Source organism: Fervidicoccaceae archaeon, assembly GCA_038734945.1.
GTDB lineage: Archaea > Thermoproteota > Thermoprotei_A > Sulfolobales > Fervidicoccaceae > ARK-14.
The window spans coordinates 461,371-518,785 of sequence record JAVYOA010000009.1 but is presented as its reverse complement, the minus strand read 5'-3'; the positions used below and the strand labels follow the sequence as shown (position 1 = coordinate 518,785).

Sequence of the window (57,415 nt, the reverse complement as noted above, 5' to 3'; positions counted from 1 at the left end):
CTGGGATAATATTTGAAGTTGTGCTGACAGAAGGTAGTCCAGGATCGGTTTCTGGAGGAGGCAGGTACGACAACTTGATCTCAATGTTCAAGGGGGAGCCTCTCCCAGCTACTGGAGGAAGCCTGGGAATAGAGAGAATAATTGATGTAATGTTGGAGAGGAAGCTGATAAATCTGAGAGAAGCTATTAATGGGGCCTTCATTGTAGTTCTCGATGAATCCGTATACAGGGAAGCATGGAACTATGCTATGGAGCTGAGGAAAAGGGGGATAATTGTTGAGATGGATCTGCTTCGAAGGACTCCAGAAAAGCAGAAAAAGAGAATGAACGCAATGAACTATAAATACGCAATATATTTCGGCAAGAAGGAAGCTGAAAGTAGAGTGGTAACAATAGTAGATAGAGAGAGTGGGTCTAGAGCAGAGCTGGGAATTGGAGAGTCTATAAAAATGATGGAGTTGAAACTTAAGAATGAAGAGGCTGAGTGAAGCTAAGGAAGGAGAGGAAGTAAAGGTACTGGAAATAGTAGGTGGAAATGCTGTGCTCTCGAAGCTCCTTCGGCTGGGGGTAGTTCCAGGCACAGAAATGAGGATAGTTCGCAACTCGTATGGTCCAATTATAGCTGAGGTGAGGAAAATACAGGTTGCTTTTGGAAGAGGAATAGCAGAGAAAATAATAGTTGAGGAGATTGAAAAAAAGGAGAATAATACTTGAAAAAGATTCAGATTTAAAGCTTGAGATATCAGAGCAGCTTTTTGAACCATTCAATGTTTCTATCTCTTTCAGCATATAGCTCCTTTATTCTCTCTCTTCCAATGATGCTGAATCTTCCCTGAAGCTTCAAGTAATCCTCAATTGGTTTGAAGCCATTGTGCTCAATTAAATATTTGCTTGGATTCGAGAACTCAAGCTTCCCATCTCTATACTCATACAGAATCCACATCCCAGTTTCCACAGCAGCTTTTGCTACATCAACCGTGAGAGAAGCATCGAACCTCCACCCAACTGGGCAAGGAGAATGGAGCTGGATGAATCTGAACCCCTTTATTTTCAAAGCTCTAGTTAGCTTGTTATAGAAGTCGTGCGGATAAGCTATGCTTGCTGTAGCTACATATGGGACATTATGCGACATCATTATTTTCGCTACGTCCTTCTTCTGTTCTGTTTTTCCCAGGATCGGAGTTGTTGTGGTCCAGGCTCCTTCCGGAGTAGAACTGCTTCTCTGGATCCCCGTATTCATGTATGCTTCATTGTCGTACATTATATATATGATGTCTGAGTTTCTTTCAGCAGCACCACTGAGCGATGCCATCCCAATGTCTGCTGTACCTCCATCGCCTGCCCAAACTATGACGCTCATATCTTCCTTGTTTCTCTTGAGCAGTGCTTCTCTTATGCCTGAAGCTACTGAAGCGGCGCTGGCAAAAGGCACATGTACAACAGGCATGTTGAGAGATGACTTAGGTGCGCTTCCAACTACAACTGATGTGCAGCAGGCTGGAATAACCAGAATGGCCTTTCCATCGGTAGCACTGGAAACTACTTTCAATCCTATCGGTATTGGGCATCCCGGACACGCAGCATCTCCTGGTAAAACATATTTCTTATAGTTTCCCAAAATCTTTGGCTTTACCAGGCTAATATTTCATCACCTCTCCTGAGTGATACCATAGCTTGTGAGAAAGCTCTTTCCCCTCTTCAAAATCACTTATCAGCTTTCCAAGAACGTTTGCGAAGTCTTCAGCAGTTATATTCACTCCACCTAAACCTGCTATTACGTTAACAATTGTAGCCTTTTCCCTCGCATTTACAATAGCTGATGCTATGTCTTCGAATAGCTGCCCATATCCTCCAAAGCTAATGCTTCTGTCGAAAACAATGCCCATTCTGGCACTTGAGAGGGCCTGTTTTATCTCTTCAGAGGGGAACGGTCTGACATATCTGATTCTCACCAAACCCACATCAATACCTTGGTTTCTCAGGATGTCTACAGCTTCCATTGCATCTCCACTCCAAGCTCCCATAGTGAAAGCAACATACTTTGCATCTTCGCATCTGTAGCAACTTGTTAGTCCACCATATTTTCTACCAAACAATCTCCCATATTCTTCATCCACTTTTCTGATAATCTCCTTGGATCTCTCCATGGCAGCTTGTATGTCCATTTGCATCAGTTCTGTATCTTCCGGCGAAGTCAGATTTCCAACAGAGACAACGCTGTCTGCTACAGAATATGGTTGTCTTCTCTCTCCAAGAAACTTGGCAACATCCTCTTCAAATGGAAGCTCGACCGGCATAGCAGTTCCTCCCAATATGAAACCTTCTAGCCCAATCATCACCGGAAGATAGACGGAGGGATCTTCTCCAATTTTGAATGCCTGTATCACTAAATCGACAACTTCCTGATTATCCATTGCAAAAGACATGATCCAGCCAGCATCTCTCTGGTCAATGAAATCGGAATGGTCTGGCCATATATTCCATGGAGGACCTATTGTTCTTGTAACAACTGCCATAACTGTTGGTATTCTTGCCCTGCTGAACCAATGCACCCACTCATGCATGTAAAGAAGCCCGTGGCTTGAAGTTGCTGTGAAAGAGCGAGCTCCAGCTATTGCTGCTCCGTAAACAGCTGCCAATGCGCTGTGCTCGGATTCAACCTTGATTATACTAGCATCCAACTCACCCTTTTCCACAAATTCCGAGAGCTTCTCAACTATAGATGTTTGAGGGGTAATTGGATATGCTGATATTACTTTAACCCTGGATAGCTTAACTGCATAGGCTACAGCATGGTTCCCAGTTATTACCATCTTTTCCTTTTTCTTTTCTGACAAGAGCATTTTCATTTCCCCTCCTCACTCTCAGGAATCATTGTTATAGCTTTCTGCGGACAAACTCTCATGCATATGCCACATCCTTTGCAGTAGTTATAATCAATGAGAACCCCTTCCCTTCTGACATCAATAACGTTTACTGGACAGTAGATCTCACAGAGAAAGCATCTTGTGCATTTGTCATTGTTGACAATTGGCCTCTCCAATCTCCAGCTTCCAGTCCTCCCTCCTGCTCCCTCAGATGGGAATGATATGGGAATTTTGTCGCTTGTCTCCACAATTCTCAGGTTCACTTCCATGGAAAATCACCCTCAAAATGAACCTCTTCAAATGCCCTCTTCACTGCTCTCGCATTTTTCTCACCAAGCTGGCCTTCAAATTTTTCCCTCACTGCTTCAATGAGGGAATTCAGGCTAGGCATGGCATTTATTTTAACGAGAGCGCCAAGAATTGGAGTGTTGACCAAGGGCCAACCAGCAATAACCAGGCCCTCTTCCAGGGCAATCTTTGTTGCATTTATTGAGTAAACGCTTATCTCTCCTTCCCTCTCGACCTTGCTCGCAAAGAAACTTCCGCTTCCCTGCTCAGCATTAACTATCAGCTTTCCTCCTTTTTTTATCCTGACTCTCTTGAAATCCTGAAAGTTGAACAAGCCTTTGTCAAGGACTACTAGGGAATCTGCTCTAAAAAACATTCCATGCCTGAGAATTCTCTTCTTATCTATTCGCAGAAAAGCAAAGACTGGGGCACCTCTCCTCTCTGCACCATAAAATGAGAATGCCTGCGCTTCATATCCCTCCTTGCTAGCTGCTGATGCCAGCAGCTCAGAGGATGTAACAGCTCCCTGCCCTCCTCTTCCATGGAATATTATTTCTAGCATCACCATCACTAAATTACATTTGTCAATATATTTCTAAACATTCATTATATTAAAATATTTATTGTATTAATGCTTTCTGTAAATAATAATAATTTGTTTTTTACTTAAAACAAACTTTTAAATAGTGTTGCTGATAACAATAAGCCTATTTCAAATGCACTATCATACGACTTTATAATGTAGAGCAATCCCCCCTTGGACCTTTTCTTTTCCAAGGACTTCAATTTCATTAATTTCACAAGTGTTCATAACATGTGTGCCAGAACAAGGTATCGAGTTGATTCCATCTATTGAGATAATTCTATAGGAGCTGAGGACTGGAAGCCTCTCCAAATTTGGAACATTATTTAGCTTTGAGAACAGCTCCTCTCTTGAAATGTACACAACTCTCACTGCTCTGCATGCTCTAGCAGCCTCATTTGCCACCAACTCCACTTTCTCTAGGTCCAAAGGATCATCATTCTCTATCTTATATACTACATAAGCGCCTTCTGGTGAGTGACTTGCTGATATTGTTTCTACATACTTTCTCATAACAGCGTTGACGGCATAATCGAGTATGTGTCCTGCTGTATGTGCTTTCATTATACTGTACCTTCTATTCCAATCGATGCTTAGTTCAACTCTCTCTCCAGCGTGCATGAGCTCTCCTTGCTCCAAAATTCCATAGTGAATGAGAACATCATTCACATCAAGTACCTTTTTCACGGATAGCTTGAAATTTTCTCCCGTGATCTCCCCAGCATCACTGGGCTGACCTCCCCCTTGGGGATGAAATATGGTTTCTTCAAGAATAACATAGCACTTCCTTCCTCTCTCGCAAATTCCTGCAATAACACTAGTTTCTAATTTCTTTATATATGAATCTTCTAAATATATTCTTCTTGTTTTTGGCTTTCCATCAGCAAAAGCCTTTACATCGACCATTTTTTATTCCTCTCCAATTGCTTGCAAAAATTTTTACCTCTAAGCAGTTCTCTTTCTCTCGATCAAGCTGGAGAGAGAGCTCAAATCCAATTCTCCTACTCCTACCGGATATTTTATTCCCATTTCGGTCAAAATTTGTGGATGAACTTCTCCCAGGATCCCAACAGGAATGCCCTCAACACTGACTTTAGCTGTTCTTCCCTGAAGCAAATAATCAATGCTATCTCTTCTGAAAACAACATCTTTACTGAAATTCGATAGAATGGAATATATTGGGGCTTGAATTTCTTCAAAGCTCAGCTCATCTTTCATTATTGCAAGAGCAATAGTCCTTCTCTGCAATATTCTGCTTCCACCAATAACGACATTTTCTCCAATTTCAAAGATTTTCAGCGGCAATTCAACATGCTGATTTTCCCTGAGAACTAGGAGAAGAGAAATTATGTTGGTTGGTCTGACAAACTTCATATTTTCTGAAACAGGGTTTTTTATTCTCATTATTCTTTCTCCTTTCCTTAGAAAAAGATTTGCTTCGTCACCTGTCAATACAAAACCGGAAACTTCCTGAAAGCCGAGACCCACAGCATACATCCTTAGAATTCTCGAAATCCTCGAAAATCTCTCAAGTGAGCCCTCTGTGGAAAAGCTCGGTCTCATGGGAACTATTCTGCTATATCCATATGCCATTGCAATATCCTCAACGAGATCGACTGGATGCAGAATATCAGATCTATATTCAGGCACTGTGACTCTGAACAGAAAATCTTCAGCTTTCTCCACACCCAATCTCATTCTCTCCAATAGATCAGCTATCTCCTTTTCATCAAGCTTTAGTCCCAGAACTTTTTCCGCATAATCTTTCTCCAGAGCTAGCTGGATTTTGTTCAAGAGGGGATCTTTCCTCCTTTCTCCATTTGGCTTCAATACATGCACTCTTTCTATAATACTCCCCGTTTTTTCATTCAAAATGCTTGTAATTAGATCGAGGGTCTTCAGAACAGTCTCCTCATCGATACCTGTTACATCAATTAGCAGATCTTTTGTATCAGGCTCAATTCTGGTGATTTCAGAATTAATCACAGGAGGGAGACTTATGATTTCATCGCCAGAGAAAATAGCAGGATGGGCTCCTCCTATCAATGATATTTCTCCATAGCTTCTACCTTGAGGAGTTCCCGATAGAACCTCCCTTATCTTTTTCTTCTCTCTTATACCAAGGGGGAACATTTCATGCTCGAGCGTTACCATTGTGTATCTCAGATCCTGGCTCGGAATCTTTCTGAGATCGTGAATCCCAATAGCCATCTTTCTTCTGTTCCTTCCTATGGTTATATGCAGTTTTTCTTGAAACTGAATAAGCTCTTTAAGACCTTCCTCTCCTAGCTCAACTCCCCTCACAATCCCTATAGCTATAAAAGGTCTACTTGGAACCTCATCAACCTTCAGCATGTAACTCGAATCCTGTATCCTTGGCTGGAACAACCCCTTCTCGTACCCAATCAATCCTTTTACCGCTCTTGCGATGCCCTCGCTGATAAAGAGATCTGGCCTGTCGCTGTTGACTTCAACTTCAAGCAATCCATCCGCTGTAAGACTTGATTCAGATTTCAGAGAGAAGAGAATTTCGTTGAGTTTTTCTAAAGCTATTCCTCTGTCTCCTATGAAGCTTATCAATCTTTCGGGGTTTAAGTATAGAACTGGCAATTGGAATCACCTCAAATTAGCGATTCAATTCTTTTTGAGAGAGCTTCTCTCAGCAGCAAGACATCTCTTGAGTACAGTTTTCTTATATCATCTATGTTGAGCAAGGCCATTGCTAGTCTGTCGAGGCCCATACCCCAGGCTCCCACCGGAACATTGACATCTAAGATTTCCAAAACTTCTGGTCTGAATAAACCAGCTCCAAAAACTTCAACCCAACCCAGTGGTTCGATTTTTATATATCCTTCTACGCTGGGCTCCGTGAAAGGAAAATAAGCTGGCTTAAATCTAACTTCCTTCAAGCCCATTTCCTCGAAGAACTCCACTATCGCGCCGAGCAGAAAAGAGAAGTTCATGTCTCTATCTCCAATTATTGCATCAAGCTGATAGAATTCTGGGAGATGTCTTGAGTCAATGAGATCCGGTCTAAAGACCTTTCCTATGGAAAAAAATCTAAATGGTGGCTCAGGTTTAGATGCTAGGGTTCTCGCAGATACAGCAGTCATCTGCGTTCTGAGTATGAGTCTAGCAGCATTTTCCTGCTTCCACTTGTACCTCCAGCCCTTGCTTCCGCTCTTCCCTCCGCTCTCATGTACTGTCCTAGCCCTCTCGACTAAATTTTTATCAGCATATAAGTTTTCGTTGTCTAGGTCTATCCAGAATGTATCATGTATTTCTCTGGAGGGATGGTCTTGGGCTTGAAATAGAACATCGAAGTTCCAGAACTCAGTCTCCACAATTGGCCCTACAACTTCACGGAATCCGAGGGATTTTAGTATATCTTTTATTCTCTCAATAAATAGCATGTAGAAGCTTGGAATGCCGGGATGCTGTCTTGGAGGAAGTGCTTCAACATTGTACTCCTTTATGTAGGCCTCCCTCCATCTTCCACTGGTCAAATCCTGCGATGTCATTTTTACCAATACTTCCGATTGAGTTTCAATAGCTGTTTTAGCTGCAGGCATTTCCGCCCTAACTTTTCTCACTTTCCTAAGTTCTTTCTCGATCAATCCTCTTCTCATCAGAGTTTCCAGCCTGCTTTCTAGCTCTTTTTCCAGAGCTTCGCCCCTTCCAATCCTCTTGAGAACTTCCCTATCAATGGTGATCTCGTTGAGTCTTTCCTTGACTAGATATGCTTTTCCTTCCTTCACTTCAACTACTCCTCTCTTTCTAGCAGCACCAAGGGCTATTTGAAGAAGCTTTCTTCCCAAGCGATTTTCTAGCTCAGGTATAGAAAGAGGGCCGGAATTTAGAAGGACTGATGTTAACTTTTCTTCCGGCAATCCGTTCTCCAAAGCCTCTTTTCCTTCATTTGTAAGTCTGTAGTTTAGAGTATACGATACTTCCTCTCTAATCAGTCCTTTTGATTTTAGGAGCTCTATTAAAGCATTTACGGTAGATGAGGGGAAGCCAGTTAGTTCGGAAAGGAAATTCACTTCAACATCTTTACCTAAATTTATCAAAACCGCAAGCAGCTTTCTTTCTCCCTCCGTTAATGTTGCTTTCTCCATAGCTGAACCCTTTTTCACATTCAGTAAATTAAACTGAATAAGTTTGCTAATTAAAAATATTAACTGAGCTCCTCATACCCAATTGGGGAACGTTTATGAAGCTGGGAATTATAGGAGCTGGATATATGGGTCAGGCACACGCTAGAGTTCTCAATGAAATTGCTCCAAAATTCGGCCACTCTCTATCGTTTATTGTGGAGCCAGATGAGCAGAAGGCAAAGATGGTCTCCTCAAAATTTGGAGTGAGGTTTTACAAGGATATAGATGAGGCTATTAGGAGCGAAGGAAACGATGTTATTCCCGTTGTAGCTTCCCCAACATTTACACATTTGGAAATTTTGGAAAAGCTCATTGAGAGCGGAATAGAATATATATTCGTGGAAAAACCTCTAGGCGATGACGTTCAGAAAGCAAAAGAGCTTGCAGGAAAATATCCAAAATCTATTCTAGAAAAGGTAATGGTGGGACATATAGAGAGATTCAATCCTGCCTATCAGGAGCTGAAAAACGCAATAGCTGAAGGAGTGCTTGGAAATATCATCTCAATCACATCGAGAAGGGTTGGACCATTCGTGGCGAGGATATCGGATGTGGGGGTTGTGCTGGATCTAGCTATTCATGATATAGATCTCTCTATTGATTTGGCAGGCAAGACTCCTGAAAAGGTTTATTCATTCTACTACTATCGCTATTCGAAAGACCACGAGGATTCCTGCTTTATACTTCTCGACTATGATACTCACATACATTCGATAGAGGCGAACAGGGTAACACCCTATAAGGAAAGGAAAGCTATAATAACAGGGACAAATGGAGTCGCACAGTTGGACTTCATGCAGCAAAGCTTAGAGGTTTATACGGGAAAGTGGAAAATGGAGAGAATGATTCAGAAAAGAGAGCCTCTCACTATAGAGGATGAGGCCTTCCTTTCATCAGTTGCCAGCGGAAGTAGAGTACCAATAACATTCTTTGATGGATTGAAGAACCTAGAAATTGCTCATAAGGCCCTTGAGAATGGAAAAAATAAAAGGAAGAGTCAAGAATAAAAGCGGTTAGCTTAATTATAATAGAGTTCTATTTTGGAAGGGAAAAAATTATTTGATCCTCATTATTGCCTCCAGAGATTCTACTATATCAACTGGTCTAACTTTTCCCTTCTCCTTTAGATAGCTCCCAACAGCAAGATAAGCTAATAGAAGGTAGTCTAGTGATGCTGTAAAGCCCATATGTCCTATCCTAAGTATTCTCTCTCTGAGCTTTCCCAGACCTGTCCCCAGCATTATTCCATATCTGTTCATTATCCATTGGCTGGCTTCAATTGATGAAATATCGCTGGGGAGGAGGACTGCTGTAACTCCTGGACATGCGCTCTTTATATCTCTTGGAAATAGCTCAAGTCCAAGTAGGGAAGCAGCCTTCCATGATGCCTCTCTAATCTTCTCGTGCCTCCTGTATACATTATCTTCCCCTTCGTTTATCATTCTAATTAGCGCATCGTCAAGCGCTCTAAGGTGGTTCATTGAGTGAGTATATGGAGTCATCTCTCTATTTTCCAGAAATCCCCTCCACTGGGAGAAAGAAAGGTAGAAAGATTTTGTGTTCTTACTGACTGAGTATTTCCATGCCTTGTCGCTAATCATTAGTATTGTTAGTCCTGGTGGCAAATTCAAGGCTTTCTGACTTCCACCTATGAGAACATCCACCTTCCATTCATCAGCATAAATTGGAGTTGTGAACATGCTGGATACTGCGTCTACAACTACATATTTACCAGATTCAGAAGCAATTGGAGCAATTTTTTCAACTGGATTCAGTACCCCTGTTGGAGTCTCGCAGTGAACCATATAAACTGCTTTGGAATTGGGACTCTGCTCTATGCATTTTTCAGTTTCATCGGCTGGAATACCCTCTCTTTCATCCCACTTACATACCTTTGATTTTCTTCCCGTCAAATTAAGTAAATCGGAGAATCCATCCCCGAAAAAGCCATTTGAGAGGACTAATCCCTCTTCCCCCTCTTCTAGCAAATTGATTATGCTGGCTTCAAGGCCGAGCATTGCTTCTCCAAGCATTATCAATGCTCTATGATTCCACGAGTTCAGTAATCTAGCAAGCTTCTGATAAATTCCATGGTAAAAATCGTAGAAGGATTGATCGAGATCAGGGTTTTCCACGTCCTTTGCAAGGGAGAGAAGCAGCTCTCTCGGCATCTCAGTTGGGCCAGGAGTGAGAATTAACTTGTGTGTGAGCAAATCATTGCCCTTCTTTTCCATTAATCAGCCCCCCTACATTTTTCTTAGTAGTATTTTCAAGAAAAGGCGCGATATAAAATGTATAGTAATGAAACAACAAAATAAGACTTTTCAGAGAGTAAATTTTTATTTTCAGATTGAAAGAAGAAGTATTGAGCCCCGCCAGTCTCACGTCCGCAGAAATGCCAGAGGCAGATGAAGATGAAGCTGGAACGGTAAGGCGGGGGAAATTTCCTTTCTATTTAATTTTAATTTCTCTCAGAAAATCGAAGAAGTGTAGCAATATGTATGGAAAAATCGTTTCATGCCTATCATAATCGAACAGGCCCTGCTCATCAACTATCTCCAGACCATTGAAGGTTCCTATTATTTTTCTAGCTAAAGTGTAAAAGCTCTCTGAGTGAGCTATCCTCGCGATTGGTAGCTGTTTTTTCAATAAATTCGTTATTTTTATTGAATTCTCCCTCAGAACTTCAATGGAAGATACACAGCTTTTTTCCTCTACACCTTTCAGAGCATATGTAATTGGAAAAATTCCCCCACCAGTTATAGGCTTTTGCATTCCAAAGGCATCACCAATAAAAGTTATATCTCTGATTTCCTGCCTTTTTGGGGGAGGGCCAGTGCTTATCCATCCTCCATACCTTTCAATCTCAATTGGAGTATTTAGGTTGTAAACTTTTGTCAATAGTGATATGCTATTATTCAGGTTTCTTGGATTTGATGTTCCTGCTCCAACGATTACCGTATTCTCAGCTGTGGGAAAAATCCAGTAGAAAAATCCCTTAGCTATAGATGGATGGAAGCCGACAGTAATGCCCTCAAGTTCATGCTTTGCTCTATAAACAACATTCAATCCAAACACTTTTTGTTCATTTTTCAAGTATTTTAAAAATTTTTTTGATATCTCTCTTCTAATTCCCTCAGCAACTATTACGTGGTCGAAATATGCAGAATGGCCTCCAGCAATGATGTGATTCCTCCCATCTAAGGTGGCTTTTTTTCCAAGAAATGCCTTTCCCCCTAAATCTTCAAATAAATGAAAGAGCTCTCTCTCCAGACAAGCTCTATCAAGGTGAACTATCTTGTATTTAGAAAAAAGCTTCAATCTTCCCTCAAACGGAATCTCGAAATTGATCGAAGAATAAAATGAATCTGTGCACTTCTTTCCGGCATATTCGAGCTCCTTCTGAGTTCTCTCTGATATAAGTCCAGTACAGTGCTTGGGATATCCTATGCTCTGATGCTCTTCGTAGAGAAATACATCGCAGCCAGCTTTAAGCAGTTTTATAGCAGAGAGGATCCCCGAGATCCCTCCGCCAATAATTCCGACTTTCAAGGCAAAAATCCTTCATGGAGCTTTCAAGCTTCTAAATATAGTTATTCTTCTGGAGAGCTCCTCCAGCTCCCTCCAATCATTGAAGCTCATTTTCCATCCAGAAGCTCCGGCATTTTCTACTACCTGCTCAGGAGATTTTGCCCCAGGTATTACAATTATGTTGTCATAAGAGCTTAGCAGCCAGTTCAGAGCAACTTGCGGCTGCGTTTTATTATATTTAAGCGCAATCTCCTTCAGCTTCTCCAACAACGGGTATATTTTCTCAAAATTCTGCTGAATGAATATTGGTTCGCTTCCCCTTACATCAGTGAACTTTGGAAGATTCTCAAGGGTGTACTTTCCTGAGAGTGCTCCCTTTGCAAGTGGGCTCCAACTTATTAAGCTCATACCAGTGCTCAATGAATAATGAATTATTTCCTTCTCTGCCTCTCTTTCAATCAAGTTATATCTAACTTGAATGCTAACAACATCTTCTCTTGAGAGGCAGCTTCTGGCTTCCTCTATCAATATCGGTGGAAAATTGCTCAATCCTATGTAATCTATGAGGCCCATGAAGACCAATTTTTCCAGCGCTCTCATGTACTCACATGTAGGAATATTATTCCACAAAGGAGGAGAGTGCACCTGCATTAATTCAACGTGATCCGTTTGCAGTCTTCTCAGGCTTCCTGCTACTGCATGCAGAACATCGTGCTCTGCTAGAAACTCTCCTGGAATTTTTGTTGCAATGAGAACGCTATCCCTAGCTTTCAATTCCTTGATGGCTCTACCAATGAACTCCTCGCTTTTTCCCAATCCATAAGCTATGGCTGTATCTATGAAATTAATCTCATGCTCAATAGCAGCTGCTATAACTTTTTTGGCAACTTCATAATCGAGAATTCCCCAAGATTCGCTGAACTGCCATGTTCCTAATCCAACTTCACTTACTTTTTCCTCCGTTAATCCAAGGTTTCTAAATTCCATGAAGTTCATCTCTCCTTAATTCATGTTCATTATTGCTTATTATTTTTTCTAGACTACTTTTCAATTTCCGAGCATTGGAAACTCAACAAGGAGGAGCAGAACGATGTTTAAAAATTGCTGAATAAATATGCGAAAATTTTATTATTAATATGATTAGAAGTTGGTAATAGGTGAATGTTATGTCTTGGAAATTCAATCACCCACCTAGAGCGCTCACCATTGCTGGTAGCGATTCGGGAGGAGGAGCTGGGATCCAGGCAGACTTGAAGACTTTTCTTGTCCATGGAGTTCACGGAATGAGTGCAATAACTAGCATAACAGCTCAGAACACCAAGGAAGTTACTGCAATACATGATGTTCCCCCAGCTGTAGTTGTAAAACAGATCGAGGCAGTTGTTGAGGATATAGGGGTCGATGCAGCAAAGACTGGAATGCTTAGCAGCAAGGAGATAATTGATGCTGTAGCTTCGGTTCTCAGCAAGTACGATTTCCCACTTGTTGTGGATCCAGTAATGGTAGCCAAAAGCGGGGCTCGCCTTCTAAGAGAGGATGCAATTGATGCTCTTAAGAGCAAAATTCTTCCAAGAGCAGAGGTTGTAACACCTAATAGAATGGAAGCTGAAGTTCTTTCGGGACTAAAAATAAGAAATATTGAAGATGCTAAAAGGGCTGCTCTTGTCATTCAAAAGGAGTTTTCCCCCAAAGTAGTTGTTGTAAAAGGGGGACATATAGAGGGAGATAGAGCATCAGATGTTGTTTACTACAATGGTGAATACCACATTCTATCAGGAAATTGGATAGAGGAGGGATGCACGCATGGAACTGGATGCTCCTTCAGCGCCGCCATTGCTGCTAACTTAGCCTGGAAGCTTGATGTTATATCATCCATTAAGCGCGCCAAGGAATTTATCACTCAATCCATATTTTACGGAACAAAAGTTGGTGGAGGGCATTGCCCAGTTAATCCTGGTTCTTGGATCGAAATACCAGCTGAGCGCTTCAGAATACTGCAGTCGCTGAAAGAAGCTGTTAAAATCCTCATAGAAAATGGGGAAGCAGTATCGAAGCTATATCCAGAAGTAGGCATAAACTTCGTGATGAGTCTGCCAGCCTGGTATGCGAGAACCACAGAGGATGTAGCTGGATTTCCTGGTAGGATTGTTCTTATTGGAAAGAAGCTAGCTGCTCCTTATCCTCCGGAATTTGGAGCTTCCAAACATGTAGCTAGTGCAGTGATCTCCATGATGAGATTCGATCCGAGCAAGAGGTCTGCTATGAATATAGCTTATACAGATAACTTAGAGGAGATAGCAGAACAGCTGGGAATTAGAACTTCCTATTTCGATAGAATGGAGGAGCCTCCAGAAATAAGAAATAAGGAGGGTGCCACCACTCCTTGGGGAATCGAAGTGGCAGTTAGGAGGGCAGGAAACAAGATACCAGATTTGATCATAGATAGGGGAGGATTTGGAAAGGAACCCTTAGCATTTGTGTTCGATACGGATCCCTTCGGGGTTGTCGAAAAAGTAATAAGAATAGCGAAAAGCGTGAGGTGAAAAGACACAAGCATACTTAGTTTTTGAGAATTAACAGCGGGTAAAGAGTAAAAATAATCATCAATAAATATCTGGAAAGAAATAGTTAAATCTAGGGTGTGAAATTTGGAATGCATAAAAGTCTTTTATCATGGTCATGCGGCCTTTCAGATACAAACAGAAAAAGTTTCAATCATTATTGATCCTCACGACGGATATAGCATAGGATTGAAGCCCATAAACACGAAGGCTGACTTGATTCTGATAACACATGACCATTTCGATCACAATGCAAAGGAAAATGTCTCAAAGCCGAACTCAGTTGTGTTTGATATGTTTGAAGGAGAGAAGGAGATCGAAATAAATGGAGAGAAATTGCTGTTGAAAGGAAAGAAGGTTTCACATGATAAGGAGAGTGGGAAGAAGAGAGGATTTGTTTCAACATATCTCATTGAGTTAAAAGGATATCGTCTTCTTCACATGGGAGATGTAGGAGAGATGCCAAAGGATGATTACTTTGAGTGGCTGGGAAAGGAAAGGGTGGATGTCCTTTTCATCCCGGTAGGAGGATACTTTACCATAGATCCTTCTGAGGCATGGGAAATAGGGAGCAGAATAAATCCGAGATATCTCGTTCCCATGCACTACTGGAGAAGCGGAATGAACCTACCAATCTCCCCTCTAAAGGATTTTCTAAAGTTCGCTAAAGCTGAGGTGATCTCGACAGAGCAGCCTTTCTCTCTATGTGAGAAGGGTACTTCAGATGAGAGGATGAAGATATTAACCTTCAAAGGACTGGAAAAATAGCGCATTCATTCCGTATCCTTAATTATTTTTATTCTGGGCTTCTTTATTGTGGCCTCCTTTTCCATCTTATTAACATATAGCAGAATCGCTTTTCTAATTATGTCGCTCCTATTTGTCCCAGTTTCCTGGGCCAGTAGGTCAATTCTCTCCAGCAGCTCCTCATCGATTTTAAATGTAATAATCTTCAGGGTCATCTCTTTTCCCTTCAGTTATATATTATGAGTCATTTTATTATTAGCATCTCGGTCGTGGTATTACCATCTTATTCTATATATAAAAAGACTTACAGAGAATCTAATAAATATTAATAATTCAGTATTTTTCTTGAAAGGGAAAGACTAATGCCAACTGTTCATCTTTCTTTGCCGGATAAGCTATATGAGGAGCTAAGGCAAGTTGCTGAAAATTATGGCATACAAGTTACAGATCTCATAAAAGTTCTGATAAAAAATGGAATCGCACTAGCAAAAAATGGTAACCTCTCATCTGGTGCTATGGATACAGGAAAAATAAATGAGCTCGCAGAAAAGCTCTCCAGAGTGGAAAGCACAATAGAGGATATCAAAAAACAGTTTGAGAGACAAGGCAAAATACAAGCTTCAATGATAAAGGCTCTAGAAGAAAGAACTCTGAACCTGGAATTCATGATAGAGGAAATAGAAGAGAAAGTTGACAAGGAGAAGCAAATATTTCAGCCTCAGCTAATAGATAGATAATATTCTCTCTTATCTATAAGAAGGACTGAAAGCTTCCTTTTCAGCATTTTCATTAAGCAGATTAGCAAATCAGGAAAAATTAAAAAGGTCATTTTCTGAAAAAATATTTGCCGCATGCCTTGTAAAAAGGCAGCCCCCCGTAGCTCAGCGGTAGAGCGGCCGGCTGTAGTGAGACGGTCCCCACATGATCTCGCCGATACCGGCAGGTCCCGGGTTCGATGCCCGGCGGGGGGACCTTACATTTATTATACAATTCCTATCCCAGCCATCTTCCAGCTTATCCTTAATTTTCAAACAGGTAACAGCATTAATATTAATCCTAAAGAAAATCTCCTCTTTAGATATCTTATGATTAGGTAAGGTGATTTTTTTGCCCAATGATGCTATAAAAGCCAAATCCCTATGGAAAATCTACAATAGCAAAAGAAATTCAATAACCGCTCTCAAGAATCTCTCTCTTACTATGGAGAAAGGAAAGATAACAACTTTGCTCGGAAGAAATGGAGCCGGAAAAACAACCTTTCTGAGAATAGCTGCTACACAGCTATTGCCAACAAAGGGAGAAATTGAGGTTCTCGGATACGATGCTATTAGTCAGCCCTATGAAATTAGAGAGAGAATAGCTGTTATACCTCAAGATGCAAAGCCACTTCTCTTTCCATCACCCATTGAATATATAGTAGCTGTGCTCACAATGAGAGGCTTTTCCTTTGGAGAAGCAAGAATAAGGGCAAAGGAGGTTTTGAGAGAACTTGAGTTTTCAGAAGCCGATATGAATAAGGCTGCCTGGGATTTAAGCGGAGGTTTTCAAAGGAGGCTTCTCTTGGCTGTTGTTCTGGCAATGAATGTTGAGCTCATCATGCTGGATGAACCCACCATTGGACTCGATCCCCTTGCTAGAAGGGACTTGTGGGGAAAGATTGCTCTCTTGAAGAAAAAAGGAAAGACAATACTGCTCACAACTCATTACATGGATGAAGCTGAGAAGCTCAGCGATAAGGTAATCATAATCCATAATGGTGAGAAGATAATCGAAGGAGAACCCAGCTCGCTTCTGAGCAATTTCAAGTGGAAGAGAAAAGTTGAGGTTTTAGATGAATGTGATAGAGACATGATGATGAAGTTTGGAGAAGTGCATGGCAGCATGCCCCCATACATAATTTACCTAAATGACGACCTCGAAAGCGCTATTAGCTACTTGAATGAAAGAGGATGCAGAGCAGTAGGCAGTGTAACCACACTCGAAGATGTATTCCTCAGATCTGTGGGTGAGGAGAAATGGAAGCTAATTGGAGAAGAATGATTGTGCAGGCACGAGCAGCGCTAGCTCTAGCATGGTTAAATGGAATAGTTGCAGCGAGGCGAAATCCTCTTTGGATGATAAGCAATATTGTACCTCCAGCATCATTCCTCATACTTATGCGATTATATGCTAGGCCAGATATGCTAATGTTTTCCCTTGTTGGAGGTCTTCTGATGATAATTTCATCTAATGCAATAGGCCTAATGGGAGATACGGTATTCTACAAGAGGGAAGTAAAATTTCAGGACATGATGGTTGCAAGTCCAATAAGACCAGTTTCATACCTTATGGGTTTGATGCTGAGCGGGCTCTTCTTCTCTATTCCAGGTATAGGCTTGTTCGTTGTACTCATGGTATACTACAATATCCTGAACCTATCAAACCTAATTTACTATATCTTTGCGCTACTTCTCTCTCTTCTATCTCTTTCCGGTCTCTCATTTACTTTGGCAACATTCGTAAAGGAGCCGAGATTTGTTTGGCCTCTTTCCGGAATACTTTCGTTTGCCATCTCAGTTATTCCTCCAGTATATTATCCATCAACAATACTTCCTCCATTAATAGCAAAAATCTCCATGATTGTCCCAACAAGTTCAACAGCAGCTATCCTTCATTACCATCTTGGACTTATTCCAATGCTGCCAATCAATGAAATATTTTTATGGATAATTCTAGTTGTGGAGATGATATTGTTCATGGAAATAGCTATGTACAGAAGCAGATGGCGTGAGATCTGAATTCGAATGTGTAATTTTCAGCGATATGAGCCTTAAACCAAGCATTTAAGCTCCATATTTTGGTTCCAAAAATGTAAAATTCATGAATCTTCATGTTCGAGATATCTTTCACTTCTGTCAGCCCATTCCTCATATAGCTCCTTTGCTGATGGCATATTACTTCCTCCCTTTCTCCCTACCTTCAAGCCAGCATATATGATGGCCTTTCCTAATGAGTCCTCCGCGCTTTCTCCAGAAAAGTAACTGGTCAAAAAAGAGGAAGCAAATGCATCTCCAGCTCCAAGTGTATCTATAGCTTGAAATTTTTTCTTCAATTTAATAGCAGCAATTTTTCTTCCTCCGCTATAAACTTCTCCACCATCGCTTTTCTTCAATACAAGCAATCCCTCTATATATGAAGACAGTCTAGAGGCAGTATCCCGTGGTGAAAGTTCAGGTGCAATATTCATTGCTTCCCTTTCGCTTATGAATATGACTGACATTCTCTTAGCAATCTCTACAATACTCTCTTCAGGGCTTTTTGAAACAACTCTACCAATATCCCACGTTATCCTTTCTCCTAAATCAATTGCTGTGAGAAAATTAAGGAGCTCACCTATATTTCCAATACTCAGGGAAGCAATATGAATTCCCTCAACACCTCTTAGAGCTTTTTCCATTTTCTCATCGAAGTAAATAGGCTCCGAGACCCCCAATTTACTGAAGATTCTGACTCCTCCAAAAGTATCTCTTATAACTATGCAGAAACCTGTTCTGCCTTCTCTGATTCTTAAACCACTCATTTCAAGATTTCTTTTCTTAATGAAGCTTCTGAGAAAAAGCCCCCTCCTATCTCTCCCAACATTAGCAATAAGTACAGGAAGATTTCCTAATTCCTTCAGTCCAACGGATGTATTCAGGGCTGAGCCGCCTGGGGATGAGAAGTTCTCAATTATCCTGTACTCATCGTCCGTTTCAGCTATCCTATCAACAACATATTCATGATCAACCAGGGCATGTCCTATGACTGCCACCTTCATTAAATTTTCCCCCTGGCAGCCTTAATGAATTCTTCAGCCTCTTTCCTATCAATTCTATTTCCTGCTTTTTTTCCAATCTTAATCGAGGTTCCCACGATTACCCCATCTGCATGCTCAAGTAACCTAGCTATGTTTTGTTTTGTTGCACCGCTTCCCACATATACAGGAACGGGCGAAATTCTCTTTATCATTTTTAGCTCCTCCTCAACCGGAGGTTCCCCAGTTCTCATACCCGTAACAATGATGGCGTCAGCACCACCTCTTTCTACAGTATCCATCAAGATGCTCTCCATAAATCCTTCTTCCTTTCCTCCAATCTTAGCTTCCATCTCTTTGAGAGAAAGATAATATAAGCTGCCAGCATGCTTAACCAATATATCAGCAAATACTTTCACACCTGGATAGTTTAGCCTTACATCCCGCATCGCTGTTGATTCAGCCTCTATAATGCCTGAATCTGATATGATCGTCTCAGAAAGAGCGTTCACTCGCACAAAGTCAGAACCAGTGGCTACTGCTATTGAGTAGGCCTCTCTTCCAGAGTTTCTAAGAACGTTTATTCCCACCTGAATACTGACAGACTTCCTCACTTCTCTGGCTATTACTGAAAAAGCTGATAGGGTAAGGGGATCGCTCACTCTTTTCAAGTATGGAGTATCCCCAAAGTTCTCGATGATTGCCCCATCATATCCAAGCTCTTCCAGAATTCTGGCCTCCTCCACAGCAAATGCTGCTATGTCACCAACACTATTTTTTACGGGATATGTTATGGATGGTAGTCTGGGAAGATGTATGACTCCTATAATCCTGGGGAAAAAACCTCTCATTTTCAAAGCCTCATAATTTTTTGTATAAAATTTCTAATTCAAGGATAAAAAGGAAACGCCGCGGCCGGGATTTGAACCCGGGTCACGGGCTCGACAGGCCCGCATACTAGGCCAGGCTATACTACCGCGGCTCGCTCTAAACTTAATTGTAGTTAGATTATAAGTTTTATGCCTTTTCTCTCTTACTCAAAAATTCTCTCAAAACGAAGAGTGCGCAGAGAATGGCTACAGTCACTCCACTCCAGAAAAGTTCAAGCATTGACAAGTTCAGGGCAGATATTCCTATTATTACAAAAGATAGTAGTCCCAAAAATACGCCATGCTTAAGTTTGTAGTCAGCAATTTTGTCCATTCCCTTATATTTGTAGTACAAGTAGGATGAAACATTTATTAAGTAAGGTAGATCGGTCCCAATTACAAGGCCTATAACCATGAGCTGGAAGAAGTATTGAGGCACCATTGATAGAACTACAGATGGAATTGCTGCTATCAATGTTGAAATGATATGCTTGTCTCCGAGCTTTTTATCATATTTTGAAATTGAAATTGGTATTACACCTTGCTCAGACCCTGAATTTATAGAGGCACTCAGGCTAAGAACTCCTATCAACATCGTAGTTGCAATTGCAAGGAATACTGCCATCGAGAAGATTACCTTAATGCCTTGATTGCTCCCCAGGATTTCCAAGGCAAAAGAAAAGGGAGATGTTTGCGCTTTAGGATTTGTGAGAAAATAACTATATGGAACAACGGCATGCAGCGAAATAACAAGAGCTGTATATACGATTGCTGTAGCTATAATTGAGACTGCTGTAGCTTTTGGAACGACCCTTTCAGGATCCCTTATCTCCTTGTACAGGGATGGTATCCCGACCCAGGCGCCGTATGCACCAATAACTATTCCTATGGATGAGAAGAAGCTAGAAATATTCAAGCTATTGCTTGGAATAATGTTGGATAATTCTCCTCTAGAGGATATTGTTGAGATGTAAAAAATGGTTACAACTAGCAGCGCTGCTGTAAGAGCATAGTTCACTCTGGAAGCCCTTCTATAACCAGAAATTGAAATCAGCAAAATTGCTATTACCATGATCGGTGGAAGGATTGCATAAAAATTCTCCAGCATTGGAAAGGAAAATGATAAATACATCGGAGCTGCTATCGCTCCTATGACTATAGCTATTGTCCAACCAACAAAGAAGCCCATCAAAGTTAAGAATGAAAGCAATTTGGATATGAAGCTATCTCCAAATACTAACCTTGTATATACTGCTGGACCTCCATTAACTTTGAAAGCGCTGGATAGTTCTGAATAAATGAGTCCCACAGGTATCATGAGCAAGCCTGCAACTGGCCAAGTCAAAACCTCCCAGCTGCCTATCATCTTTGCTACTGTACCTGGAAAAACAAATATTGCCAGTCCGAACATTCCTCCTATGCCCATCATTACAGCTTCAATGTATGTTATTTTCCTGCTCAACTTCATCACACTAAATTAAAAAAGGGAAAACAATATTTAAAAGTAATTACTCAAAAATGAGTATAAAAACATGCACCAATTAATAAAAACACGAAAATCAGATCGATCTCTTTGGTAGAAATTCCATGAAATTCTACACAAAAAAGGGAGATAGCGGGAAGACATTCTGTTTGAAGTATCTGGAATTCATACCAAAGAGCCATCCATTTATCGAGTTCATGGGAAGCTTGGATGAGGCCGAAGCAGCTCTTGGGCTGGCCAGCAGCATTATTCCAAATGAGCTTCAATCTCTGAGAGAAAAGCTCAACTGGATTCAAGCCTTGCTGTTCAGAATAGGATTCACAGTTTCAGGAAAAAAATGCATTTCGCAAGACGATCTCAAAAAACTTGAGGAGATCGCCGACTCTTATTCTAGCTATGTTGGAAATCAATTTGTCTTAAACGGCGGGCATCCAGCAGCAGCTGCTGTAAGCTTAGCCAGAACTCTTGTCAGGAGAGCGGAGAGAAGGCTTGTTGAATTAATAGAGAGAAAAGAACCGATTGGAGAGGAGCAGCTTGTCCTTTCCCTAATGAACAGGATAAGCAGCTCACTTTATGCTATTCAGCTGGCTATAAATGGAATAACTGGAGAGAAGGCTGATATAGTAAAATGCGAAAGTTGAGCTTTGGAGCTCCTAGCATAACATGCACTGGCTACTATTTTCTCATTTTCCGGCTAGAAAAAAATGTTGATATCCAAGTAGGAAGTCTTGGAACTTTGAGCTTAAAAGCAGGCGTGTATGGATACATTGGATCTTCTTTTCTCCGAAAAGGAATAGCTCAAAGAGTCGCCAGGCATCTTTCAAGAAACAAGAAAATTCGATGGCATATTGATTACTTGACCTCAAAAGATTTTTTCAATCCAATAGAGCTCATTTGGATATGCTCGCAGAGCAGGGGAAAGGAATATGAAGCTAGTAAATGCATAGAATCAGCTGCTGAAGAAGTTGTGGAAAAATTTGGCTCATCTGACTCAAAAGCAAGGGGTCACCTTTTTTTAATTTCTGAGAATGCCGGTGAATATTTTCGCTTGGAAGAGATTGTTAATTGCTTTGAAAAACGTTTAGGTAAAGTCCAACAGTTAATCCTTTAGTATGGATAAGATTAATAGTGAGATAGAAGAGAAAGATGGTGAAAGGATTTCAGAGGTGAATGACGTGTCATCTGTAATAAAAAAGGTAAAAACGGGGATTCCTGGCTTTGATGAGCTCCTCTATGGAGGAATCCCTGAGAAAAACGTTGTTCTGCTGACAGGAGGACCAGGAACTGGAAAGACCATATTCTCTCAGCAGTACATTTTCTACGGCCTCTCAATAGGTGAGCCGGGAGTATTTGTAGCGCTGGAAGAGCATCCAGTACAAATAAGAAAAGCAATGATGTCTTTCGGTTGGGATGTCAGAAAATACGAGGAAGAGGGAAAGTTTGCTTTAGTAGATGCTTTTACATCTGGTATTGGAGAGGCTGCTAAAAGGGAAAAATATATAGTGAAGACCGCAGACGATGTGGGAGAGCTAATCGATGTCCTGAGAGCTGCCATAAAAGATGTGGACGCCAAGAGAGTCTCCATTGATTCTGTATCAACTCTCTATCTCTCGAAGCCAGCAATGGCTAGGAGCACCCTTCTTCTTATAAAAAGAGTTCTAGCTGGCATGGGTACTACCAGCTTAATAGTTTCGCAGGTAAGCGTGACAGAGAGGGGCTTTGGAGGTCCTGGTGTTGAGCATGCAGTTGATGGCATCGTTAGGCTTGATTTGGATGAAATTGACGGTCAGCTATATAGGTCTATAATAGTCTGGAAAATGAGAGGGACAGCTCATGACATGAGGAGGCATCCAATGGAAATCACTGATAAAGGAGTGATAGTCTATCATAATAAACTGTTCAAAGTTGCTAGGAGGGAGGGGGGAATAGAATCAGGAGAAATGGAATAATAGCTTCATTCAAAATTGAAGTAAAGTGCGATTTTCCAAATCGAACCTATCACATATCTTATGGAGAAATTAAAAATGGTTAAGAACTCAAGAATTCTTGGGTAGTTAAAATCATGACTCTCACTGAGCTCAAGCCGCTTCAAGATTACATCTATGTAAAAGTAATAGACATTATAAAGAGAACACTGAATGAAAGATTGCCTCCGTCGAGCATAGATAGAGAATATTTGATCTCTGAGCCGCCCGAAAATATAGATGCAGACTTTTCCTATCCTCTCTCGAGAGAGAGAATTCCAAGTGAAATTCAGCTTAAAATCGCAACTGATATCTCGGGAAAAATTAGAGAAGAAACGGGGATTGATGCCGATGTCCAAATATTTTCTGGGTATTTGAATTTAAAGCTAGATAGAACGAAGTATATGAAGGAATTCTTCAAGGAATATGGGAGAATGAGGGAATCATATGGTAAGCACGAAACAGTGAAGCTGAAAGTAGTTGTAGAGCATACAAGTGCTAATCCGGTTCATCCCCTGCATTTGGGACATGCTAGGAATTCCTGCCTTGGCGATACCTTAGCAAGACTTCTCAAATTTTACGGCCTGAACGTTGAAACAAGGTTCTATGTAGACGATGTGGGAAGGCAGGTAGCAGTATTAATTTATGGTTTATCGAAACTGGTTGAGGATGGGAGAAGCATAGAGGAGCTCTCCAAAGGATGGAAAATTGACCATTGGATTGGCAAAATCTATGCCCTCACAAACTTACTTTTGGAGCTAAATACAATTAAAAACGAAATCAGAGCTGCTAGTGATGAGAGATACAGAGAATTGATTGCGAAGCAGGATGAATTGGTTGCTGAAATATTTAGACTAAGAGAAAGCATTCCAGATGTTTTTGAACAGCTCTCAGAAAAAATACTGAAAGACAAGAATCCCGAAGAGGAAATTTCAAAAATATCAATTCTTTATGAATATGGAGACAAGAAAACTGCTGAAATGTATAGGAGCATAATCGAAAGAGTTCTTCAAGGATTCAAGGAAACGCTGAGCAAGATAAATGTGGAGTTCAATAATTGGGATTGGGAGAGCGATCTAATATGGAGTGGAGAAGTCAGCGAGATCCTGGCAAAGGCAAGGAGTTCACCCATTTTCTCGCTAAGCAAAGGGACAGAGAGCTTAGATTTCTCGCCAATTCTCACCGATGAGTTGAGGGAAAAGCTGAGAATTCCCAAAGATATGGAAATACCTCCACTGGTGTTGAGGAGAAGCGATGGAACAACTCTCTACACAACCAGAGATATAGCATACTCAATTAGAAAATTCAGGGAAACAGCTGCTGATTATGTTATAAACGTTGTTGGAAAAGAGCAAATGCTTCCACAGGCGCAAATAAGGTTGGCTCTATTCGCATTGGGATACAAGGAATATGCAAGGAAGCTCATTCACTATTCCTATGAAATGGTAAATCTGTACGGCTTTAAGATGAGCGGGAGAAGGGGTAAGTACATAACTCTGGATGAGCTTTTAGAGAAAGCCGAGGAAGTTGCCTCCCTGGAAATCAAAAAGAGGAACAGAGATATGCCAGATGATGAAGCAAAAACTACATCGATGAAGATAGGGAGGGGGGCAGTTAGACACTCCCTAGTTAGCATATCACCGGACAAGCCAATTATCCTGAAGCTGGAGGAAATAATAAATTTTGAGAGAAACACAGGACCATATTTGCAATATACTTATGCTAGAGCTAACAGCCTTCTGAAAAGAGCAAACTTCACATATGTAGAAGGAGAAATCTGCTCCAAGGAAACAGATCAATATACCTGGAAACTTATAAAAAAGGCCTCCGCCTTTCCCTATATAATTTACAAAGCATCGAAAGAGCTCAGGCCAGAGATTCTTGTTAATTATTTAGGGGAACTATCTCAGCTATTCAACAAGTGGTATGATACTGTTCCAGTTCTGAGTGAAGGCGAAGAATGCATGAGAATAATGAAGCTCTATGCAGTGGAATCAATCAGAACAATTTTAAAATCGTCCCTCTCGATTCTTGGAATAGATGCTCCCGAGAGGATCTGAGCTTTTTCATTCACAAGCATTTCTTCAAGGTCAGCGCTCTTACTTCTTAGATGAAAATAAGAGCAGATATAAGGAACCTCGAACCTTAATTATAATGGTGTCTTAATTGATACTTCCATATGCTGATATGAAACCAGTGGTTCTGAATTTCAATGAGAGTCTCCTTAGAGCTTCCAGAGAAATTCTCAGAAGGAATAGAAATCATGCAATTTTGGTTGACGACTCTTCGAAGCCATGGGGAGTCCTCAGTATAAGAGACATAGCTAAGGCAATATTCATAGAAGGGGAAGAAGGAATAGAGCTAATTGAGCTTGGCTATCTTGGAAAAATTCTTGAGAGCTCCGCAAAGCTTTATGCTAGCAGGCCCATAGTAAGTGTATCTCCATCCACCTCTCTCAAGGAGTCAGTAAATTTGATGATGGAGAGAAACATCGGATTTTTACCGATATTAGATGAGGAAGGGAAAATAATTGGAGCCATCGAGGAAAGAAATCTCATAAGAGCCGTAAGTGATTTTTCTCAAGGGAACATATGCGGGAAAGCAACATGGAAACTAATAACAATTGAAGCTGAAGAAGAGATACTAGCTGCCGTAGGAGTTATGCTGACCTCCGGCATAAGACATCTAGTAGTAGTTGAAAATGGGTCTATATATGGCATTGTTTCATTGCTTAAAGTTCTATATCATATTACTTCGGAAACATCGATGAGGGAACTTCTGAAAGGAAGCAGAAGCCCAATAGAGGAGAAAGTCAAACTAATAGCCGAAAATCCATGGACTTTGGACTGTTCCTACAGCATGAGGGAAGTTGCCTCAATCCTAGCGGCTGAAAGAATGGGGGCTGTTTTCGTGAGAGACAACGATGGGAATGTTGGTCTTTTTACTGACAGAGATATGTTGAGGATTCTGAATGAGGAGCTGAACAAACAGGAAATTACTCGTATCTGAGAGCAACAGCTGGAGGGATTTTAGCTGCCATATATGCAGGTAGAAGCCCACCAATCACACCTACCATAATTGTTAGCAGAAGAGCCGAGGAAATGAGATTAAGCGTAAATACAGGGCTAGCAGCCAATACAATTGTGCTTGTTCCAGCCCTTATTGTCATTCCGCCTCTTCCAAGATAGAGAGCTCCGGCTACTCCGAGCAATATTCCCGAAGTTGCTGCTACCAAGCTCATCAGGAGAGACTCAGTAAGCACTATAATGACTATTCTTCTGTTTGTATAGCCAAGTGCTTTCATCACACCAATTTCTCTGGTTCTCTCAATAACAGAAGTGACCATAGTCGCAGTTGTTCCAGCTATAGCGACGGCAACTGCTGAAAGAGAGGCCACATAATTGACGTAATTAACTGCTGCTGTAATGCTCGAGACCACATCAGCAATTGCGCTGAAGGAGATAACAGATACTTTGTCTCCATAGGTATTTTTTATAGTATTTACAAAGTCCTTCACATATGCAGGATCGCTCATCCTGACTAAGATGCCCGACCAGCTTTTCATTCCAAAGATCTTCTGACCAGCATCCAGGGGCATAACTATGGTTTGGTCAGGGCTGAAGAAGAGGGCACCTCCATACTCATCGAGAATCCCCCTAACTATTATATTTGTGGTCTTGTATTGAGGTATTCCCCTGCTAACTGAAGCATAGTATTTTATTGAAACAACATCTCCAACACCATGGAGCAAGTTCCCATTGTCATCGTAAGCAATTTTGTATCCAATAAGCCCTCCTAGTGTATCGCTGGGAAGTGGTGCTTCTCCGCTCTTTATCTTAATCCCACCTATGGATTTGAGAATGAAATCCACATCAGTGCAGTAAATGTATATCTGCATGTCCTTGTCTCCTCTCTTAACCACTGCCTGAAGGAGATAGTAAGGCTCAGCATCTTCCACATTTGGTAATGACTTTATGTAGTTCAGGTCATCATTCGTTAGAGTGTAGTCTGAAGCAGGAGAAATCATAATGTTATTCTGTCCGAGACTTGTGACTTGATTTATTATATATTGCGAATATCCTCCTACAACTGCACCTATTGTTATTATTACGGCTGGTCCAATCAAGATTCCCATTATTGTCAAAACACTTCTAATTTTCCTCTGTCCCAGAGTCCTAGCAGCCATCTTAAAGGAAATGGCTATGAAGGAGAGAAAGGATAAGATTGAGCTCAAGCCTCCTCCATCTCTCTTATTTTTTTGGAGTGCGCTCTGTACATCCTGAAAATTAGCATACCAGACAATAGCAAAAAGATCCCCACCATAACAACAGCAATTCTGATCTCGGTTACACTTAGGAGGGATGGCTGCTGGGTCGTCTGAACTGGAGCTTCTGGAGGTTGGGCCGTCACCGAGAACTCAACAACTTTTCTGGTGAGTTCATTGTATCCGTTATAATAGCTTATCACCATCGTAACATTTTCTTTATTTATGCTTGGAGGGACCTGGAGATCCAGTCGGAAAGCTGTTTGTGAACCAGCATCAAGATCTCCGATGAAGGTCGATGCTGAGGAATTTGAAGCAAACAGATCTATGCTTATCCTATAGGCAGTCTGACTTCCATAGTTTATCAACATTCCGCTGACTCTCAAAGTTCCATTTGAAAGAAAAGTACTCACTCCAGATAGAGAGAGATCAATGAATGGCTCCACAGCTATTGCTATTTGGTTGTTAAAGCTATGTTGTTGCCCGCCCGCATCTCTATATTGAACAGAGATCTGAAGAGGAACAACTCCGTAGTTCACTATAGATGTAGATCCCATAATCGATTGAGAGGAAAATGGATTGTATACGAACGTCACTGGTATACTGATTGTTTGTCCAGCATCGATTTTCTTAATGTAGATAGTAGATGGGCTTGCTATTAATATAGAGCTAGACGACTGCGGAGTAAGTATGGATGATGGAGGGGAGAGAGTCAAATATACATTGTATGCTGGCGAGGATCCCTCATTCTTCACGAGAACAGTTAGATTTGTGTATTTGTTTCTTATATCCAGCATTCCAGAGATCCTCACATCAATGTAGTTCACAGACCCATAGACGGTGAGAGGAAGCTTCAGCTGAATCTCTCTCATGTTTCCCCATACATCTACAAAGGATAGAGAGGCATTTGCATAATAAGTTCCAGTGCTATTGAGATTTATGTTGAGAGGGAATGTGAAATACAGCGAGCTGCCTTTCTGATATGATGAAGGAGCGCTGCTGCTCATTATATTGGAAGAAACTGACTGTTGAATATATTCCTGTATGTTCTGCAGAGGAATCACTTGGGAAACTGATTGGGAAGATGCCGGCAGGACTCCTCCCATGGAAGTATTCGTAGATGAGAAGAGAAAACCGCTTGGTAGGTAGACAAGCAGAACAGGATTATTTACGGCATCGAACTTCAGGTTTCTAATGATAACATAGTAATTGGAGCCATAGGAGAAAACATCTGCACTTCCCTCAGTCCATCCCCAATTCAAAACCTGTACCGCTTCAGACTCATCACTTATGTTGAAATTTATGGGAAGTGCAGTGATTTGCTTGAACCCGGGGCCTCCGCTATTGACAAGATATTCGGCAAGAACCAGTGCCCTATAGCTTCCTGGAGAAACATCCCCCACATTAATCTTAAACTGCATTGAGAAGGAACCATATGCAGGAATGGGGTTTGAAGCAAAAATCTCTCTTGTGGATGAGTCTAGATCAAAACCTTCAGGTAGCAAAAGAGTGAAATTGGCTCCTGATATTGAAAATGGTAGGTTATTGGAAACAGTTATGCTCAATATAGCTCCTCTAGTCTTTGGAAATACAGAGTAGCCATTTTGCCAGCCCCATGAAACGAGGCTAATGGGATTTTTCTCATTTGCTAGAGGATAGCTCTCAATGTTCACAGTAAAATTCAGGTCATCTCCCACCTCGACGTAGCTACCTCCTCCCAAGTCAACTCTGTAGAATACTACAGCTTTCATGGGGATCTCCTGGAGAAATGAAGATGAATTAATTGACAGATAGTACGTCATTGTTGTAGATGATCCACCTTGCAATGAGCCATAGTATACAGCTGCTACTTGAACAGGGGAAATGTAGGAGGAAACCAGCACTGTCTGAATGGAGCTTATTGCATAGTCACCTGCATTTACATAGATTACATTGAGCTGTGCGTACATGGAATTGCTATAGGCTGGTTGCGGTCTAACATCTCCCCAATAAGCAGAAAGTACATTCAGCTCTCTGTACTTTTCAGGAAGTTGAAGTACAGCTATTTCAAATGGAATATTAAAAGTAGAGTTGTAGCTGACACCATCTGCAGTAGTCATTAGAGCATTCACCTGCAAATATGCTGTATAATTTCCCGGCTGAACATTGCTGTCAATATCTATACCTGAAAAAGTCACTGAAATCCTGCTTCCGGAATTCAGAGTTCCAAGCTGTATTTGCGAATTATCTATGCTTATTCCATCAGGAAGCAATATATTCACTGATGCCGAGGATAGGGTGCTTTGACCATCATTCTCCAATGTTATTTGTAGGGATGTGCCATGAGTTCCAGGGTATCCCGCTGGATTCCAGGCATAGGATGTTACAATGATCTGGGGAGTTGGGTATGGACTGATTTGAACGGGGATCCTGAAATAATCTGTAATGATATCTCCATTGCTCCCCATGTAAGTTATGGAGAAATCTATGTAGTAAGTTCCCGGCTGAACACTCTTATCAATATTTAGGTAAAAGAGAAAATAAATTGTCTCTCCTGCAGTAACATTTCTAGCAGCATTCCCATAGAGGTCTCTTCCTCCTGAGGAGGTACTATAGCCGCTTGATGGAGAGAAGCCAGGAGGAAGATTCTTCAGATTTCCAATTGGGTTGGAGGCATTAACATTGAACTGCACGTCTATTCTGAGCTGAGCATTTGACGAACCAGGATATACGTTGCTGTTCTGCTGTGATTTGAAATTGACTGATTGTATGGAAACATCCGCTGGAGCTTGAGCTTGAGCGTAAAATGATAGAGCTATTATTAAGAGGATCAATGCTAGAAGTCCGTTCAGCCTACCGCTCATTTTCTCTTCCTCATGCAAGTTTAAATCACTTAGGTTGTTGTATTCAGGAGGCATTTACTAAAATTAACTTTTTCCTCAACGTTTACAATTTCTCCATTCCTTAAATAAATAATCTTTTTAGAGCAGTTAGCAACTTCTGGATCATGCGTAACAACTACAATGGTTTGTCCCATGGAGTTCAATCTGACAAATTCCTCCATCACTACTCTGCCAGATTTTCTGTCCAAGTTTCCTGTTGGCTCATCTGCCAGGATTACCTTTGGAGAAGTAACAAGAGCTCTAGCTATTGCTACCCTCTGCTGCTGTCCTCCAGATAGTTGATTAGGCCTTTTCTGAAGCCAAATAAGTTCTCCACCTGCTTTTATCAGAGCTGATTCAACTAGAATTTTCCTTTCTTTTTTACTAAGTTCTCTTATTAGGAGGGGGAGTTCTATGTTTTCATAGATTGTGAACCTATTGATTAGATTGAAGAACTGAAAAACAAAGCCAATTTTTTGGTTGCGAATCTTAGCTAGAGCCTTATCATTTAGTTTTGAAACATCTTTTCCCTCTATGTAAATTCTTCCTCTTGTTGGACGATCCAGAAGACCCATTATATTCAACAGAGTTGACTTACCAGAACCGGAGGGTCCCATTATTGCTATAAAGTCCCCCTCATTTATAGTTAGAGAAACTCCTCTCAGTGCAGAAAATACAGCATCACCCTGTCTATATATCTTATGAACTTCTTCCAGCTTTATTAACTCCTTCTTTGAAGCATCTTTTTCCTCGTCTCTCAGCGCTAACGCATTACTCGCATCAATATAGCTCTTCTCCCCCTCCATGGGACCTGCCTCCATTCTTTCTGGTCCTTTTGCACTTGCTTTTTTCAAAAACATTTTAAATTTAAATGAAGGAAATGAGCCTCAACATACTTTTGACCCCGGTTGAACATCCCTCTCGGGAATCATAATGACAGGCTTCCCGCCCTCTTCGCACCCGGCGGCGAGGATCATGCCCTGACTAACTAGACCCATCATTTTTTTCGGCTTAATGTTGGTTAGAACTGGAAGCTTTTTCCCTACTAGATCCTCGGGAGCATATGCTTCACCTATTCCAGCTATTATTTGCCTCTCTCCAAGAGGCCCCAAGTCGACTACTAACTTAATTAGCTTGAAACTGCCGCTCACTCTCTCCGCACTTTTTACTAGGCCTATCCTTATATCCAATTTAGAAAAATCTCCATATTCAATTGGCTGAGCATTGGCTATCTTAGATCACCTAAATAGAGCTGTTTCCAATGAGCTTTTATTTTTCTTTCCTCGGACCTTTTGCATGAAAAGAATTAGATAGCTCCAAATCAAATTTCCATTTTCTTAATCATAACTCTGTCAGAGATTATTCCGCTTTTTCCATATCTGTCAATAAGCCTGAGGGTGAATTCTAGTTCTCCATTCATGCTCCTTTTAATCAGATCCAATTTATCATAACAGCTCTGCTCATTACATAATATTTCCATTTTTTCAATTATCCTTACGAGCAACCCCTCGATGGTTGTTACGAATCCCGGTTCATAGTCACTTGACAAGAACTGAAACTCAAATTCTGGAATTTCTATGTCCGTGTTCTCTCCAACATATATTAGAACGTTCAAATCTTCTGCCCTTTCTACTTTGAATTCAAGCAATCTGCTTCCTTCTACTTCGAACGGAGTAGTAAATGTGAACCTGTAGCCACAGACCTCGCATTTACCACTAAGAATTAGGGTTTTTCCTTGGGATGGCAAATCATAGATGAGGCTTCTTATGACAAAAGCTTGCCTTTGGTGGCATATCGGACAGTCTATTCTCTCTTCCGAGTAGGAGTTCTTCATTGTATACACCGTATTACTCGCTTAGCTTAAGAAATACAATAAAACTTTTATATTCAGTACCCATTACCCTTCCTAAAGGAAATAATCATAAAGCGTTAAAAAGCTTATTCACAGAGATTGATTCCAGAACCTTAAATAATTCCTGAACAAGAATCTGAACTTTTGAGGGCGGCTAATTGATGGATGATACTGCTATCTTCGAGGAAAGAAGTAAGAGACCAACAAACATAGAGATAATAATAAAAACCAAAAAAATTGTTTCCTTCAAGGTCAGTGAGGATATGTTTGAATGGATCGAGAATGCATGGAGGAGTAGTGGTTTTTCTTCTAGAAGTGATTATTTGAGGGCCCTAATTATTTCATTAGTAGATGAGCCAAATAGAGTGGAAAAAACCAACGGCGATCTGCTTCCAATAAAAGCAGAAAGAACAATAACATTTAAGCTTGACAATACAACGCTTCACAAGCTGGATGAATTAACAGCAAAAAAAGGATACTCGACAAGGAGCGACCTTCTCAGAGAAGTCATTTATAGCTTAATGAGGAGGCAAATTTAATTTATTCCACCTTTATTCTCTCTCCCTCTTCCTTTTCTCCTGTTTCCTCTAGCTCGAACTTTACTTCGAGGACTCCATTTCTATACTGGGCCTTGGCACTTTCTTTCTTAACTTTCTTAGGAAGCTCTATTTCCTTATAGTACTTTCTTTCTCCGTTGCTAGCTCTTATTATCAGTTTTCCTTCATGAACTTTCACATCAATTTTATCCTTTTCTACCCCAGGAAGCTCAGCAACTATTGTCAATGTGTTTCCACTCTCGAATACATCGACAAGAGGCTCTCTTTCTTCTGTTATCTTAGGTCTCATACCAGCTCTCTTCACATTCCCGAATTCTTCAAAATGAGGAACACCATCAGGACCGATCGTTACCCTGAAGCCGTAAATGAGAGGCTTCTTCTCCCCCTTTGTCAATTTCTCAATTCTCTCGAGATCCTCGCTGAATAGCCTATCAAATTCTCCCTCAATTTCTCTAAAGAACTCGTCAAATATATCGGAAAAATATCTTCTCTTCCTCCTTGAGGACATAATACATCACCTATTTTTTTGTCTTACTCAACTTTATATAGCTTTGTGGCTTTCCTAATTAATTTATCTGGCTTGATCCAAAATAATAGCGTTGAAGATTAACAGTTGGCTCGAATCCGCTTTCGAAAAGCTTCTACAATTGTAGGCCTGTCTTTTTCTCGAGCATGAGAGAAATAAATTCCTTTATCACATTAGCACATTTTTCTATGTCCTTCATCAACCTCGATTCGATGATTTCCTTGCTAGTGTAGTAAGTATATCTTGGCCTTCCAATGTTCTTGGTACTGAGCTCACGAGTTCTTATTATAAATCCCAGGCCGAGCAAATTATTTAGACCTCTGCTCACTGTTGCCTTGCTAAGACCCAATTCCTCGCTCAGATCATCAAGCGTCATCCTCTTGTTCAGCAATCTAAAGAGTATTTCCAAATCTGTTTCGGAGAAATTATAGCAGAATTTCACCAAGTCATACAGAGTGAGTTCCTTTCCGCTGGGAAGCTTTAATTCGACTCCACTTGCTGCTATTTTTTACCACCGTTTGAATTTTTTCGAATAATAATATTTTTTTAATTATATTTAAATTTTACTATAGCATCTATAATGATCAAGGAATAAAAAATGGAAAAGTTAAAGGTATAAACGTTACTCAGAGTAACCCTCCAAGCAGAACTCTGGCAGCAACTACGAGAGGATGCCACACTGGTGCGACAGCTGGCATGTATCCCAGGTCGGAGAAATAGAGCTCTTCCAAAGTCATCTCACGCTCAACCGCTATACTAACGGCATCTAAATAACCTGCTACAGCACTATCATATCCTACTATTTGTGCGCCTAACACCCTATGGCTCTTTTCATCAGCAATGAGCTTTACGAAAACTTGGCCTCCTCTTGGATAGTAGTGCGCCGAGGTTCTAACTTTTACAGCTTTTGAAATTGGTTTAAAGCCGTATTTTTCTGCCTCCTCAGCAAGCAACCCTGTCCTTCCAATATATAGTTCAAAGAGTTTAGTTATCGAAGTTCCAACAATCCCAGGAAAAGCTATTTTTCTTCCCAGGGCAGCATTCGCTCCAGCAACCTGTCCCTCCTTATTTGCAGAAGGAGCCAGGGGGATCCACACTTTCTCTCTTTTAATTCTATGAAACTTCTCAACCAAGTCCCCGGCAGCATAGACATTTTCCACGCTTGTTTCCATGTACTCGTTTGTCTCAACAGCCCCAGTCTTGCCTATTTTCACTCCAATATCCTTTGCTAGTGCTATGTTGGGCTTTATTCCCGTTGCCAAAATAACAGTATCTGCATTATACTCTCCATTTTCCGTAATTACCCTCTCTACGCTCTTGCTCCCTCTGAGCTCAACTACTCTTGCTCCTTTCACGACCTTGATTCCCCTTTTGGTTGCTTCTTCTTCAATAATCTTCGACATTTCAACATCAATGCTTCCTGGCAAGAGCTGTTTGGTCATTTCAAGCAAAGTTACTTTCTTTCCCAAAGCTGTAATAGCTTCAGCCATTTCTATTCCTATATATCCACCTCCAACAATAACTATTTCCTTTCCCTTTTCGATTGCCAATTTCAGCTCTGAAGCTTCAGCGGGATGCCTCACTGTTAGAACATTTTCCAGATCTGTACCTGGAACAGGTATAATGGAGGGGATCGCTCCGGTTGCCAGAATCAATTTGTCCCACGATAGCTTCTCACTTCCCCCACTTTCTTTTTTTACAGTCAAGATTTTTCTATCAGCATCAATTTCCACAACTTCACTCTTTATGAGGACTCTTATACCTCTCTCTCTTTCGAATTCGTCGTGAGTATAGGTAATTAGATCCTCCTTTCTTTTTACTATGCCTTCAACATAATAGGGAATTCCGCATGGACCATGCGTTATCATATCGCTTTTTTCTATCAGATAAACTTCGGCTTCAGGATTGAGCTTTTTTGCCCTTGAAGCAGCAGAAGCTCCAGCGGCTCCTCCTCCTACTACTACTATTTTCATAGCAAGATCACCGGCTTAATCAGCTTTTGAAAATGAAAAATATAAAGTCAATGCATGTTCAAAGACTTTTGGAAATATAAAATCCAGAGCTATTTCCACATTATATATATCAAATATATTATAATGGTAATAATAAATTAGTATTAATGGTGATGTTATGAGAGACTTTTCATTAGTTGAATGGAGCTTTGAGCGCAAACTGGCCTTGGCTCTAATGCTCTCTGCAATAGATGTTGCTCTTTCTCCAATAAATATACCGATAGGTCCCACAAGAGCATCTCCTTGGCAACACATGACCAACGTAATAAGTGGGGTGATCCTTGGTCCCCTGTGGGCCTCCGCAATTGCTATACTTGTGGGAACAGTTAGGATTATTTTGGGAATAGGGACAGTTTTTGCTTACCCAGGTGGAATCCCGGGAGGACTGCTGGTGGGAATAGGAGCTCTCATTTTGAGGAAGGCAAAAAAGAAAACTGAGTATGCTGCATTTCTAGAACCCATAGGAACGGCAGTGATTGGATTTCTCCTATCCCTCTACCTTGTTGCACCTATTGTTGGAAAGTACAATGCTTGGATATCATCATTAGTTCCCATATGGATAATATGGATCCTCAGCACAGGAATTGGGACTACCATTGGATTTGCAGCTATAAAAATTTTGAGAGGAGCAGGAGTTCTCAAATAACTTTTGCATTGCATTTTTTTATTCGCTTCTTTCCTAATCTAAATAAACTGAATAGTTTAATTTAGCGGGAATGGTAGAGGAAATTGAGTATTATCCAGCTCAATAACGTATCATTCAGATACAGAGGAGACAGCGAGTGGACCCTTAAGTCTGTCACCCTTGAAATCAATGAAGGCAAGTATTTAGTTGTAGGACCAACAGGCAGCGGGAAGACAACTCTGCTCAGAATCATAGCTGGTCTAATCCCAAAAGTATACCAGGGTGAATTGAGTGGGGAGATAAAGGTTTCCGGAAAAGCAGTTTTAGTTCCACAACTTTTCGATCTTTTCATATTGATGCCAACAGTGAGAGAGGAGCTGGCTTATTGCTATGAAATAGGAAATACAGAGAGAGGCAAAATAGGCTCAGAGATGCTCTACCTAACAAAGAAGCTTGGAATAGAGCATCTGCTGGACAGAGAGATATCCAAGCTGTCAATGGGAGAGAGACAGAAAGTTGCTATAGCAAGTGCTCTGGCAATTGGGGCTGAGATAATAATGCTTGATGAACCACTTGCATATTTAGATCCTGCTGCTGTTCACGAATTCCTATCTTTTTTAAACACAATCAGTGCTAAAGTAATTATAATGGCAGAGCATCGTACAAAATACCTTGAGGGTTGGTATCATAAGCTGATTTTTCTAAAAAATGGAACAGTTTTTCCCGTCAGGACCATTTCTGAAGCGGAAGAGATCCTGGAGAACTTCTAAAAATATGGATTTATTTAACTTAAGCTATGCCGTTATTTTGAATGGAGAGTTTGGTCCTTCTAGAAGATTAAGAAAGCTTATAACAAGAAGGTATTTGAGTGTACAATGTTGAGTATTTGCAGTGCGTTAAAGATGCAGTTTCGAGGCAGAGGAGGAAACAATGTTCTTGCTTGAGAAAGTTAGCCTAAAAGACAGGCTTTACGATATAGATCTTAGGATAGAAAGAGGAGAAAAGGTAGCATTGATTGGTCCAAACGGATCAGGAAAAACAACCCTTCTCAGAATAATGTTCGGCTCTCTAAAAGGCTATACAGGGAAGGTAGTGAGACCTGAGAAAATTGGTGCTTCTTGGCAGAATCCATATTTGTCCTTTTTCAATGAAACGGTGGAAAAGGAGCTTAGCTCTTTACCAGGACGCGGGGAGGCCATGGACATTCTAAAATCACTGAAGATGGAGAATATTCTCGAGAAATCTCCTTTTTTGCTTTCTATGGGTCAAGCAAGACTCATTTCCATCATGGTTGCTTCACTTTGGAATCCAGACGCAGTCCTGCTTGATGAGCCTACCACTGGACTTGGAAATAGAGAGAAAAAAATGATAGCTTTTTTGCTTCAGAAGCTAAGCTCAACTATTGTTATAGCGAGTCACGATATAGAATTTTCACAGGAAATTGCTAATCGCTTCATTTTGCTGAAAGATGGAAGAATAATTGCGGATGATACTCCTCAGAACGTAATCATGAGAGGACATTTATTGAAATTGAACTTTCCACTAACAGAAGCTGCTGTGCTACGAAAGAGGTAGCAGGAGGAATAGCAATTGAGCTCCCGATTTTTCTTGAGGTTCAAGATAAACGTGATGACTGCTCTGTTGTTTTTCATCTGGGTTTTTGGAATGCTATATTATGGAAAAATTGTTCAGGCTCTGCTATCTGTTGCTTTTCTATCACTAATAACTGGAAAAATAAAAAGTCTATATAAGCTCTACTTGATGCTGTTTATACCATCTTTCCTATTTGGACTTGTGTTCCAAGGATGGAAAAATGCTCTGTTTACATCTATCTCAATAACTTTGGTGGGAGCCGGTGCTGTGACTTCTTTCGCTCTGATTGAACCAAGCGATATTCCCCTGATTCTAAGAAAAATAGGAATCCCACCCATCGCTGGATATGCCATTCCAATTGTATTGAGACTTGTGCAGTACCTCCAGGAAATATCCTCTGAAGCGTATGATGCAATAAGAGGAAGAGGAATAAGTCGATTCTTCTCGCTAGCAAGGTCCGTTCCAATTCCAATAATTGTTTTTTCTTTCAACGCTTCAACATATTTGGCTGAAGCCATACATTTTAAATATCCACATAGAAAGAAAAGCTGGACTAAAAAATTAAGAATAAGTATATATGATTTTATAGTAATAACAATTATTTGTTTATTTTCCATATTATAATTATATGTTTTTCTTAATTATAAAACATGTATTTATTGTTCGGTAAAAACATTAAATATATATATGAAATGGTTATATTAAAATACCGGGAGAACATAAATGGAATTTGAGGCATTCGACGTAAAGGCAAAGAAGAAGGTAAAGTTGCTGAATCCAGAAATTGTCACATTGAAGAATGGAAGACCAGCAGTGAAGGGCAAGAGTCCGGAGACAGGAATAACAATTTATCGCATTCTCAGTAAGGCTGAATTTGAGAAGCTGAAGAAGAGCAAAAAATGAAACTTTGCATTTAAATCAATCATCTTTTTTTAATTCTGCTGAGGATTCCATGGCATTCTTCCTTTCCGTTCTCTGAGAATAGAGGTTAATTGAGTTACTTCTCTCCCTAAAACTGACCTCCTCACAATACTAAAAAAGAAGGTTCTGGAGAAGCTTAGGGCTACATCCCCAGTTCAGCTGGGTCAGCCCATCCCCGAGCTTGAAAGTATTACTCAAAAGCATATAACATTGAGGCTGGGAATAGGTTCTTGCCTTTTCATGTTTGTAGAAATGTTGATCATGCATTTCTTTACTCTATGTGCTTCTCCAGTGAGTCTGGGCGTCATTTATTCCATTATATTCTCATTTTAACAAAAATGTCGAAATGGCCAATAAACTCTGTTTTCTAATATAAAAAAAGACGACAAAAATTGTTTTACATGTAAGAAAAATAGGAATTGTTTGTAAGGATAAAAGGCGGATGAAAAGGAAAAAAAGATGTCTTTGATGATTTTGTGAAAATTGAAATAGAGCTATTGAATTAGATTGAGGGGAAAAGATCATTAAAGAAGAAGAGAGGGAATTGTTGAAAAAGCTTTCTAAATATATTTTTCTCCAATAGTTTTTGCTGTTCATCATCTGACGTTATTGCTTTTCCAATTAGCGCAATTAAGCAAAAATACTTGGGGAAAGAACCCCTTTCATGAAGTGGTTCAGAATCCTACAGAAGTTGAGGTTTGTTGCTCCAGACCCCCTTGGCTGGGGTCAATAGACCTTTTCCACGAACTTTTCAATGCCTTCCGGTTGTTTTTCGAGAACAAGCATGTTTACACACTAACCTGCCCTGGGCACAGGCAAAGTTCCCAATTGTGGTTATCATTTTAATCTTTTCGGTAAGAGTTAGATCGTGAAGAGGAGGTCAGCCAAAGAAGATTTTTCTTTTTTATTTTGCTTTCGGGTACTCTTCTCTAACCTCCAGACATCCCAATAACATCAAATTAATAATTGCTCATCCTGAATTTGAAGTAGTCTAACACTGGGAATTTTACTGGCTTCTTCATATAATGCTTTCCTCTCCCATAATAATAAACATCAATATGCAGTTCTATTTATTTTGGAGCTGCTTTTTAACCCACATCAGTCCTAGTATGCCAGAAAGAACATTGCTTAATGCTAATATCATCCATATAACATTAATAGGAATGCTATATATAGCAATTAGTATAGCAATAATGCCGATTCTGAATACCCATGTTCTTAGGATGGAGAGAATGCCGAAGAAATAGGTATTACCAATTCCATTGGAGATTCCATAAGTTGAATAGAAAATGCCGAAGAAAGGAAGAGAAAATGCTGAATAGAGAAGGAGAGAAGATCCTAGAGAAATCACTTCCATATCTTTGGAGAAAATTTCTATTAGCTCTTTACTAAAAATTCCCAGAAATGCCCCTAAAATCATAAGTGTAATAAACATTAGCTTGATCGAGGAGATTGATGCCTTGTGGACTCTTTCCCTGTTTCCACTCCCCCAGTTCATTCCAACCACTACTGCTGTTGATTTACCCATTCCAGAAGTATAGGTTTGTACGAGATCTATTAGCCTCATGCTGATGCCATAAGCGGCAAGAGCCCCTGAGCCATAAATCGAGATAAAGGATACAAGCACAGTTTGACCGAGCGAATTGGAGGATCTGTGAATTCCCAGTGGAAAGCCAATCTTTATAGCTTCTTTGAACCACTCATAGGACAATTTCAAATGTGATAGAGAAAGATGCATTTTTTCGTATTTATTAAATAGAAAAAATAGGCTATATCCTGCGCTTGTTGCATTTGCTATAAGTGTGGCTAGGGCTGCTCCCTCAACACCTAGTTTTGGAAAGCCAAGCAATCCAAATATGAGGAAAGGATCGAGAACAACATTCAAGATGGAAGAGAGAAGGGAAACTCTCATTGATATATACGCATCTCCAACTGATGAGGTGATAACTGAGAAGGCTATTGTTATATAGGCTAGAGGTGTGGTAATGAGCATTATTCGGAAATAAATTGAGGCAAAGGAAAAGACGTCTTGGGGAACTCCCATGGCTCTCAGGATATCATTGCTAAAAGCGAGAGAGATGCCTGACACTAGCAGAGAGAAGAGGAATGAAAAAGTTAAGAGAGCTCCTGCTCTTTTCTTTCCCTCCTCAAAATCCCCCCTTCCCCAAGCCTTTGATATATTCGCATAGCCCACTGAGATAACCCCATTTCCAAAAGAGAGAAGCACATAGATTGGAGGCCATGATACAGTCGGGGCAGCGACCTGTGCTGGACCCAACCAGCTTAGCCAGAGAGTGTCGGCAACATTATATAGAACTTGAGAGAGATCGGCAATCATTAGAGGAATTGCCATGGATAGGAGAATTCTATCAATGTTTCCTCTCAGGATTTCCTTTTCCTTTGATTCTTTCAAGAACAAACCACCATCTTAAATTGAAATAATGTAAATTTATTACATTTTATAAAACAATGAGAAAATATAAAAACCTTTGTATTACAAGTATTACAATGATGATGGAAATGACGGAAAATAAAGACGAGGAAGAGGAGAAGAAGGTATCAGTGACGATCAGAGGTATTGATAAGGATCTCTACGAAAGAATATCGAGGAAAGCAAAGGAATTGAATATAACGGTTGGCACTGCTATAAATGAGGCAATGAGGGACTTTCTCTCTGCGCTAGATGCCGGGCTCGAGATATTTCAAAAGTCCACAGATAAAGCTCTTACATCAATAAGGACAGCACTACCAGCTCAGCAGACGTCTATTATAATTAAGGACATAGGAGAAATAAGGATAACAGCAAACGACCTTATGAAGGCAGATAGACCTATTCTTCTCTTAAATGTGAAAAAAATTGTGTTCACAGATGATGTGACAGAAGACATCTTCAGAGAAAAAATTAGAAGTATAAAAATAGCAGAGGAAGTAGTAATACCAAAAGGGATCTCAATGATTACGGTTGCTCAAAAATGTCAAATGGTCAAAAAAATAACTCAGGCTTGAAGAGGAATAGAGATATGAGTAAAAACAATAAAACTTTTTTCCTCTTCCTTTTTGCGATCCTAATATTAGCATTTTTTTCCATTTATGTAATTCAAATTAGAACGGGGAAATCAGCTGTAGAAACCGTGGTAAATTACTCAACTGAGCTAATATTGAGGATAGGATACATAGGAATTTTTATTCTGATGACGCTTGAGAGTGCTCTAATCCCAATTCCCAGCGAGATCGTTATGACCTTTTCTGGTTTTCTGGTCTGGAGAGGTCAATTGAATTTAGTGCTAGTAATATTGGCTGGAACCCTCGGCAATCTTCTAGGAGCTTTTATCCTTTACAAAATTGGAAGTGGGCCTGGACTTTCCTTCGTAGAGAAATATGGCAAGTATTTCTTGATAAGCGAAAAGGACATCGAGAGGGCGAGAAATCTCTTCATCAGGTATGGGAACATGATAGTGTTTTCCGGAAGAATGATGCCAGCAGTTAGAACTGTTGTCTCACTTCCTGCAGGAATTGCGAAAATGAAAATTCTTCCTTTTCTGTTGCTAACTCTGGTTGGTTCAATTCCCTGGAACGCTATACTTACATATTTAGGCTATTTACTTGGAGAAAATTGGGTTATTGTTGAGAATTATGCAAGAACAATTGATTATGCTGCTATTATTATCATCATTTTATTAATTGCCGGCTATTTTATTTATATAAAGAGAGAATAAAGGTGGAGGGCATGAACGTAGAGAAGGAAGGGCTGGATGCGCTCAGTGAGGTAATGAAGAAGCAAGGATACTATTTTGCTAATCAGCATACAGTATTGAAAACCTGCAGCTGGACAAGAAATGCTCTAACTCAGAACAGATACTGCTATAAATGCAAATTTTATGGAATAGAGAGCCACAGATGTATACAGATGTCTCCAGCTGCTTTCTGGTGCTGGAATGCCTGTATCCATTGCTGGAGACTTAGACCGCAGGATGCTGGTATAAATTGGAACGAAACAAAGATGCCGGACTTTGATGAGGATATCTCCACTCTCGTAGATAAAATAATAGAGGGGCAAAGAAGGCTTCTAAGCGGCTACAAAGTTCATCCCAAGGTTGATAAAACTCTATTTGAGGAAGCAATGAACCCGAAGCATGTTGCTATAAGTCTCACTGGCGAACCTACACTGTATAATAGGTTGGATGAGCTGATAAGGGAGTTTCACAGAAGAGGACTAACCACTTTTCTAGTTACAAGAGGAGTGAGACCGGATGTTATTTTGAACTTGAAAGAAAAGCCATCCCAGCTCTATATAAGTATGGAAGCATACAGCAAGGAAATGTATGAGTGGGTGAATCAGCCCTTGGTGCCTAATGCTTGGGAAATGACAATGAGAACTCTAGAAGGCTTGAGCGATTATGGGAGGCCTACTGTTCTCAGAATAACTCTAATAAAGGGCATAAACATGGATGAGAAAGCAGTAAAGGGATTCAGCAAACTAATTGAAATCATGCAGCCAACCTACATTGAACCTAAGGCATACATGTATGTTGGTGCAAGCATGCTCAGGCTGAGCAAGGATAATATGCCCACCTACGAAGAAGTTATTTCATTTGCTGAAAAGCTTTCTAAAGCCACAGGCTATCCCATAAGGAGCAGTAGCAAAGCTAGCAGGATTGCTCTCCTCTCAAAGCTAGAAAGGCCGATTAGATTCGGGAAAGGATGCCCAGAAGGATGGTCTCAGGCTGATTGAGGATTGATGCACACAAGTACCCCGTTGGAGAAAGCCATAATCGAAGAAATGAAGAAGAAAAAATTGATAAGCGTGGAAGGACTAGCGAAGGATCTCGATGTAGATAAGAAGGAATTGGAAAAAGCTCTTGATATTCTGGTCTTGAAGGGAATATTGGAAGAAGTGCACGAGATCTCGAGCTGTTCGGAAAATTGCTCGGCTTGTCCATTGAGAAGAGTATGCATGGTCAGTAGGAGAGGATTCGAAGTGAAGTTCTATTCGCTGTCAAAAAAAGAGAGAGAAAATCGCTATATAGGCTGATGAAAGAGAAAATTATTTGGAGACTTTTTCTTTACAGTTAAATGATAAACTTTTAAAATAGTCCATTTATAAAGACATTCAATGTTTCAATTCAAGCAAACAAAGCATATATTAATAGTAATGATAAAACTATTTAAGTAATGAAAAACATTCATAATTCAAAAAGGTGTGAGCGATTTGAAAAGATATGTATTTGACTTCGAGGAAGGAGATCCAAATAATAAAAAGCTATTTGGAGGGAAAGGTGCTGGCCTCTCACTAATGGCAAAAGCTGGTCTTCCAGTGCCTCCGGGCTTCACTATAACAACCGATGCTTGCAGAGACTTCTATGCACCAAGAAAGGCTGAAGTTGATGAGCTGGTAAGACAGCTGGAGAAAAATCCTCCTCCCGCTGTAAGAGATGAGCTCATTAGAAAGCTCTGGGCGATAATTGATACTCTTTCCCTCCCAAATGGATTGATGGATGAAGTAAGAGAGAGAATGAAGGTACTTGAGAAGAAGAGAGGTAGGATCTTCGGAGATCCGAAAAATCCCCTTCTTGTTTCGGTGAGGAGCGGAGCTCCAGTCTCAATGCCTGGAATGATGGACACAGTTCTGAATTTGGGACTAAATGACGAAACAGTGAAAGGCCTTGCCGAGCAGACAAACGACGAGAGATTCGCTTATGATTCCTATAGAAGATTCCTCTCACTATATGGGAAAATTGTCCTGAGCATAGATGACAAGAAGTTCGACGAAGCCCTCACCAGAATCAAGGAAAAATATGGAGCAAAGAGCGATGTGGAACTGGGAACACTAGCGCTAAAGGAACTTGTTAATGAATATAAAGATATTATAAAAAGGGAGGCTGGAGGTTTTCCACAGGATCCTTGGAAACAATTGGAAACAGCAATAAAGGCAGTATTCAGATCCTGGATGAATCCAAGGGCCATATACTACAGAATCGCAAATAAAATAACTCAGGAAATTGCTGGTTGCACTGCTGTTACTGTTCAATCAATGGTATTTGGAAACATGGGAATGGACTCAGGAACAGGAGTGGTCTTTTCAAGAAACGTAGCAACTGGAGAAAATGAAATTTATGGAGAGTTCCTTCCAAACGCCCAAGGTGAGGATGTTGTTGCTGGAATAAGAACGCCTATGCACATTTCCGACCTGAAGGAGAGATTCCCGAGCTTGTATGAGAGCTTATACGCAAATTTGAAGATGCTAGAAAGAGTAAATAAGGACGTTCAGGATGTTGAATTCACTGTGGAAAAAGGTAAGCTCTACTTCCTTCAGACCAGAGATGCTAAGATGACTCCAATTGCCAGAATAAAAACAGCTGTCGATATGGTGAGGGAAGGAATATTAACGGAGGAGGAGGCTGTGCTGAAAGTCAAACCAGAAGTTGTCCTCCAGCTTCTATATCCAAGGATTGATGAGTCCAAGGCAAGCAAACCTATTGCGAAGGGCCTGGCAGCATCTCCGGGTGCTGTGAGCGGTGAGGTTGTGTTCCATCCAGATGATGCTGTTGAAAAAGCCAAGCAAGGAAAAAGCCTCATATTAGTAAGGGTTGAAACAAAGCCAGATGATGTTCATGGATTCTATGCAGCGGTAGGAATACTTACCAGCAGAGGTGGAATGACTAGCCATGCTGCTGTTGTGGCGAGGGGTATTGGAAAGCCAGCTGTTGTGGGAGCTGAGGCTATAAAGATAGATTATGATAGAAAGCAGTTTGAAGTAAATGGAGTGGTTGTGAAGGAGGGAGATTTGATAACAATAGATGGGAATACTGGCAATGTATATCTTGGGGCTGTTCCTACTATAAGGCCCTCAGTTGGAGGGGAGCTGCAGATCCTGCTAGGGTGGGCTGACAAGTTCAGGAGACTGGGGGTGAGGGCAAATGCTGATCTTCCACAGGATGCAAAAATTGCTAGAGAATATGGTGCAGAGGGAATTGGGCTGCTGAGAATAGAGAGAATGTTCAGAAGACCTGAGCGCCTCGAGGTCCTGAGGAAGGTCATTCTCGCAGAGACTTCGGAGGAGAGAATGAAAGCTATGAGCGAATTAGCCGAAATGATCAAGGCAGATTTCAAGGAAATATTCGAGATTATGGATGGGCTTCCAGTCATAGTGAGGCTCATAGATCCCCCACTTCACGAGTTCCTTCCAAAGCCAGAGGAAATATTGAGGGAAATATATGAGGCAAGGCTTGCTGGTGCTTCAAAGGAAAAAATAGCTGAGCTTGAGAAGCTATACAGAAGAGTCTCAGCTCTTACTGAAGCTAATCCAATGATGGGTCATAGAGGAGTCAGAGTTGGAGTGACCTTCCCAGAAGTATACATTGGCCTCACGAGGGCAATACTTTCAGCTGCAGCTGAGCTAAAGCTGCAGGGAAAGAACCCAATAATAGAAATAATGATTCCCCAAGTAGCTATCCCAGAGGAAATAAAATTCGTGAAGGAGAAGGCAATTTTACCCACTGCTGAGGAAATAGAGAAAAAATATGGAATCAAGCTGGATTACAAAATTGGCACAATGATAGAAACTGTCAGGGCATGTCTTGTAGCGGACGAAATAGCGAAGCATGCTGAATTCTTCAGTTTTGGAACTAATGACCTCACACAAGCTGTCTTCAGCTTCAGCAGGGATGACGTGGAGAACAAATTCCTCCCGAAGTATCTCGAGCTGGACATACTGAAGGTGAATCCGTTTGAAGTCATAGATAGGACAGGAGTTGGCGAACTTGTGAAGATAGGAACAGAGAGGGGAAAGAGAACAAGAAAGGATCTGGAAGTTGGCATATGTGGAGAGCACGGAGGAGATCCAGATTCAATAGAGTTCTTCCATCAAGCAGGTCTGGATTATGTCAGCGCCTCGCCATATAGAATACTAGTGGCTAGATTAGCAGCTGCCCATGCTGCCATAAAGGAGAAAATGAGAAAGAGCTAAGAAACATAGAAGATCCTTATTGAGTGAATTTCGCCCTCTTTAAATCTATATGTTTCAATGACTATATCTCCCTTTTTTATATCACCACTGCTCAACAGCTCTTCTCTCATTTTTACTAAACCTTCGTCATAGCTCTCAGCATTTATCAAGACTGGGTTGGCTCCCCACAGTATTGAGAGGGATCTAGCAGCCCTGATGTTTGGAACCCCAACGAAGAAGCCGCCCTTTGGCCTATACTGCGATATTATTTTTCCTGTTAAACCAGATTTTGTGTATAGAAGGATTTTTCCTTTTAGACTTTCGCTCAAAGATGTTAGTCCATGAGCAAATCTGTTGAAAGTATCATCTTTATAGAGAAATCTCTCCTCTTCATAGAGTGAGATAGCTTCTCTGGATGCTTCTCTCAACCATCTTACAGCCTGTAGAGGATAGTTTCCGATGGCAGTCTCGTTTGTGAGCATCAAGGCATCCGCCCCCTCAATAACAGAATTGTAAATGTCCACTATCTCACTTCTTGTAGGCGTTTGAGAGTTAAGCATTGATGTAAGCAGCTGTGTAGCAATTATAACAGGCTTTCCAGCCTTTCTAGTTTTTTGCACAATTTCTCTCTGTATCTTTGGAAGAGCTTCCATGGGAAAGTGAGATCCAAGATCTCCTCTGGCAACAACTATACCATCACTTTCATTTATTATATAATCAAGGTTCTCATAGCCCTTTTCTGTTTCAATCTTTGAATATATTTCTGGCATGCTCGAAAAGTACCGGGATATCGTCTGCTTGAGCTCTAGAATGTTGGCGGAGCTCTCAACTATGCTAGCCATTATGTGAGAAAAGCCCATGGAAGCAGCAATCTTCAAGCTCTCCTTATCGTGCTCTGTTACATAGGGCAGCTTTAGATGTTTTCCTTTTATGGAGAAGGATTTTCTGGAGTAAAGAGAACCTTCCATCTCGGCAATAGCGTATGCTTCATAACCTTCAGAGCTCTCTACATTGAATGAAATAGAGCCATCAGCCATGATGATTTTATCTCCAGGAGTTATGAGCTCAAAGAACTCTTTATATGGTATTGGAACCTCCGAACCATCAGATTCCTTTTCATAAACGAATTTCACTTTTTCTCCTTTTTTGAATGTAAAAGGCTCTCTGCGAAGATTCCCTATTCTTGGGTTGGGCCCCTGGAGATCGCCAATCAAGGCTAGAGGCCTTTTGAGCTCTTCTTCAACACTAAGAACGTAGCTAGCATATTTTTCCCAGATCTCTGTATTTCCATGACTGAAATTTATTCTGAAGCCGTCTGCTCCTGCTTCTGCCAAGGCTTTTATCATTTCTCTCGTTCCAGTAGAAGGACCCAAAGTAACAATTATTTTTGTTATGTTTCTGCTAAATTTCAGAGTCGCTCCACCTCTTCACCGCTTTTCGCTCAGGAGTCTATTGTCATCATTGATTTATACTTTGGAGAAGAGGAATAAAATGATTTACTTTGAAAACTTCCTTGGAGCTATCATGAACCACGCAATTGATAGGGCGAATATTACCGAATCAACCAAGAGGATGGTGCTGTAGCTTTGATTTCTGAGCATATAGTACATTGCTAGGTTAAGTCCTCCTCCTATTGAGAGAGAGGTCGACATTATTCCAGCTGCCGTGGATTGAAGCTGAATTGTCATGATTCTGCTGAGCAGAGAATAGCTACTGGTATCGAAGAAAGGATAGATCGGGAGGATCCACAGTATAATGATTAAAGCGGGAGGAGCCCTTAAAAGAATAAGCGATAAGAGCAAGTAGGCCATTGTGCTTGCTGTGATCATTTTCAGAGGAGATATTCTGTCTACAAGCATACCTGCGTAGGGTCTGATTATAATTGAGGCCATTCCAGTTATAAAGGTAAAATAGAAGCCATATTCGAATTGGCTGCCTACCGAGTTGTAGAGCTTCAGTGAGAAGACTCCAGAGAGCATTGAATATCCAGAGGACCAGAGAATCAGACCAATCGCTGTCCACCAAGCAGTTGAAAGAGCATTTCTGAAGTCCCCAATTGAGAATTTTGAAGCCTCATGAAAACTATTTCCTCCATATATACCTACCAATATCCAGGCTGAAAGCATCATGAGGAATGATGCTATGAAAAATCCCATATCTCCTTTCCCTACTAGTGAAAGGAAGGCAGGAAAAAGACCACCACACGTCCATCCAATTGAGAACATCATTAGTAGCATGCTCAACTTCTTTCCAGAACCCATCGCTTTCCTCAATATTATACCATATATGTAGGGAGTGTAAATCATGTACATTGTAACAAAGGAGAATACGAGAAGAGGAATGAGCTCCATAGGAAGGAATGGAAACAGTATGAGAAGAATTGAGGCCGCAAAGCCGAAATAAATTGAGAGCCTCCCTCCAAACTTATCAGAATAGTATCCCATTACTACTGAGAATACTCCTGGGATAGTTTCCATGGAAGTTATAAGTACCATGAATGAATAGTTGGTTCCCATAGTGCTACCTATTTTTGCCCTAAGCGAAACTGTGTAGATGCTATAACTGAGTCCCAAAAGTAACGGAACAAGTAAAAACGCTTTGTTGCTTCTTTGAGTGAGTTGAGCATTGCTGCTTTCGTATTCGTTGAAATGACCTCGATGCACGGCATTCACTCTCATTGAATGCCAATATTAAACCTAATAAATTGTTTGAATAAAAGTTTTCAATCTGTTAATATTTTAATAAAAAAGACCAAGAAAAAGAAGGAAAAAATCAAGACAAAATTAAAATTTTTTCATTGCACGGAAAAATCTGCTGTGGTGTAAAAAATGAAAAACATTTTATCGTGCATCGATGCTCTGAAGTCCCTAGTTCGAACTGGATGGATGCAGGGTGGAGTTTCAGCAAGTATAGCTGAAACCTTGTCATCGCATATGTATGAGGTGGCCTTGCTCAGCTTCATCATATCAACGAAGGCATCGAGAGCTGGATTAAATGTTAACATAGAGAAAACAGTGATATTATCTCTTCTCCACGATGTGCCTGAATGCCTTGTCGGAGACTTGAACTACTATGCTAAGGCAGCAATAGGAAAAGATAGGAAAAAGCAAATAGAGTTTGAAGCAATGAGAGAGATTGCAGAAGATCCACAGATTAATGCACTATTTAGTGAATATATAGAGGGAAAAAGCTTGGAATCGAAAATTGTGGAAGCAGCAGATAAGCTTTCAACTCTGAGGCAAGCTAGAAGATATTCAAGACTTGGCTATGACTTCAATGAAATGGAGGAAGGGCTGAGAAAAGAAATACTAGAGATAGTTGATGGATTGGATTCCAAACTCAGGGATATCATAGAAGAAATTATGGAAGCATCTTAGGAAATTGCTATTTTCAAGCTAGAGAGCAGAAATTGCTGCTGTCTGGAGCAAAGGAACTACGAAAGTTGTCAGCACTCCCTGAGCTATTGAGGGAACCAAAAATGAGCTACCGCATTGCTTGTAGATGAACGGAAGAAGAGTATCGCTAGATGGTGATCCAGCCATTGAAACCAGAGCTCCGCATGAGAATTTTCTTGAAAGGGAAGGTATTGTTATCATTCCAAAGATCTCTCTAGATAAATTGGTTACGAATCCTATAACACCTCCCATGGATCCCATCTGCGAAGCAAGAAAGGAGCTCGAAAATGTATACCAACCCAGTCCCAGGGCAGAAGCTATGGAAAGCTTGCCTAGCATGGGGAAGAAGAGAACCCCAGCTGCAAAGCTACCAGCGACTGCAGACATGAGTGATAACAAACCGGTCTTCAAACCACTTACCACATCTTTATATGAAATGCTATATCCGCTATCCACTCCTATTAGAAAAAGAAGAAGCGCGAGAAGCATTTGAATCAACAAGTCTACTTCGTTTGAAGCCTTAACATATCTCCCTGCTATAGTTCCAAAAATGAACGAGAGAATAACTTTACTCTGAAAGTTCACTTCAATCATCTCCTTCTATTTAGAGTTAGTTCCCAGAAAATGGCGCTCACTAGAGCAGAGGAGATGCCTAATAATATGCTTAAGAATATGCTCAAAACAGCCTCCGATCTCTCTAGCCCCGAGGAGCTCTGTAGTCCCACAAAAAACACAAGGAGAAGAACTGTTGCTTCAAGCATTCTCATGGCAGGCTTCTTCAATTTCTCAGCTTCAATTCCCCTTCTCTTTATTAGAATTCCAACTGAAAATCCGATAGATAAAGAAATTAAAATAAGTAGTATGAAGTTCAAGCTCTCCATATTTATCCCTTTTCTGTCTAGGATGAATTGAAATTTTCGAAGGAATAAAGCTTTTTTGATAATATGCTTTAGAGAAGTTCCTAAATAACGAAAATAAAAGTTTAAAGAAAAAACTCACTTATTATACAATGGGTAAATAATATGTTTGTGGTAAAAACAGGCCCGGTTAGAACAAGCGGTTTTGCCTTGAAATTGAGAAGATCTATAAATGCTGCTCTAAGGGAAGCTTATAAAGATAAAAAGATTTCCCCCACGGAAGTAAACAAAGCTCTTACGGATATCAACAAGATTCTTTATGAACTCATTGTTTCAGAATTTTCGCTTCCCAAAGATACAGTTATCAATATACAGATTACCTTTGATATTTTGGATGGAAAACTTAGCATAAACGATATTTCCATCGAAGTGTTCGTTAAAGATGAAATATTGAGCAAGGCAATAACAAATAAAATGAGGGGGAAAGCTCTCCTGACCTCAACCACTGCTTAATAAATTTTTTCAATGTTCTGGCTCAATTTCCAAGCCAAAAAACTTTTGATTAAATGAACACAACAGGATAATACGCGCTTTTTTGATTAAAAAGGTTCCCCAACTTATTTTTTTCTAAGGGGGAAAGAAAAATTGAGCCTAGATGCGAGCGAGAGCGATTCTCTTTTCCATGTGAACCCGTCCATGGCAGAAATAGATGATATTACGCTCTCCAGATCTCTATCATTTGCTCTGTCCATAGAATCAATAGAGAGCATGCTTGATGTAGAGCCAGAGGGATATGTACCTGCTATTTTCAACGAATGGATCAGAAGAGTAGGGAAATTGCCCTATTCCAGAGAACTGAACTACTTTGTTTATGACTATCTTCCAGAGTTCGATTCTAATGCTTTGATAGAAATTTTGGGCGAGGAAGTTGTTGAAAAACTGCTCGTTATTCCATTTTCTGACAACGATGGAGATTTGGAATCATTGATTGACGCTCTAAAAGCATTTACTAAAGAGATTGGGGGGAAAGACGATGGGGAGGAAAGGCTCTTGAAAGTCCTTTCCGATCTGGAGAAAAAATCAGGAAGCAAGAAGATGGCCGTTGCCTCCGTATTTGCCCATTTGCTGAATAAATCAATAAACAATATGTTTGTGGCAATGAGGGCTGAGCAGCTTGAAGCATAGAGACAATAGCAATTCAGCAATTTTCAAGGGTCCACAACTTTGAAGGTAAGACCCCTCTGGCTGGAAAAATCCATATCTAGTTTAGTTAGAGAATCCCTCAAGATGGAGATCGGTGAAATCAGAAATGAGGATTTGCTTCCACCATCTATAGTACCGCTTAAGAACAAAATAGTGGAGAGACTAAACTTGCTCTACTCTAAAGATAAGAAGAATGATGAAAGCTTCACATGTTTAATTTGTTATCGTTCAGGCTTTACAAAAAAAGGTCTCTACTATCATCTTCTAAAAGTCCATAAGGAGAGGCTCATGGATGAAGTCACAGAAATTGTTGAAGAGAGCTTCAGATCGACAAAAAATGAATAGCTCTCATTTTCTACTCATTCAGCACTTTTCCTTCTTTTCACGGCAGCGTCGAAGACTATCCAATTTCTGTACCATTCCTCATTTTCTTTCTTCAATAGCTCTAGGACCATCTTCATGAGATCCTTGGTTGTTATTTCTTCAATTCCTTGTTCAAGCAGTTTACCTTCTATTATTTTTGAGATCTTCCTGGCAACATCTACATTAGCCCCCGTCTTCAAAATGCTCACAACAACTTTCTCAGGGATGAACTCCTCCTTATTCCCGCTTCTTTTAATTACCTTAATTCCCATTATTGTTTCACCTTATATGATTTTTGAATTTTCTGAAAATAAAAGGATTTTTCATTAGCTGCGCAGTGCTGAGCTCAAGTTAAATAGCAAGATTATTTTGCAGGATAATACTTCATAGTTAAAATTAAATACGTCACTTAACTATAACGATTAAGACAAAAGTTAAAAAAAGGAGGAGGAAAGCTTCATTGGATCGTTTTCCAGAAAGGAAAGTTGGAATTGTGGGATGGGGAAGCTACTTTCCTATCTTTAGAATATCGGTTGAAGAAATAGAAAGGCAGTGGGGATTTCCTGCAGGAACTGGAAGCGGACTTGGCATGAAGGAAAAGGCAGTAGCAAACATAGACGAAGATGCAACAACGATGGGTTACGAGGCAGCAAGGAACGCTATAGCTAGAGCTGAAATACATCCTAGGAAAATTGGAGCGGTATTTTTTGGAACTGAATCCAAGCCTTATGCTGTTAAGCCAAGCGCAACAATAATAGCTCAAGCTCTAGGAATAACTCCTACAACAATGGCGAGCGATATTGAGTTTGCATGTAGAGCTGCAAGCGAGGGGATGAGGGCATCAATAGGCTTGGTATCTTCGGGAATGATAGATTATGCAATTGTAATAGGAAGCGATACTGCTCAGGCAAATCCTGGAGATGTGCTTGAGTTCACAGCAAGCAGCGGGGCAACAGCATTTGTTCTTGGACCAAAAGATGAGTCAGCTGCTGTTTTCGAGGCTTCATTTTCCTATGTAACGGATACTCCGGATTTCTGGAGGAGGAGCCTAAGTCCATATCCCCTTCATGGAGAGGCATTTACCGGTGATCCAGCATATTTCGATCATATAATCAATGCTGTGAAAGGTCTGATGGAGAAGACCGGTCTCCGACCGGAGGACTTTGATTATGCTGTTTTTCATCAGCCAAATGGAAAATTTCCGTTAAAAGTGGGGGAGAGACTTGGTTTTCCCAAAGAGAAGGTGCTCCCTGGACTCTTAACCCCATTGGTTGGAAATACGTACAATGGTTCTGCTCTGGCTGGATTAAGTCGTGTTCTAGATATTGCAAAAGAGGGATCTAGAATATTGCTGGCTCCCTTTGGAAGCGGGGCAGGAAGCGATGCCTATAGCCTAATAGTTACTGAAAGGGCTGAAAGCAAGAGGAAGCTCGCTCCGCCTATTTCCTATTATCTGGAGAGAAGAACAAACATTACCTATTCCGATTATGCAAAGTTCAGAAGATTGATCAAAAAAATTGAGGGTGAATAAAATATGAGAATCTATGTGAATGGTTATGGGCTTGTCAAGATTTCTCGCTGGTTCAACGATTCAATTGAAGATATTGTTTTGAAGTCCATAAAAGATATGGAATCAAGGACAGGACCATTACCGGAAGTAGATGCTATTATAGTTTCAAATTCATTTTCCAGTGTTATGCAGTCGCAGAATATTCTCGCTTCACTCATAGCAGAGGATCTTGGACTGATTGGAAAGAGTACTTTTACCGTAGAAAATGGTGGAGCTGGCGGGGGAAGTGCTGTTTTCCTTGCTTTTTCATTGCTGAAATCTGGAGAAGCAAAAAATGTTCTGATAGTGGGTGTAGAAAAAACGTCGGACTACATTAGCACGGTATATAACCATGCCCTTTCGCTTTTCTTAAATGCTGAGCATGAATCATTCTACGGTGCAACTTTAGCTAGCAACTTTGCAGTAATTGGAAGGGAATACATTTCGAGATATGGATATGGAGAGGATGATTTGGCTTCTTGGCCCGTTCTCATGCATGAAAATGCTTTAGATGTTCCCCATGCTCAGCTCAAGTTCAGAATATCTAGGGAACAGGTGATGGGCTCGGATCCAGTGTCATTACCAATAAGAGTCCTTCATTCTCCTCCAATGAGCGATGGAGCAGCGGTGCTCCTCATTAGCAATGAAGATTCCAGCCTATCTAAGGAAACGAGGTTGGCCGAGATAAAAGCAGCATCGGTTGTATCGGATTTTATGGAGCTTTCAATAAGAGAGAATCTAACAGAGTTTCCTGCTTTGAGAAAATTGAGGGAAAGAATTGAAAGGAAAGCAGGATATAATGTAAAAAATGTTGATATAATGGATATCTCTGATGATTACACAGTTCCGGTCCCAATAGTCCTTGAGGAGCTTGAAATTGCCGAGAGAGGAAAGGGGCTGAAGTCAATTGTTGAAGGGATGTACAGATTAGGTGATAAGCCCTCGGTGAATTTAACAGGTGGAACTAAGGCAAGGGGGCATCCTTTTGGTGCCACAGGAATATATCAGGTTGCTGAACTCACATCTCTTCTCTCTGATAATAGAGTGAAGAATGCCAAAGTAAACGCAGAGAGGGCTTTTGCCCTCTCAATGGGAGGTGTAGGAACAGTTTTTGCTGGGATAGTACTCGAGAAGGTATAGGAGGTTGTTTGAAGATGGAAAGGCTATCCATTTCAAGATTCTGGAGAAACAGAATGGTTCATTACACTTTTTCGTATTCTAAATGCAAAAAATGCGGCAATGCCATGTTTCCACCAAAGCACACATGCTCGAAGTGCGGTTCCAGAGATGTTGATATTCTCACTCCACCCAGAGAGGGGAAGTTAATTTCTTGGACAAAGCTGTACGAAGTCCCAATCGGTTTCGTAAATGAGAGGCCGATTTACCTTGGGCTTGTTCAACTTGGAGAGATAAAGGTGATGGCTCAAATAGTCGATGTCCTGAACGATCAGGAGCTGAAAGAAGGGATTGAAGTCGAAGCGGTGTTTCGGAGGGTAAAAGAGGATGGAAGCACAGGACTAATCTACTATGCTTTGAAATTCAGACCTAAGAAATATTGATGAAGGTAGTAAATTGAGATATTAATATTAAGAGCAGTTTTGCAATTTTTTCACAGCAACTCGCTAGGTGGAAGAAAATGGTGCAGGTAAAAAAGCTCATATTAGTCACTGCTGAGCATCACCCATATCATAAGCAATGGGTGGAAATGTCAAAGGAGCTTTCTTCGCTGCTTGGGGTTGAGCTTGAAATAAAGATTGAGGACTATGTTTTTGCAATAGAGCATGGCGTAACCGATGAATTCGGAATGGCAGGACTTCCGCAACTTTTGGTGGAGCTGATTGATGGTAGCATAAGACCATTGCTACATGAAATCCCCCTCGATTCAAGCTTTCAGCTGGACTTTCAAGCAGCAAAGAAGCTCGCTCTTGAAAAGATAGAGAAAGGAGAGTTCTAGCAAAAATCATAAACGCTCATCAATTCTTTACACGATTTTTGAGGAACTTTTTCCTAATGTTTCTGTGTCTGAATGTTATGATCTGAACGGCTTCCTCGATGAATTGTTTTATAGCTTGAATCGTCCCTTTTTCAGAGAGGGTAGTTATCACGCCCTTCCAATCAAGATAAAAGACTATGAGAATAAGATAAAAAGTTGCCAATAGCAGGAAAACAATTCCTATCCAAACATAGTGAGAATTCAGCGATAATTCTAGAATTGAATATGCACTTTTCCCGAGCAGAAGAATTAGAAAAACTAGAAAGAATTTGCCTATGAAGACTCCAACTAGAAAGTTCAGAAATGTGTATCCAGCTATGCCGAGCGGAACATATATAACATCATCGGGAAGCGGAGTGAGTGCGAATAGAATTATCAGTAAAAAGCCAAAATACTTCTTTTTCATTAAGGATAGAAAGTAATCTACGTTTTCCTTTCTTTCCTTCGACATCTTTTTTCTTCCGATCCTCGCTGCTAGAAATATTACAATTTTTCCCAATGTAGCTCCCCCACCACCTATCAACGATAGAAGGAGATAGTTTGTAACATTGTACATGGCTCCATATGCCAGTATGAATGCCACATAGGGAACAGCAGAGTAGGGAATTGCGTTTCCAATAAAGCTAGCCAAGAATACACCGAGAAGTCCATACTGCGCCACTAGGCTTCCTATATTTTCTAGCATCTTCCTATCCTCTTCCATTGAGCGATCTACAATCTCCCTTTATTAGAATTTGCATATTTTTGGAAAATCTATATGGAGCTTCACATCGAAATTCATAGTAAATAAAAAATACTCAGCAATTAAATTAGTTTAATAGTAGTGAAGCACATGAGTAGTAAGACTGGAGGCTTAAATGCAATTACATTTTATGTCAATGTAAAGGGAAATAGAAGAAGGTATATTATAGAGAATGGGCTCATATGTCAGCTTCCCCCGGAAAAGAGAATCTTCTTGGTTCAAAAGATCTCAGACCAATGGAAACCATCGAGTGAATCTTGGGAAGCTTTGACTGGTATTTGCTTTGAAGCTAGCTCCCTCGAAAGCTTTTTGAGGGAAGGATACTTGGCTATAAAGGGTAAAGAGAAGGAGATTGAAAGAGGATTTACTCTGAAATTCCTTCGTTCAGAAATGAATAGATTGATTTTTGGAGGATTAGCGGGATATGGGTTTAATTATGATGTATCTGGTAAGAGAGGTTTTCTCCTAGAAGCTCTGTATGAGGAGCTGCTTCCAGAAGGAAGCAAAATTCAGGTTGGAGAACTCATAAAGCTTCCCGTAAAACTCGAAAACGATTCAATTGCATTTATGGACAAATCTCTCTCTCATTTTCAGAACATGATGAACCTACTTCTGAAAAGGGGAGAAATAAAAATTCCTGAGGGGTTGAACAGAGATTTCTAGAGAAATTCTTGCCCTTTTTCTCTTTTCCTCCAATTTTGATAGATCCAACAATTTACAATTCTCCCATCATCGGAAATGAAGTATGGAGGATCCTGAACGGGACATTTGTCCTTGAGGGCCTCGTACCTCTCATCAAATGCCATGCATCGGGGATGGAATCTGCATCCAAGAGGGATGCTAGCCGCACTTGGAATTTCTCCTTTTATTGGGACATCCCTTAGCTTGTGCCTGTTCGAAGGGTCTGGTTCCGGAATTGCCGCTACTAGCGCTCTAGTGTATGGGTGGAGTGGATTCTCTATAACTCTTCTTGTCTCTCCCATCTCCACAATTCTTCCCAGATACATTATAGCTATCCTATCACATATGTATCTGGAAACTGCCAAGTCGTGTGTTATGAAGAGGTAGCTGAGATTTCTTTCCTGTTTGATTGTCTGCAGCAGCTCCAGCATTTCCGCTCTTATTGAAGCATCAAGCATAGAAACTGGCTCATCAGCTACGACTAGCTTCGGATTCATTATGATTGCCTTTGCTATTGCAATTCTCTGTCTCTGTCCTCCTGATAGCTGATGAGGATATCTCTCAACGAAGTCTTCTGGAGGTCTGAGCTTTACTGTTTCAAGAACTTTGTGTACAAGCTCTACTTTCTCCTCTTGGGTCAGCTGAAAGTCATGT

The 57,415-nt window shown here is 40.6% G+C and carries 63 protein-coding genes and 2 tRNA genes (2 of these 65 running past the window's edge); 34 read left to right on the top strand and 31 right to left on the bottom strand.

Annotation, left to right across the window (positions count from 1 at the left end; genetic code table 11):
* Together hisS and QXR92_07105 are read left to right on the top strand one after the other, a co-directional pair.
* Positions 1-488: the 3' portion of a histidine--tRNA ligase gene (hisS, locus tag QXR92_07110; protein ID MEM0319767.1), read on the top strand. Its footprint begins 814 nt before the window's first position; only the last 488 of its 1,302 coding nucleotides appear in the window; its start codon lies beyond the left edge, outside the window; it ends in the stop codon at positions 486-488.
* Positions 472-714 (top strand): FeoA domain-containing protein, encoded by a 243-nt coding sequence (locus tag QXR92_07105; GenBank protein ID MEM0319766.1) that lies wholly within the window; start codon positions 472-474, stop codon positions 712-714. The genes hisS and QXR92_07105 overlap by 17 nt, the downstream gene beginning before the upstream one ends.
* 28 nt (positions 715-742) lie before the next feature.
* Here the strand turns inward: QXR92_07105 and QXR92_07100 are convergent, their stop codons facing one another.
* The 7 genes from QXR92_07100 to QXR92_07070 all read right to left on the bottom strand — a co-directional run bounded on the left by QXR92_07100 (position 743) and on the right by QXR92_07070 (position 7,856).
* Complete coding sequence (locus tag QXR92_07100; GenBank protein ID MEM0319765.1) at positions 743-1,618, bottom strand: 3-methyl-2-oxobutanoate dehydrogenase subunit beta; 876 nt, start codon at positions 1,616-1,618, stop codon at positions 743-745.
* A gap of 19 nt (positions 1,619-1,637) precedes the next feature.
* The gene (locus QXR92_07095; protein ID MEM0319764.1) at positions 1,638-2,843 is read right to left on the bottom strand and encodes a pyruvate ferredoxin oxidoreductase; all 1,206 of its coding nucleotides are present in this window, start codon (positions 2,841-2,843) and stop codon (positions 1,638-1,640) included.
* A gap of 2 nt (positions 2,844-2,845) precedes the next feature.
* Complete coding sequence (locus QXR92_07090) at positions 2,846-3,136, bottom strand: 4Fe-4S binding protein (protein ID MEM0319763.1); 291 nt, start codon at positions 3,134-3,136, stop codon at positions 2,846-2,848.
* On the bottom strand, positions 3,127-3,717 hold the full coding sequence (locus QXR92_07085) for a 2-oxoacid:acceptor oxidoreductase family protein (GenBank protein MEM0319762.1): 591 nt from the start codon (positions 3,715-3,717) through the stop codon (positions 3,127-3,129). Before QXR92_07085 ends, QXR92_07090 begins: the two co-directional genes overlap by 10 nt.
* 162 nt (positions 3,718-3,879) lie before the next feature.
* Positions 3,880-4,644 (bottom strand): alanyl-tRNA editing protein, encoded by a 765-nt coding sequence (locus tag QXR92_07080; GenBank protein MEM0319761.1) that lies wholly within the window; start codon positions 4,642-4,644, stop codon positions 3,880-3,882.
* Positions 4,645-4,683: 39 nt separating this feature from the next.
* Positions 4,684-6,348, bottom strand: coding sequence for a phenylalanine--tRNA ligase subunit beta (gene pheT, locus QXR92_07075; GenBank protein ID MEM0319760.1), 1,665 nt, complete (start codon positions 6,346-6,348; stop codon positions 4,684-4,686).
* Positions 6,349-6,359: 11 nt separating this feature from the next.
* On the bottom strand, positions 6,360-7,856 hold the full coding sequence (locus tag QXR92_07070; GenBank protein ID MEM0319759.1) for a phenylalanine--tRNA ligase subunit alpha: 1,497 nt from the start codon (positions 7,854-7,856) through the stop codon (positions 6,360-6,362).
* Between the two features lie 95 nt (positions 7,857-7,951).
* On the opposite strand from QXR92_07070, the gene QXR92_07065 reads away from it, so the two are divergent.
* On the top strand, positions 7,952-8,902 hold the full coding sequence (locus QXR92_07065; protein ID MEM0319758.1) for a Gfo/Idh/MocA family oxidoreductase: 951 nt from the start codon (positions 7,952-7,954) through the stop codon (positions 8,900-8,902).
* 48 nt (positions 8,903-8,950) lie between these two features.
* On the opposite strand, the gene QXR92_07060 is transcribed toward QXR92_07065, so the two are convergent.
* From QXR92_07060 to QXR92_07050, 3 genes are all read right to left on the bottom strand, one after another.
* The gene (locus tag QXR92_07060; GenBank protein ID MEM0319757.1) at positions 8,951-10,129 is read right to left on the bottom strand and encodes an alanine--glyoxylate aminotransferase family protein; all 1,179 of its coding nucleotides are present in this window, start codon (positions 10,127-10,129) and stop codon (positions 8,951-8,953) included.
* A 217-nt stretch (positions 10,130-10,346) separates the two neighbouring features.
* Positions 10,347-11,447 (bottom strand): NAD(P)/FAD-dependent oxidoreductase, encoded by a 1,101-nt coding sequence (locus QXR92_07055; protein MEM0319756.1) that lies wholly within the window; start codon positions 11,445-11,447, stop codon positions 10,347-10,349.
* Positions 11,448-11,459: 12 nt separating this feature from the next.
* Positions 11,460-12,413 carry an aldo/keto reductase gene (locus tag QXR92_07050; GenBank protein MEM0319755.1) on the bottom strand — a complete coding sequence of 318 codons (954 nt, stop codon included), beginning with the start codon at positions 12,411-12,413 and terminating at the stop codon, positions 11,460-11,462.
* A gap of 179 nt (positions 12,414-12,592) precedes the next feature.
* Between QXR92_07050 and QXR92_07045 the strand changes: the two genes are divergently transcribed.
* Both QXR92_07045 and QXR92_07040 read left to right on the top strand, forming a co-directional pair.
* On the top strand, positions 12,593-13,969 hold the full coding sequence (locus QXR92_07045; protein ID MEM0319754.1) for a bifunctional hydroxymethylpyrimidine kinase/phosphomethylpyrimidine kinase: 1,377 nt from the start codon (positions 12,593-12,595) through the stop codon (positions 13,967-13,969).
* Between the two features lie 105 nt (positions 13,970-14,074).
* A complete protein-coding gene (locus QXR92_07040; GenBank protein ID MEM0319753.1) occupies positions 14,075-14,755 on the top strand; it encodes an MBL fold metallo-hydrolase in 681 nt (226 codons plus the stop codon).
* Between the two features lie 5 nt (positions 14,756-14,760).
* Here the strand turns inward: QXR92_07040 and QXR92_07035 are convergent, their stop codons facing one another.
* Positions 14,761-14,949 (bottom strand): ribbon-helix-helix domain-containing protein, encoded by a 189-nt coding sequence (locus tag QXR92_07035; protein MEM0319752.1) that lies wholly within the window; start codon positions 14,947-14,949, stop codon positions 14,761-14,763.
* Positions 14,950-15,096: 147 nt separating this feature from the next.
* Between QXR92_07035 and QXR92_07030 the strand changes: the two genes are divergently transcribed.
* The 4 genes from QXR92_07030 (at position 15,097) to QXR92_07015 (ending at position 17,511) form a co-directional block, all read left to right on the top strand.
* Positions 15,097-15,471: a hypothetical protein gene (locus QXR92_07030; protein MEM0319751.1), complete on the top strand. Its 375-nt coding sequence runs from the start codon at positions 15,097-15,099 to the stop codon at positions 15,469-15,471.
* A gap of 133 nt (positions 15,472-15,604) precedes the next feature.
* Positions 15,605-15,705, top strand: a tRNA-Tyr gene (locus tag QXR92_07025).
* Between the two features lie 136 nt (positions 15,706-15,841).
* Positions 15,842-16,774 (top strand): ABC transporter ATP-binding protein, encoded by a 933-nt coding sequence (locus tag QXR92_07020; GenBank protein ID MEM0319750.1) that lies wholly within the window; start codon positions 15,842-15,844, stop codon positions 16,772-16,774.
* Positions 16,750-17,511, top strand: a complete 762-nt coding sequence (locus QXR92_07015) for an ABC transporter permease (GenBank protein ID MEM0319749.1) — start codon at positions 16,750-16,752, stop codon at positions 17,509-17,511. The genes QXR92_07020 and QXR92_07015 overlap by 25 nt, the downstream gene beginning before the upstream one ends.
* An 80-nt stretch (positions 17,512-17,591) precedes the next feature.
* Here the strand turns inward: QXR92_07015 and QXR92_07010 are convergent, their stop codons facing one another.
* The 4 genes from QXR92_07010 to QXR92_06995 form a co-directional block, all read right to left on the bottom strand.
* A complete protein-coding gene (locus QXR92_07010) occupies positions 17,592-18,530 on the bottom strand; it encodes a carbohydrate kinase family protein (protein ID MEM0319748.1) in 939 nt (312 codons plus the stop codon).
* Complete coding sequence (locus QXR92_07005; protein MEM0319747.1) at positions 18,530-19,357, bottom strand: BtpA/SgcQ family protein; 828 nt, start codon at positions 19,355-19,357, stop codon at positions 18,530-18,532. Before QXR92_07005 ends, QXR92_07010 begins: the two co-directional genes overlap by 1 nt.
* 56 nt (positions 19,358-19,413) lie before the next feature.
* A tRNA-Asp gene (locus QXR92_07000) sits at positions 19,414-19,488 on the bottom strand.
* A gap of 35 nt (positions 19,489-19,523) precedes the next feature.
* Positions 19,524-20,837 carry an APC family permease gene (locus QXR92_06995; GenBank protein MEM0319746.1) on the bottom strand — a complete coding sequence of 438 codons (1,314 nt, stop codon included), beginning with the start codon at positions 20,835-20,837 and terminating at the stop codon, positions 19,524-19,526.
* 125 nt (positions 20,838-20,962) lie between these two features.
* On the opposite strand from QXR92_06995, the gene QXR92_06990 reads away from it, so the two are divergent.
* The 5 genes from QXR92_06990 to QXR92_06970 all read left to right on the top strand — a co-directional run bounded on the left by QXR92_06990 (position 20,963) and on the right by QXR92_06970 (position 25,831).
* Entirely contained in the window at positions 20,963-21,499 is a 537-nt protein-coding gene (locus QXR92_06990; protein MEM0319745.1) for a cob(I)yrinic acid a,c-diamide adenosyltransferase, read from the top strand.
* Positions 21,496-21,969, top strand: a complete 474-nt coding sequence (locus tag QXR92_06985; GenBank protein ID MEM0319744.1) for a GIY-YIG nuclease family protein — start codon at positions 21,496-21,498, stop codon at positions 21,967-21,969. Before QXR92_06990 ends, QXR92_06985 begins: the two co-directional genes overlap by 4 nt.
* 64 nt (positions 21,970-22,033) lie before the next feature.
* Positions 22,034-22,807, top strand: a complete 774-nt coding sequence (locus tag QXR92_06980) for a KaiC domain-containing protein (GenBank protein MEM0319743.1) — start codon at positions 22,034-22,036, stop codon at positions 22,805-22,807.
* Between the two features lie 113 nt (positions 22,808-22,920).
* Entirely contained in the window at positions 22,921-24,882 is a 1,962-nt protein-coding gene (locus tag QXR92_06975; GenBank protein ID MEM0319742.1) for an arginine--tRNA ligase, read from the top strand.
* A gap of 106 nt (positions 24,883-24,988) precedes the next feature.
* The gene (locus QXR92_06970) at positions 24,989-25,831 is read left to right on the top strand and encodes a CBS domain-containing protein (protein ID MEM0319741.1); all 843 of its coding nucleotides are present in this window, start codon (positions 24,989-24,991) and stop codon (positions 25,829-25,831) included.
* Here the strand turns inward: QXR92_06970 and QXR92_06965 are convergent.
* From QXR92_06965 to QXR92_06945, 5 genes are all read right to left on the bottom strand, one after another.
* Positions 25,818-27,056, bottom strand: coding sequence for an ABC transporter permease (locus tag QXR92_06965; GenBank protein MEM0319740.1), 1,239 nt, complete (start codon positions 27,054-27,056; stop codon positions 25,818-25,820). The genes QXR92_06970 and QXR92_06965 overlap by 14 nt on opposite strands.
* Positions 27,053-29,947 carry a hypothetical protein gene (locus tag QXR92_06960; protein ID MEM0319739.1) on the bottom strand — a complete coding sequence of 965 codons (2,895 nt, stop codon included), beginning with the start codon at positions 29,945-29,947 and terminating at the stop codon, positions 27,053-27,055. Before QXR92_06960 ends, QXR92_06965 begins: the two co-directional genes overlap by 4 nt.
* Positions 29,948-29,958: 11 nt before the next feature.
* Positions 29,959-30,753 carry an ABC transporter ATP-binding protein gene (locus QXR92_06955; GenBank protein ID MEM0319738.1) on the bottom strand — a complete coding sequence of 265 codons (795 nt, stop codon included), beginning with the start codon at positions 30,751-30,753 and terminating at the stop codon, positions 29,959-29,961.
* A gap of 81 nt (positions 30,754-30,834) precedes the next feature.
* Entirely contained in the window at positions 30,835-31,161 is a 327-nt protein-coding gene (metG, locus tag QXR92_06950) for a methionine--tRNA ligase subunit beta (protein ID MEM0319737.1), read from the bottom strand.
* 107 nt (positions 31,162-31,268) lie between these two features.
* Positions 31,269-31,781 (bottom strand): hypothetical protein, encoded by a 513-nt coding sequence (locus QXR92_06945; protein MEM0319736.1) that lies wholly within the window; start codon positions 31,779-31,781, stop codon positions 31,269-31,271.
* Positions 31,782-31,960: 179 nt separating this feature from the next.
* Here QXR92_06945 and QXR92_06940 point away from each other — a divergent pair, with 179 nt between their 5' ends.
* A complete protein-coding gene (locus QXR92_06940) occupies positions 31,961-32,338 on the top strand; it encodes a ribbon-helix-helix domain-containing protein (protein ID MEM0319735.1) in 378 nt (125 codons plus the stop codon).
* A 1-nt stretch (position 32,339) separates the two neighbouring features.
* On the opposite strand, the gene hsp20 is transcribed toward QXR92_06940, so the two are convergent.
* From hsp20 to QXR92_06925, 3 genes are all read right to left on the bottom strand, one after another.
* Positions 32,340-32,864, bottom strand: coding sequence for an archaeal heat shock protein Hsp20 (gene hsp20, locus QXR92_06935; GenBank protein ID MEM0319734.1), 525 nt, complete (start codon positions 32,862-32,864; stop codon positions 32,340-32,342).
* Positions 32,865-32,997: 133 nt separating this feature from the next.
* Positions 32,998-33,324 (bottom strand): helix-turn-helix domain-containing protein, encoded by a 327-nt coding sequence (locus QXR92_06930; protein MEM0319733.1) that lies wholly within the window; start codon positions 33,322-33,324, stop codon positions 32,998-33,000.
* A gap of 184 nt (positions 33,325-33,508) precedes the next feature.
* Positions 33,509-34,855 (bottom strand): FAD-dependent oxidoreductase, encoded by a 1,347-nt coding sequence (locus QXR92_06925; GenBank protein MEM0319732.1) that lies wholly within the window; start codon positions 34,853-34,855, stop codon positions 33,509-33,511.
* A 157-nt stretch (positions 34,856-35,012) separates the two neighbouring features.
* Here QXR92_06925 and thiW point away from each other — a divergent pair, with 157 nt between their 5' ends.
* The 5 genes from thiW to QXR92_06900 all read left to right on the top strand — a co-directional run bounded on the left by thiW (position 35,013) and on the right by QXR92_06900 (position 38,015).
* On the top strand, positions 35,013-35,540 hold the full coding sequence (gene thiW / locus QXR92_06920; GenBank protein ID MEM0319731.1) for an energy coupling factor transporter S component ThiW: 528 nt from the start codon (positions 35,013-35,015) through the stop codon (positions 35,538-35,540).
* Positions 35,541-35,623: 83 nt separating this feature from the next.
* Positions 35,624-36,289 carry an ABC transporter ATP-binding protein gene (locus QXR92_06915; GenBank protein MEM0319730.1) on the top strand — a complete coding sequence of 222 codons (666 nt, stop codon included), beginning with the start codon at positions 35,624-35,626 and terminating at the stop codon, positions 36,287-36,289.
* Between the two features lie 160 nt (positions 36,290-36,449).
* Positions 36,450-37,094: an energy-coupling factor ABC transporter ATP-binding protein gene (locus QXR92_06910; GenBank protein ID MEM0319729.1), complete on the top strand. Its 645-nt coding sequence runs from the start codon at positions 36,450-36,452 to the stop codon at positions 37,092-37,094.
* A gap of 15 nt (positions 37,095-37,109) precedes the next feature.
* Complete coding sequence (locus QXR92_06905; protein ID MEM0319728.1) at positions 37,110-37,736, top strand: hypothetical protein; 627 nt, start codon at positions 37,110-37,112, stop codon at positions 37,734-37,736.
* 99 nt (positions 37,737-37,835) lie between these two features.
* A complete protein-coding gene (locus QXR92_06900; protein MEM0319727.1) occupies positions 37,836-38,015 on the top strand; it encodes a hypothetical protein in 180 nt (59 codons plus the stop codon).
* Between the two features lie 1,084 nt (positions 38,016-39,099).
* Here QXR92_06900 and QXR92_06895 read toward each other — a convergent pair.
* Positions 39,100-40,446 carry an MATE family efflux transporter gene (locus tag QXR92_06895; GenBank protein MEM0319726.1) on the bottom strand — a complete coding sequence of 449 codons (1,347 nt, stop codon included), beginning with the start codon at positions 40,444-40,446 and terminating at the stop codon, positions 39,100-39,102.
* Between the two features lie 107 nt (positions 40,447-40,553).
* Here QXR92_06895 and QXR92_06890 point away from each other — a divergent pair, with 107 nt between their 5' ends.
* The 5 genes from QXR92_06890 to ppdK all read left to right on the top strand — a co-directional run bounded on the left by QXR92_06890 (position 40,554) and on the right by ppdK (position 45,999).
* Positions 40,554-41,039, top strand: a complete 486-nt coding sequence (locus QXR92_06890) for a hypothetical protein (GenBank protein ID MEM0319725.1) — start codon at positions 40,554-40,556, stop codon at positions 41,037-41,039.
* Between the two features lie 125 nt (positions 41,040-41,164).
* A complete protein-coding gene (locus QXR92_06885; protein ID MEM0319724.1) occupies positions 41,165-41,749 on the top strand; it encodes a DedA family protein in 585 nt (194 codons plus the stop codon).
* 11 nt (positions 41,750-41,760) lie between these two features.
* Positions 41,761-42,765, top strand: coding sequence for a 4-demethylwyosine synthase TYW1 (gene twy1 / locus QXR92_06880; GenBank protein MEM0319723.1), 1,005 nt, complete (start codon positions 41,761-41,763; stop codon positions 42,763-42,765).
* A gap of 6 nt (positions 42,766-42,771) precedes the next feature.
* Positions 42,772-43,065: a FeoC-like transcriptional regulator gene (locus tag QXR92_06875; protein MEM0319722.1), complete on the top strand. Its 294-nt coding sequence runs from the start codon at positions 42,772-42,774 to the stop codon at positions 43,063-43,065.
* A 168-nt stretch (positions 43,066-43,233) separates the two neighbouring features.
* Entirely contained in the window at positions 43,234-45,999 is a 2,766-nt protein-coding gene (gene ppdK / locus QXR92_06870; protein MEM0319721.1) for a pyruvate, phosphate dikinase, read from the top strand.
* On the opposite strand, the gene pyk is transcribed toward ppdK, so the two are convergent.
* Together pyk and QXR92_06860 are read right to left on the bottom strand one after the other, a co-directional pair.
* Entirely contained in the window at positions 45,996-47,360 is a 1,365-nt protein-coding gene (pyk, locus tag QXR92_06865; GenBank protein MEM0319720.1) for a pyruvate kinase, read from the bottom strand. The genes ppdK and pyk overlap by 4 nt on opposite strands.
* 114 nt (positions 47,361-47,474) lie before the next feature.
* Positions 47,475-48,641, bottom strand: a complete 1,167-nt coding sequence (locus QXR92_06860; protein MEM0319719.1) for an MFS transporter — start codon at positions 48,639-48,641, stop codon at positions 47,475-47,477.
* A gap of 165 nt (positions 48,642-48,806) precedes the next feature.
* Here QXR92_06860 and QXR92_06855 point away from each other — a divergent pair, with 165 nt between their 5' ends.
* Complete coding sequence (locus QXR92_06855; GenBank protein ID MEM0319718.1) at positions 48,807-49,355, top strand: HD family hydrolase; 549 nt, start codon at positions 48,807-48,809, stop codon at positions 49,353-49,355.
* Between the two features lie 18 nt (positions 49,356-49,373).
* Here the strand turns inward: QXR92_06855 and QXR92_06850 are convergent, their stop codons facing one another.
* Together QXR92_06850 and QXR92_06845 are read right to left on the bottom strand one after the other, a co-directional pair.
* The gene (locus QXR92_06850) at positions 49,374-49,958 is read right to left on the bottom strand and encodes a lysine exporter LysO family protein (protein MEM0319717.1); all 585 of its coding nucleotides are present in this window, start codon (positions 49,956-49,958) and stop codon (positions 49,374-49,376) included.
* Between the two features lie 5 nt (positions 49,959-49,963).
* Positions 49,964-50,254 carry a hypothetical protein gene (locus tag QXR92_06845; GenBank protein ID MEM0319716.1) on the bottom strand — a complete coding sequence of 97 codons (291 nt, stop codon included), beginning with the start codon at positions 50,252-50,254 and terminating at the stop codon, positions 49,964-49,966.
* Between the two features lie 141 nt (positions 50,255-50,395).
* Here QXR92_06845 and QXR92_06840 point away from each other — a divergent pair, with 141 nt between their 5' ends.
* The 3 genes from QXR92_06840 to QXR92_06830 all read left to right on the top strand — a co-directional run bounded on the left by QXR92_06840 (position 50,396) and on the right by QXR92_06830 (position 51,778).
* Complete coding sequence (locus QXR92_06840; protein MEM0319715.1) at positions 50,396-50,743, top strand: DUF2258 domain-containing protein; 348 nt, start codon at positions 50,396-50,398, stop codon at positions 50,741-50,743.
* A gap of 132 nt (positions 50,744-50,875) precedes the next feature.
* A complete protein-coding gene (locus QXR92_06835; protein MEM0319714.1) occupies positions 50,876-51,415 on the top strand; it encodes a hypothetical protein in 540 nt (179 codons plus the stop codon).
* A 39-nt stretch (positions 51,416-51,454) separates the two neighbouring features.
* A complete protein-coding gene (locus tag QXR92_06830) occupies positions 51,455-51,778 on the top strand; it encodes a hypothetical protein (GenBank protein ID MEM0319713.1) in 324 nt (107 codons plus the stop codon).
* A 14-nt stretch (positions 51,779-51,792) separates the two neighbouring features.
* On the opposite strand, the gene QXR92_06825 is transcribed toward QXR92_06830, so the two are convergent.
* Positions 51,793-52,068: an ATP cone domain-containing protein gene (locus tag QXR92_06825; GenBank protein ID MEM0319712.1), complete on the bottom strand. Its 276-nt coding sequence runs from the start codon at positions 52,066-52,068 to the stop codon at positions 51,793-51,795.
* Between the two features lie 188 nt (positions 52,069-52,256).
* Between QXR92_06825 and QXR92_06820 the strand changes: the two genes are divergently transcribed.
* The 4 genes from QXR92_06820 to QXR92_06805 all read left to right on the top strand — a co-directional run bounded on the left by QXR92_06820 (position 52,257) and on the right by QXR92_06805 (position 55,299).
* Positions 52,257-53,327: a hydroxymethylglutaryl-CoA synthase gene (locus tag QXR92_06820; GenBank protein ID MEM0319711.1), complete on the top strand. Its 1,071-nt coding sequence runs from the start codon at positions 52,257-52,259 to the stop codon at positions 53,325-53,327.
* A gap of 3 nt (positions 53,328-53,330) precedes the next feature.
* Complete coding sequence (locus tag QXR92_06815; GenBank protein ID MEM0319710.1) at positions 53,331-54,485, top strand: hypothetical protein; 1,155 nt, start codon at positions 53,331-53,333, stop codon at positions 54,483-54,485.
* Between the two features lie 14 nt (positions 54,486-54,499).
* On the top strand, positions 54,500-54,904 hold the full coding sequence (locus QXR92_06810) for a Zn-ribbon domain-containing OB-fold protein (protein ID MEM0319709.1): 405 nt from the start codon (positions 54,500-54,502) through the stop codon (positions 54,902-54,904).
* Between the two features lie 77 nt (positions 54,905-54,981).
* Complete coding sequence (locus QXR92_06805; protein MEM0319708.1) at positions 54,982-55,299, top strand: hypothetical protein; 318 nt, start codon at positions 54,982-54,984, stop codon at positions 55,297-55,299.
* A 19-nt stretch (positions 55,300-55,318) separates the two neighbouring features.
* On the opposite strand, the gene QXR92_06800 is transcribed toward QXR92_06805, so the two are convergent.
* Entirely contained in the window at positions 55,319-56,041 is a 723-nt protein-coding gene (locus tag QXR92_06800) for a VTT domain-containing protein (GenBank protein ID MEM0319707.1), read from the bottom strand.
* A 129-nt stretch (positions 56,042-56,170) separates the two neighbouring features.
* Here QXR92_06800 and QXR92_06795 point away from each other — a divergent pair, with 129 nt between their 5' ends.
* The gene (locus QXR92_06795; protein ID MEM0319706.1) at positions 56,171-56,743 is read left to right on the top strand and encodes a hypothetical protein; all 573 of its coding nucleotides are present in this window, start codon (positions 56,171-56,173) and stop codon (positions 56,741-56,743) included.
* Here QXR92_06795 and QXR92_06790 read toward each other — a convergent pair.
* A protein-coding gene (locus QXR92_06790) for an ABC transporter ATP-binding protein (GenBank protein ID MEM0319705.1) crosses the window boundary here: on the bottom strand, positions 56,740-57,415 show its 3' portion. The gene runs 476 nt beyond the window's last position; only the last 676 of its 1,152 coding nucleotides appear in the window; its start codon lies beyond the right edge, outside the window; the stop codon is at positions 56,740-56,742. The two genes, QXR92_06795 and QXR92_06790, sit on opposite strands and share 4 nt — an antisense overlap.

Excerpts from the sequence above, each read along its gene's own strand:
- QXR92_06955 (MEM0319738.1), bottom strand. The coding sequence starts at position 30,753 with ATGGAGGGGGAGAAGAGCTATATTGATGCGAGTAATGCGTTAGCGCTG.
- QXR92_06925 (MEM0319732.1), bottom strand. The coding sequence starts at position 34,855 with ATGAAAATAGTAGTAGTAGGAGGAGGAGCCGCTGGAGCTTCTGCTGCT.
- thiW (MEM0319731.1), top strand. The coding sequence starts at position 35,013 with ATGAGAGACTTTTCATTAGTTGAATGGAGCTTTGAGCGCAAACTGGCC.
- QXR92_06975 (MEM0319742.1), top strand. The coding sequence starts at position 22,921 with ATGACTCTCACTGAGCTCAAGCCGCTTCAAGATTACATCTATGTAAAA.
- QXR92_06815 (MEM0319710.1), top strand. The coding sequence starts at position 53,331 with ATGAGAATCTATGTGAATGGTTATGGGCTTGTCAAGATTTCTCGCTGG.
- QXR92_06945 (MEM0319736.1), bottom strand. The coding sequence starts at position 31,781 with ATGAAGAACTCCTACTCGGAAGAGAGAATAGACTGTCCGATATGCCAC.
- QXR92_06855 (MEM0319718.1), top strand. The coding sequence starts at position 48,807 with ATGAAAAACATTTTATCGTGCATCGATGCTCTGAAGTCCCTAGTTCGA.
- QXR92_06900 (MEM0319727.1), top strand. The coding sequence starts at position 37,836 with ATGGAATTTGAGGCATTCGACGTAAAGGCAAAGAAGAAGGTAAAGTTG.
- QXR92_06800 (MEM0319707.1), bottom strand. The coding sequence starts at position 56,041 with ATGGAAGAGGATAGGAAGATGCTAGAAAATATAGGAAGCCTAGTGGCG.
- QXR92_07070 (MEM0319759.1), bottom strand. The coding sequence starts at position 7,856 with ATGGAGAAAGCAACATTAACGGAGGGAGAAAGAAAGCTGCTTGCGGTT.
- QXR92_06840 (MEM0319715.1), top strand. The coding sequence starts at position 50,396 with ATGTTTGTGGTAAAAACAGGCCCGGTTAGAACAAGCGGTTTTGCCTTG.
- QXR92_06845 (MEM0319716.1), bottom strand. The coding sequence starts at position 50,254 with ATGGAGAGCTTGAACTTCATACTACTTATTTTAATTTCTTTATCTATC.
- QXR92_07095 (MEM0319764.1), bottom strand. The coding sequence starts at position 2,843 with ATGCTCTTGTCAGAAAAGAAAAAGGAAAAGATGGTAATAACTGGGAAC.
- QXR92_07035 (MEM0319752.1), bottom strand. The coding sequence starts at position 14,949 with ATGACCCTGAAGATTATTACATTTAAAATCGATGAGGAGCTGCTGGAG.
- QXR92_06875 (MEM0319722.1), top strand. The coding sequence starts at position 42,772 with ATGCACACAAGTACCCCGTTGGAGAAAGCCATAATCGAAGAAATGAAG.
- QXR92_06805 (MEM0319708.1), top strand. The coding sequence starts at position 54,982 with ATGGTGCAGGTAAAAAAGCTCATATTAGTCACTGCTGAGCATCACCCA.
- hsp20 (MEM0319734.1), bottom strand. The coding sequence starts at position 32,864 with ATGTCCTCAAGGAGGAAGAGAAGATATTTTTCCGATATATTTGACGAG.
- QXR92_07030 (MEM0319751.1), top strand. The coding sequence starts at position 15,097 with ATGCCAACTGTTCATCTTTCTTTGCCGGATAAGCTATATGAGGAGCTA.
- QXR92_06910 (MEM0319729.1), top strand. The coding sequence starts at position 36,450 with ATGTTCTTGCTTGAGAAAGTTAGCCTAAAAGACAGGCTTTACGATATA.
- QXR92_07085 (MEM0319762.1), bottom strand. The coding sequence starts at position 3,717 with ATGCTAGAAATAATATTCCATGGAAGAGGAGGGCAGGGAGCTGTTACA.
- QXR92_07060 (MEM0319757.1), bottom strand. The coding sequence starts at position 10,129 with ATGGAAAAGAAGGGCAATGATTTGCTCACACACAAGTTAATTCTCACT.
- twy1 (MEM0319723.1), top strand. The coding sequence starts at position 41,761 with ATGAACGTAGAGAAGGAAGGGCTGGATGCGCTCAGTGAGGTAATGAAG.
- QXR92_06795 (MEM0319706.1), top strand. The coding sequence starts at position 56,171 with ATGAGTAGTAAGACTGGAGGCTTAAATGCAATTACATTTTATGTCAAT.
- QXR92_06810 (MEM0319709.1), top strand. The coding sequence starts at position 54,500 with ATGGAAAGGCTATCCATTTCAAGATTCTGGAGAAACAGAATGGTTCAT.
- QXR92_06940 (MEM0319735.1), top strand. The coding sequence starts at position 31,961 with ATGGATGATACTGCTATCTTCGAGGAAAGAAGTAAGAGACCAACAAAC.
- QXR92_06825 (MEM0319712.1), bottom strand. The coding sequence starts at position 52,068 with ATGGGAATTAAGGTAATTAAAAGAAGCGGGAATAAGGAGGAGTTCATC.
- QXR92_06890 (MEM0319725.1), top strand. The coding sequence starts at position 40,554 with ATGACGGAAAATAAAGACGAGGAAGAGGAGAAGAAGGTATCAGTGACG.
- QXR92_07080 (MEM0319761.1), bottom strand. The coding sequence starts at position 4,644 with ATGGTCGATGTAAAGGCTTTTGCTGATGGAAAGCCAAAAACAAGAAGA.
- QXR92_07050 (MEM0319755.1), bottom strand. The coding sequence starts at position 12,413 with ATGGAATTTAGAAACCTTGGATTAACGGAGGAAAAAGTAAGTGAAGTT.
- QXR92_07015 (MEM0319749.1), top strand. The coding sequence starts at position 16,750 with ATGGAAGCTAATTGGAGAAGAATGATTGTGCAGGCACGAGCAGCGCTA.
- QXR92_07105 (MEM0319766.1), top strand. The coding sequence starts at position 472 with ATGAAGAGGCTGAGTGAAGCTAAGGAAGGAGAGGAAGTAAAGGTACTG.
- QXR92_07010 (MEM0319748.1), bottom strand. The coding sequence starts at position 18,530 with ATGAAGGTGGCAGTCATAGGACATGCCCTGGTTGATCATGAATATGTT.
- QXR92_07065 (MEM0319758.1), top strand. The coding sequence starts at position 7,952 with ATGAAGCTGGGAATTATAGGAGCTGGATATATGGGTCAGGCACACGCT.
- QXR92_07090 (MEM0319763.1), bottom strand. The coding sequence starts at position 3,136 with ATGGAAGTGAACCTGAGAATTGTGGAGACAAGCGACAAAATTCCCATA.
- QXR92_06990 (MEM0319745.1), top strand. The coding sequence starts at position 20,963 with ATGAAATTCTACACAAAAAAGGGAGATAGCGGGAAGACATTCTGTTTG.
- QXR92_07045 (MEM0319754.1), top strand. The coding sequence starts at position 12,593 with ATGTCTTGGAAATTCAATCACCCACCTAGAGCGCTCACCATTGCTGGT.
- QXR92_07005 (MEM0319747.1), bottom strand. The coding sequence starts at position 19,357 with ATGAGAGGTTTTTTCCCCAGGATTATAGGAGTCATACATCTTCCCAGA.